This window comes from Arthrobacter sp. B1805, from assembly GCF_002929745.1.
GTDB lineage: Bacteria > Actinomycetota > Actinomycetes > Actinomycetales > Micrococcaceae > Arthrobacter_D.
In genome coordinates this window covers 56,300-113,970 of the sequence record NZ_PJIQ01000002.1, presented here as the reverse complement: position 1 = coordinate 113,970, position 57,671 = coordinate 56,300, and the positions used below count along the sequence as shown (strand labels likewise).

Below are 57,671 nucleotides of genomic sequence, written 5' to 3'. Positions count from 1 at the left end.
GCAAGACGCAGGAAACAGTGCACGTTGCTGATGTGGCAACGGATGAACGCTGGGAAGGCTACCTGTCGCGCGTCGCCGAGCACGGGGTCCGCTCGATCCTGGCCGTCCCGATCTCGCTCGAGGCCGGCGCCCGCGCGGCCCTGAATGTGTACTCCACGGAACAAGGGGGCTTCCATCCCGACGCCATCACCACCGCGGAGACCTTCGTGGCCCAGACATCGAAGGCGCTCATGCTCTCGGTCCGACTCGCGCAACGCAGCGAGTCTGCCGCCAGCCTCAAGACGGCGATGGAGTCCCGGACCGCGATCGACATCGCGATCGGGATCATCATGGCCCAGAACCGTTGCACCCAGATGGAAGCTTTCTCCATCCTGAAGTCGGTTTCCAGCGGCCGGAACGAGAAATTGCGTGACATCGCGGCATCGGTGGTGGCATCCATCGGGCAAGCGGAACCGGAGACCCATTTCGACCCCTGACGCGGGAGCCGCTGGCGCTGCTGACCACGCGAGCGCCCGTCAGTCGATGGCGCTGCTGACCTCGGCGAGGAGTGACGCCATGCAGGCCTCGGCCGCAGCGGAATCGCCGGCCGCGATCGCGGAGGCCACCTGCTCGTGTGTCCGGAGCGCGTGTTCCTTCGGATTGTGGGGCATGAGCCCCTGGTGCGTCCGGCCTGAGAGCACCTCGGCGATCACCCCCCGCAGGGCGCCGAACATCTCATTGCCGCTGGCCTCCAGGACGAGGGTGTGGAATTCGATGTCGACGCCCAGGAACTCGACGAGTTCGCCACTCTCGCCCAGGCGCCGGAGGTCCTGACCGAGCTCGACGAAGCGCGTGCGCTGCGCAGGTGAGGCCTGCTGCGCGGCAAGGGCTGCGGCGACCGGCTCGACGGCACGGCGCAGGTGCGTGAGGGAGCGGAACTGGGCTGCCCGGCCGGGACCGTTGAGCCGCCACCGGATGATCCGGGCATCGTAGACGTTCCAGCGCCCGGGCCCCTGCACCACGAGCCCGATCCGGCGTTTGGGGACGATGAGGTTCATCGACTCCAGCACCCGCATACAGTCCCGCACCACGGTCCGCGAGACGCCGAACTGCTGCTGCAGGCCCTCGATCGTCAGCCGCGTTCCCTCGGGCACGACGCCGTCCACGATGTCCTGGCCCAGCGAGTCGATGATCCGCGTGTGGAAGACCTCTGCGGTTGCCGCCGGCATCCCCGTCGGAGCTGACTGCGCCGTCATCGTCCTCCTCGCTCTGCCCCGGGGCCGTTCGACCCGGTCACACAACCATAGATCGATACGGAGGCCGAGCAAAGGTACTACCTTTGCCGTGCGAATGGTGTTACCTTTACTCGAGATCGTGAGCAGTCACACATCGACAAGGGAGTCAGCATGGATGCACAACCTCGCCACGTGGTCGTCATGGGGATTTCCGGGTCCGGCAAGACCACCATTGCCACCCGGCTCGCGGAAGCGCTCGGCTGGGTGTTCGCCGAGGCGGATGACTTCCACCCCGCGGCGAACATCGCGAAAATGACCTCCGGGACACCGCTCACCGATGAGGACCGCTGGCCGTGGCTGGAGTCCATGCGGGACTGGATGACAACCCAGGCGTACTCGGATCGCAGCACCGTCGTCACCTGCTCGGCCCTCAAGCGCTCCTACCGCGACGTGCTGACGCAAGCCGAGGGACGGGTTCGATTCGTCCACCTTGTCGGCGATACCGATCTCATCCTGGAGCGCATGAAGACCCGCAGTGGCCACTTCATGCCGCAATCACTGCTGCCATCGCAGATCAGCACGCTGGAACCACTCGAGCCCGACGAGCAGGGCGTGAAGATCGACAACGCCGGCACGCCGGACGAGGTCACCGACCTGGTCATCGATCAGCTCGACCTGCGCAGCAACTAGCCCCCCACCAAACCCTTTCAACGGAGAAAACATGACCATCGAAGGATGGACCCAGAGCCTCACCGCCGGTCCGCTCCTCCTGATTGCCGCAGCGGCAATCCTCGCCCTGCTGTTCCTGATCATCAAGCTGCGCGTCCACGCGTTCGTCTCCCTGATCATCATCAGTCTCGCTACGGCCTTCGCCACCGGGATCCCCACCTCGCAGATCGTGACCGTCCTGGTCAGTAGCTTCGGAACGACCCTCGGCGCGGTGGCGCTCCTCGTCGGCCTCGGCGCCATGCTCGGCCGCCTGGTAGAGACCAGCGGCGGCGCGAAGGTCCTGGCGGACTACCTCATCAGGGTCTTCGGTGAGAACAGGGCACCCTTCGCGCTCGGTGTCGCCTCCCTGATCTTCGGCTTCCCCATCTTCTTCGATGCGGGTCTCGTGGTCATGCTGCCGGTGGTCTTCTCCGTTGCCCGGCGCCTGGGGGGCGGCGTCCTGCGCTTCGGACTGCCTGCTGCCGGCGCGTTCTCCGTCATGCACATCTTCGTGCCGCCCCACCCGGGACCGGTCGCCGCTTCGGAGTTCTTCGGTGCCAACGTCGGCATCGTCATCATGGTCGGCCTCGTCGCTGCAATTCCCACCTGGTACGTCACGTCCTATCTCTACGGTCTGTGGGCAGGCAAGAAGTACGTCCTGCCGGTCCCCGAACTGCTGGGTACGGCTGATGAGCACGCCGAGGCCAACCCGCCGAAGTTCGGCACCGTCGTCGGCATCCTCCTGCTCCCGCTCGTCCTGATCTTCCTCAACACCGGACTGAACACCGTGGCCCGTTCGGGTGCCGCGGACGAGGGATTGACCGATCAGGCCTGGTTCCAGCTGCTCAGGACCCTCGGTGAGACTCCCGTGGCCCTGCTGATCTCCCTCCTCGTTGCGTCCTACGTCCTCGGACGCCGCCGCGGTATCGACAAGACCGTCCTCGAGAGCACCCTCGAGTCCGCACTCGGTCCGGTCTGCTCCGTCATCCTCATCACGGGTGCGGGCGGCATGTTCGGCGGCGTGCTGCGTACCAGCGGCATCGGTGATGCCCTGGCCGATGCCCTCGGAGACCTCGGCATCCCGCTGATCCTCGCCGGTTTCCTCATCGCGGCGATCCTCCGTATCGCCCAGGGCTCCGCGACCGTCGCACTCACCACCGCTGCAGGCCTCATCTCCCCGGCGATCCTGGCCGGCGACTACAACGCGCTTCAGCTCGCCGCTCTCGTGGTCGCCGTCGCGGGCGGATCCGTGGTGGCCAGCCATGTGAACGATTCAGGCTTCTGGCTGGTGGGCCGCTTCTTCAACATGGACGTCAAGACCACCCTCAAGACCTGGACCGTCATGGAGACGACGATCGGTGTCATGGGCTTCGCGATCGCAGCCGCCGTGTTCGCCCTCGCGTCCCTCGCCTGACCGAACGCTCAAGACACCACCGAAAGGCCTGCCCGCACGTCTCGGGGCAGGCCTTTCGTCTGCCCGGTAGCAGGTGGGACACCCCCGCGGGAGCTGGTGCGACCGGCAGGCGGCCGTTGCGGCGGCGCGATCCGGATGCAACGGTGGAACGAGAAGAGAGGATGGTGGAGGATGGACCGCAGATTCGATGGGAAGGTCGTCATCGTCACAGGTGCCGGATCGGGCATCGGCGAGGCGACAGCACGGCGATTCGCAGCCGAGGGAGCACGTGTGGTCCTGACGGATACCGTCGCGGACAAGATCGACGCCGTCGCGGGATCCCTGCCGCCGGGACAGGCGACGGCGGTACGGACCGACTCCTCCGATTTCGACCAGGTGTCCGCGATGGTGCAGGCCACCATCGACCGGTACGGCCGCCTCGACGTCCTCGTCAACAACGCGGGGACGATCACGCAGGGAACCGTCCAGGACACCAGCATCGCCGACTGGCACCGCGTCATCGAGACCGATCTCTCCGGCGTGTTCTACGGAACGAAGGCCGCGCTCGGACACCTGCTGGAGAGCAAGGGGTGCATCGTCAACGTCTCGTCGGTGTCAGGGCTGGCTGGTGATTGGCACATGAGCGCGTACAACGCAGCCAAGGGAGGCGTCAGCAACTTCACCCGCGCCGTCGCCCTGGACCACGGCAAGGACGGCGTGCGGGTCAATGCCGTCGCTCCCGGTTTCATCTGGACCGACCTCACGAGCGACGACGGCGAGGCGCACGAGCTCTCCGACGAGTTCTCCCGGCGCATCGCCCTCGGGCGCGGCGGGTTACCTGACGAGGTCGCTGCCGCCATCACGTTCCTCGCCAGCGAGGACGCGCGCTTCATCACCGGCGTCGTCCTTCCCGTGGACGGCGGGACGATGGCGAGCAACGGACAACCGGCACAGGCCTGACGACCCTGGGACTGCCGGACCAGTAGCGCGCGAGCATCGTCAGCGTCGCTTTCCGCGCGAGCCGGACGGACGGGCCGGCTTCCTCGGCTGCGGCTTCCGGCTACCCTTCTGCTCCTTGGTTCCCCCGCCGGCGGCCGCCTTCTTCGCGGCTGCCTTCTGCGACGCGGACTTCTTGGGTGCCTCGCGCTGGGAGGGCTGCCGTGAACTCTGTGCCGTCCGACCACGGACGATGCCGATGAACTCCTCGACGTCGTCGGACTCGTCCTCCACCCGCCACGCGATGCCGATGGTCGTCGTGGGCAGACCCGGAACGGGCCGGTGGACGGCATCCTTCCGGGCAAACAGGCGGGCGACGGACATCGGCAGGACGACGACGCCCGCACCGGAAGCCGCCACCTCCACAGCCGTCTTCGGACCGCCGCATTCGACGACGTCGAGCAGCATCTCCCCCTCGAGCTCCGCGGGCGGCACATCGTCGTAGAGCGACAGCTCGTTGTCCCTCGACATCACGACCACGGGCTGTTCCTCGTAGAGCGGGATGAGGTGGAACCCCGTGCGATCCACCGGCAACCGGACGAAAACGACGTCGTCGGACCCGTCGCGCAATGCCGCCAGGGCGTCGTCGTGCTGGTGGAGCTCCAGGGGTACGTCCGGATGCCGCTCACGCCACCTGGCCACCCACTTTCCCGGCGTCACACCCGGCACGAAGCCGACGGACAGGGTTCGGGGCTGGTCGCTGGGCACCTGATCACAGTAGCGCCTGCCCATGACCGTTAAGCTTGGACCATGACTCCCGCGAAGAACCCCCAGACCCTGAAGCCCGCCACAGCGGCGAAGAAGCTGGGAATCTACCTGCCCGCCGCTCCCCAGGATTTCCAGGAGACCGAACTGACGCGCGCGGAGTTCAACGAGTTGCAGCAGACCCCGCCGGAGTGGCTGGCAGAACTGCGCCGCACGGGCCCCCACCCGCGCCCCGTCGTCGCCCAGAAGCTCGGCATCTCGATCAGCGGGCTGGCCCGCGGGGGCATCACGGATCCGTTGACGAGCGAGCAGATCACCGCCCTGCTGCAGGAACCACCCGCATGGCTGGTGGCCGAACGATCCACGCAGGCGGCCGTCCGCGCGGAGGCCGCACGGGTGAAGGAGCGCGACGCCGGGAAGAAATCCGCCGACGCCTGAGGCTCGACGCCGGACCGAGCTGTCACCTGCATACCTACTCCGCTGAATCCTTCGCTCCCCTAAACACCATCACCGCTCCCGCTACAGGCGCGCGCCTACCATAAGAAGAGCGGTTTTCAGCGGAGGCGCGCCGATTGACTTAATCGAACACGTATTCGAATATTAACGGGTGACGCCTCCAGCTGCCGGCTCTGCCCTCGAATGGGATGAGCCCTCCTCCGACCTCGAGGACGCGTCACGCCCAAACTTCCTCGGTCGCCAGGGCACTCCGGCCGCCGACGCCCGACTCGACCTGCAGGCACGCATCAACAGCATGCAGGCCAGCAAACTCGATTCCCGCCGGATGCCCACTGTTCCGGCCCTCGCGCGGATCCTGCCCGGCGGAGGGCTCCAGTCCGGCGGCTCGTACGCCGTCCGGAACTCCACCACCCTCGCCATGGCCCTGCTCGCCGGTCCTTCCGCCACGGGGGCCTGGTGCAGTGTCATCGGCATGCCGGACTTCAGCGTGGAGGCGGCCCAGGGTTTCGGCATCAATCTCGATCGCCTCATCCTGGTGCCCGATCCTGGATCCCAGTGGCTCACGGTCACGGCAGCCCTCGTGGACGTCGTCTCGATCGTCCTGACGCGCGCCCCGGAGCATCTGGCCCCTACCGAGTGGGCGCGGCTCAAGGCCCGGTTGCGCCAGCGCGGAGCCGCACTGGTCACCCTGGGCGCCTGGAAGCAGAGCGATTCGACGCTCGGAGTGGCAGAGAGCGCGTGGGAAGGCCTCGGCTCGGGGTCCGGCCACCTACGGGCCCGCCGCATGAAGATCACCGCAACGCAGCCCTCGGGCAGGCTCCGCCATGCCTACGTCGGACTGACGGACCTGCAGGGCACCGCCGCGGATGACGTCGCGTTCCACAACTCACCGGGCCCCCAGGGACTCCCGTCGGGTACCGCTCCTGCCACTACCCCCGGAACCCTGTTCGAACCCCAGCTGATGAAATCCTCATGAGCCCCACCCTGTCCGCCGTCCCCGCCGGCACGGCCCCCGCAACCCGGACCATGATGCTGTGGTGCCCTGATTGGCCCATTACCGCTGCGCTGCGCGAGCACGCACTGCCCGCCGATGCGGCCCTCGCCCTTGTGGACCGCGGGGAGGTCTTCGCCTGCTCTCCCGCAGCACGCCAGGACGGCGTGAGAAGGGGCTTGCGTATCAGGGAGGCCCAGGCCCGCAGCACGGGACTGGTGTCCCTTCCGTACGATCCCTCGCTCGATGAACGCACCTTCGAACCCGTGACGGCCGCGGTGGAGACCATCATGCCCGGCGTCCAGGTCATCCGGCCCGGCTTGTGCGCGGTTCTGGTCAAGGGGCCCTCACGTTACTACGGGGGCGAGGACAAGGCAGCGGACGTGGTCTTCGGAACATTGGCGGCGATGGGCCTCACCGATGTGCGCATCGGCATCGCGGATGGTCCGTTCGCTGCCGAACAGGCCGCCAAAGCGACTGATCAGCTGGAGGACCCCGAGGCCGAGCAACTCGTCATCATCCCACGTGGCAGCTCGCCCATGTTCCTCAGCAGCTACCCCCTGGAGGTCCTGGAGCTGCCGAAGCTCACCGTGCTGCTCAAGCGTCTCGGCATCCGGTCCCTCGGCGACTTCGCTGCGCTCAAGGCATCCGATGTCCGCAACCGCTTCGGCCTGGAAGGAGCTATCGCCCACCGGCAGGCGAGCGGACTCGACCACAGGAACGTCGTCGCCCGGACACCACCGCCGCAACTCGACACCGTGGCCGACTTCGAGCCACCCCTCGCCCGCATCGACCAGCTCGCCTTCGCGTTCCGGACAAGGGCCGGCGAATTCGTCGACACACTGCGGGAGGCGGGACTGGTCTGCACCGCACTCCACGTCTCACTGCACACGGAGTCTGGTGAGGTGTCTGAACGCCGGTGGCAGCACCCACGCTGGTTCGATGCGGACGACGTCGTCGACCGTGTGCGCTGGCAGCTCCAGGGCACCCAGGCATCCGACCACGGCCTGACGTCCGGCATCTCGCGGGTCCATATCGTGCCGGACATCGTCGAGGATCTCGCTGACCACGCTGACGGCTTGTGGGGAACCGGACCGGATGAGGGAATCCACCACGGCCTGGCCCGCGTACAGAGCATGCTGGGACACGGCGCCGTGCTCACCGCGATCATCGCCGGAGGGCGGCTCCTGGCGGACCGCCGCGTCTTCATCCCCTGGGGGGATGCACCGTCGTCCCCTGCGAAAGTGCCCGTTAAGGACCGCGACCAGCCCTGGCCCGGCCGCCTGCCCGGTCCGGCGCCGGCCACCGTCTTCGCCGACCCCGTACCCGCCGCGGTCGTCGACTCCAGCGGTAATCCGGTGGACGTCGATTCCCGCGGCCTCCTGAGCGCCGACCCTGCCTTCTTCAGTACCGGGTCCGACGACGGCCGGCGGCCCGTGCACTCCTGGGCCGGCCCCTGGCCCATCAACGAGCGGTGGTGGGACCCGAAGGGCCGCGTCCTGAACCGTTTCCAGTTGGTGGACCAGTCGGGTTCTGCCTGGTTGCTGCTGCTCGAGAACCATTCATGGTGGGTCGAGGCCAGCTACGACTGATCACGCGGGAATGCCGCACGACGACAACAGCAGGACAGGAAGGGAACACCATGGGCTGGAACAACCCACCCATTCCGTGGTCCGACTTCGAGCGGAATCTCTCCGGCACCCGGCCCGGCGCTCCGCCGCTCGGCGCCGACGGTGGGGACAGCCCCGCCTGGTCACGGAAGCGGCAACCCTACGCGGCTCCGGCGGAGGTTTCGGCCCCCGAGGGACCTGTGGTTCCGTACGCGGAACTGCATGTGCACTCCAACTTCAGCTTTCTCGACGGCGCCTCGAGTCCGGAACACCTCGCCGAGGAAGCCCAGCGGCTCGGCCTGTCCGGCATGGCGCTGACCGATCATGACGGACTGTACGGAGCGGTGCACTTCGCGGAGGCAGCCGAGAAGTATCCCGGCTTCTCGACCATGTACGGCACCGAACTGTCCTTCGGTCTGTCCAAGCCACAGAACGGGGAAGCCGATCCCGAAGGCCGGCACCTCCTGGTGCTCGCCCGTGGATCGGCCGGCTACCACCGGCTGTCCAGGGCCATCACCGAGGCCCAGCTCACTACCGACGCCGAAAAGGGAAAGCCCCGCTACGACCTCGAGAACCTCGCCGGGCATGCCGGCGGCCAGTGGATGATCCTCACGGGCTGCCGGAAGGGGACGGTGCGCTCGGCCCTGGTCAGCGACGGTGAATCCGCAGCGGAGGCAGAACTCCGGAAACTGGTCGAGCTGTTCGGCAGGGACTGCGTCGCCGTCGAACTCATCAATCAGGGCAATCCACTGGACACCGCCCACAATGACGCCCTTGCCGCCGTCGCAGGACGCCTGAAGCTGCCTACCGTGGCCACCAACAACGTGCACTACGCAACCCCGAAGCAGCACAGGCTCGCTTCCGCACTCGCGGCCGTCCGCGCCCGCCGCAGCCTCGACCAGATGGATGGATGGCTCCCGGCCGCTGGATCCGCCCACCTCCGCAGTGGAGCCGAGATGGCGAGACGGTTCAGGGACTATCCCGGAGCCGTGGAACGTACCGTGGACATCGCCGCCGATCTCTCCTTCACCCTGCGCAGCGTCACACCGGGCCTGCCGAACATCGAATTGCCGGAGGGCCACACACAGATGAGCTACCTCCGGGAACTCGTCTGGCGGGGGGCGGACAAGCTCTACGCGGGCCGGAACGATGTCCGAGAGCGTATCGAGCGCGAGCTGGAGGTCATCGAGAACAAGAACTTCCCCGGATACTTCCTGATCGTCCACGACCTCGTGCACTATGCACGCCGCAACGGCATTTTGTGCCAGGGGCGGGGATCCGCCGCCAACTCGGCGGTGTGCTACCTCCTGGAGATCACCGCCGTCGACTCCATCAAGTACCGGCTGCCCTTCGAGCGGTTCCTCTCGAGCCTGCGCGATGAGGAACCCGATATCGATGTGGACTTCGATTCGGACCGTCGTGAGGAGGTCATCCAGTACGTCTATCGCAAGTACGGACGCTTCAACGCCGCCCAGGTCGCCAACGTCATCACCTATCGCCCCAAGTTCGCCGTCCGGGACATGGCGAAGGCACTAGGGCACAGTCCGGGTCAGCAGGATGCCTGGTCGAAGCAGATCGAACGGTGGGGTGGGCTGGTCTCCAGCGATGACCACGACATTCCCGAGTCCGTGGTGAGTCTCGCACAGGAAGTCCTGAAGTTCCCGCGGCACATGGGCATCCACTCCGGGGGGATGGTGCTGACCGACAGGCCCGTCGGTGAAGTATGCCCTATTGAGCATGGCCGAATGGAAGGCAGGACCGTCCTTCAGTGGGACAAGGACGACTGCGCATGGATGGGACTCGTCAAGTTCGACCTCCTGGGCCTAGGGATTCTCGCTGCCATCCAGTACAACTTCGACCTCGTTGAGCGGCACTTCGGGGAGAAATGGGAGCTGCACACCATCCCCAAGGAGGAACAGGGGGTCTACGACATGCTGTGTTTCGCGGATTCGGTGGGAGTCTTCCAGGTCGAGAGCCGCGCACAGATGGGTATGCTCCCACGCCTGCAGCCCCGTCAGTTCTACGATCTCGTCATCGAAGTGGCCCTCGTGCGGCCCGGTCCCATTCAGGGTGGAGCCGTCCATCCCTACATCAAGCGAAAGATGGGCGAGGAAGAGGTCCGGTACATCCATCCCGACCTCAAACCCGTCCTCGAGCGGACCCTTGGCGTACCCCTCTTCCAGGAACAGCTCATGCAGATGGCCATGGTGGTGGGTGGCTGCACCGGGGCCGATGCCGACCTGCTGCGCCGCGCCATGGGGTCCAAGCGCGGTGAGGAACGGATCGATTCGCTCAAGGCCAAGCTGTACAAGGGCATGGAATCCAACGGGATCACCGGCGCACTGGCGGACACCATCTACAACAAGATCCACGCCTTCGCGAACTTCGGGTTCGCGGAAAGCCATTCGATCAGCTTTGCCCTGCTGGTCTACGTCAGCGCTTGGTTGCGATTGCACTATCCCGGAGCGTTCCTCGCCTCGCTCCTACGCGCTCAGCCCATGGGGTTTTACTCACCACAGACACTCGTGGCGGATGCCCGGCGGCACGGCGCCGTCGTCCTGCGTCCGGACATCCTGCACTCCGGCGTGCATGCGGACCTGGAACCGCTGGAGGGCTTCGAACCTCCGGATGATCCTGGTGGACGCACCACCGGAATGGATTGCTGCACGGAGGACGAGCAAGCTCCGGTGGGTTACTTCGACCGGGACACTCCCTTTGATTCGACGGTGCACCGCCGTGACGGCAACTACGCGGTGAGGCTCGGCCTGGCCAGCGTGGAATCCCTCGGGGTGAAGCTGGCCGAGAAGATCGTCACCGAACGTGAACGGAACGGACCCTACGAGGACATGCCTGACCTCGCGCGGCGCACGGGTGTGAATGCAGGGCAGCTCGAGGCACTGTCCGCGTCGGGGGCCTTCGACTCCATGGGCCTGAGCCGGCGCGAAGCACTGTGGAATGCAGGGCCTGCATCCACCGAGCAGGAAGGACAGCTCAAGGGGACAGCGGTCTATATCCAACCTCCGCTGATGCCCGATCTCTCGGACATCGACAAGGTGGGATCCGACCTCTGGTCGACCGGCATCACCCCGGATGACCACCCGGTGCGCCATGCCAGGAACAGGCTGAAACGCCGCGGCGCCCTCACGGCCCTGGAACTGAGGACGGTGGAATCCGGCAGGCGGATCGAAGTCGCGGGCGTCGTGACACATCGGCAGAGGCCGGCGACCGCGAGTGGCATCACCTTCATGAACCTCGAGGACGAGACGGGGCTCGTGAACGTCATCTGCTCGGTGGGAGTCTGGCAGCGTTACCGCCGCGTGGCGCGCGAAGCGAGCAGCGTGATCGTGCGCGGTCTGCTCGAACGGTCCTCCGAGGGGATCGTCAACGTCGTGGCAGACCGTATCGAGGTGCTGCAGCTGAAGGCCACCACCAGATCACGGGACTTCCGCTGACGGGCACGGGCCCGCCAGCGGAAGCCCTGTGTCACTCGGTGTCGCGCGTCGTCTGTTCCGCCAGCGTGTCCCAGAAAGAGGTATCGGCGGAGTCGATCGAACCATCCGCGATGGCCCTCGCCGTGGCGTCGAGGGTCGTCACCGTCTGCTTGATCAGGTAGCCGTTGCTCTTCTGACCGAGTACGGCTGATTCATTGCTGTGGTCCGACATCCCGCGCATCTCGAACAGCAGTGTCGAGATGCCGTACTCGACGGCGATGCCGTTGCGGCTGATCGTCTCGGCAGATCCACCGACGTAGCGCCCGAGATGTCCCCAGCCCGTCGAATCCACGGCATCGAAGACGACGGCACCGAGCCGCTTCGATCCCTCCACCACGGCGGGTGACGCATTCCGCGTCGTCGGATAGAGGATCGAACCCGAGACGAGTTTGCCGTCCCGTTCGCTCTGCGTGCCCTGGTGGTGCAGGTCGATCATGTAGTCGATGTCGTAGGCGCTCATGACGTTCTCGTGCAGCGCCCGCGTCTCGGGCTGCACCTTGCCGACGTGATCCCGGTTGAGGTCCACCCCCACGGCGTTCGCCCGCGTGAGGTGCCGGCCACCATCAGCGATGTAGTCGTCGAGCGGGAAATCGACATCACCCATCGCACCATCGGGGTTGAGCATCGGCACGACCAGGATGTTGACGCCGTCCAACACGCCCTTCGTCTTCCCGGAGCCGAGATGCTTGATGAATTCGAGCGCGCCCTCTGTGGTCAGTTGCTCGTTGCCGTGCTGCTGCGTCAGGTAGAGGATGGTCGGGTTGTCCGGGTCGGTGATGTACTTCGCGAGGTAGAGGTCACGGCCCTTGACCGATTGCCCGATCACCTCCAGCTCCATCGCCTGCTGCCGGGCGTCCTGCTTCTGGAGCTCGGCGACCATTTCGTCGTAGGTGTGCAGGATCGAGGTGTTGATGGTCTCGTTCCCGCCGTAGTTCGGCCCCTCGCCCACCGCGATCGCGGGTGCTGCGGCCGTTCCCGATGCCAGCAGGGCTGCAAGCGATAGAGCGGCGATCGTCCTGGAACGGCGGGTGGCCCTGGTTGTCCTCATGCTCGGTCTCCTTCGAAGTGCGGATGCGATGGAGTCAGCTAAACGGCGGCCGTTGCTTGTGTCAATCAAATACTTCGCATACTGGCTTTTCGAAGTGGGTGAGGATATAAGGAAGGACCCCCACTCAGTGGAGGCCCTTCCATGTACTGCACTGTGCGCGAGGGGGGATTTGAACCCCCACACCCTTTCGGATACTGGCACCTGAAGCCAGCGCGTCTGCCGTTCCGCCACTCGCGCAATTCGAGATTCCAACTCCGCGCACCAGGCGCAAGAGATGTGAACAGCAGAAACAAGCATAGCCGAGCGCAGGCGCAATTACCTAAACCGCACCGCGATCACGGCTCGAGGGCGATTCTGGGCAACTCGACGAGGCCCCGATCGTTAGGACAAAGTAATGCTCCGAATGGTCGCTTGGAGCTCATTACCAGACGCTCCCAGTAGTATCGGATGGAAGATGCCCGGCTGGACCATGCCGTCCGGAGGACCGGGAGAAGCCCCGCCGCACACCGCGGGCTGGGCCCGAAACCGATGTGCGACAGGGGGAGGAGGCGAAATGGGCATTCTCGACAACGTGGAGCGCGGACTCGAAAAGCTGGTCCGCGGTGCGTTCTCCACGGGCTCCCGCTCCGAGGTGCAACCCCTCGAGATTGCCAGCGCGCTGCGCAAGGAACTCGACAACCGCTCCCTCGTCCTCTCGCAGGGCCGTACCCTCGCACCCAATGTCTTCACTGCGCGCTTGTCCGACTCCGACTTCGAGCGTGCCCAGCAATGGGGCTCCGCCCTGGCCGAGGAACTCTGCGACGTCGTCATCGCCCATGTGAACAGCCAGCAGTACAGTCTGCAGGGCCCGGTCCGCGTCTCGTTCGAGCACGATCCCGAATTGAAAGCCGGAATTTTCGAGATCGATTCATCGATCGAGAAGCAGGCCGCCCCCCGGAGGTCCGCCGGCCCCGCAGCACCGACAGCACCCCGCCGCCAGCCCACTCGGTACCAGCCCATCCTCGAGATCGACGGCAGGCGATACTCGATCAACTCGGGGTCCATCGTGCTCGGGAGGTCGTCGGAGGCGGACATCCTCGTCGACGACACGGGTGTGTCGAGGCGCCATCTGGAGATCCGTGCGCAGGACGGCCGGGTCTACGCCGTCGACCTCGGCTCCACCAACGGTAGCTACGTCAACGGACAGCGCGTCAATGGGCAGGCCGAATTGACGGACGGCTCCGTCATCACCATGGGTCGCTCCCGCCTGACCTTCCGTCTCGTGCCGGCCCAGAACGGGGGTGTCCAGCGATGAGTGAGGCCGGAGAGCTGACCGTCACGCTTCTGCGCTTCGGTTTCCTGATCCTGCTGTGGGCCCTGGTCCTCAGCACGGTCGGAGCGCTGCGTCGCGACCTCGCGGTCGGACGCCGCAACAAGGTCGGTACCCCTACGGCGCGCGAGATCCGGAAGAACCCCGATCTGGGGGAGGAACCGGCGCCCGCGCGGACTCCCGCCCGAACGCTCGTCGTCACGGAGGGTCCGCTCACCGGAACCACACTGGACCTCGCGGCGAGCCCTATTCTGCTCGGCCGTGCGCAGGAGGCCACCCTCGTCCTCGAGGACGACTACGCATCGGGCCGCCACGCGCGTCTGTTCCCGCAGGGCAGCCGCTGGTTCATCGAGGACCTAGGCTCCACCAACGGCACCTACCTTGCGGGCACGCAACTCACGCGCGCACTGCCGGTCGAGCCCGGCGTCCCCATCCGGATCGGTAAGACGGTCATCGAATTGAGGCCGTAGGCGTGCCGCTTGCCATGAGGTTCGCCGCCCGCTCGGACGTGGGCATGGTGCGTGCGAAGAACGATGATTCCGCCTACGTGGGCCGATACCTCGCTGTCGTAGCCGACGGCATGGGCGGGCACGCCGGCGGCAATGTCGCCTCCGCCTCGACAGTCCTGGACCTCGTACACCTCGATCACGCCGAGCACGCCGGAGCCGCCGCGACTCATCTTGCCGACGAGATCCAGACCGCGAACTCGCTGCTCTCCGAACTCGTGGCCGCCAATCCCCAACTGGCGGGCATGGGAACCACCGTGACGGCCATCCTGCTCGAGGACGCAAAGCTGCAACTCGCGCACATCGGCGATTCACGGGCATACCGCCTGAAGAACGGGATTTTCGAGCAAATCACCAAGGACCACACCTTCGTCCAGCGGCTCATCGACGAGGGACGGCTCCGGCCCGAGGAAGCGGAGATCCATCCGCACAAGAACGTGCTGATGCGGGTCCTGGGAGACGTCGACGCGAGTCCTGAACTGGACCTCGAGGAGTTCGACGCCGAACCCGGAGAGCGCTGGCTGCTCTGCTCCGACGGCCTCAATGCTGTCCTCAACGACCGCGTGGTGGAGCAGGTCATGCGCGAAACCACGAGCATCCGTGACTGCGTCAACACGCTCGTCGACCTCACTCTGGCCGGTGGTTCGCCGGACAACATCACAATTGCCGTGGTCGAGGTCATCGAAGCGGACGACGGCGACGACGCGCCGCCGGCGTCGATGCCCCCTGCCCGAGAGGCGGCGGGCGAACGAGAAAAGCCTCCGGTCGACAGTGCGGATGCTCTCCCCACCGAGATCGACCAGAAGGGCGACCTCCCCGGCACCGCTATCCGGGCAGACATCATCCGGCAGGACCTCCTGACGAGGCCCCACATTTTGGTGGGATCCGCCGCGCTCGCTACCGAGACGGGCCAGATCCCGATCGTGACACAGCGATCCGCAGAACGCCGGGCCGCGATGATGCTCACTCACCGGGCCGATCCGGACAACCCGGACGACGGCGCCGACGACGCGCCTACCCGGAAGCGGCGCTGGCTCATGCCGGCGTTCCTCTCGCTGATGGCCCTCATCCTGATCACCGTCCTCGGTCTCGGCTACACCTGGACCCAGACGCGGTACTACGTTGCCGAGACGGACAACAGGGTTGCCATCTACACCGGTGTTCCCCAGCGGATAGGACCGGTCAGCCTCAGCGAGCTGTACGAGACGACGGACATACCCGTCTCGAACCTGCCCGAGTACCAGCGGTCCCAACTGTCGAGCACGCTGCCCGCGGCCAGCCTGGAAGAAGCCGAGCGGATCGTCGGTGACCTCCGCTCCGAGCTGCGGGCCGTCTCCTGCGATCCCGAGGGAAGCGGTACTGCGACCCCTACGCCGGTCCCCACCGCCAGCGCCTCTCCTACTGCGGGCCCCACTCCCAGCCCGTCGACCAGCGCACCTCCCCAGGCAGGTCCGACGAGAGAGCCGAGCGCTGGCGCGTCCGCGGCTGCCTCTCCGGATTCCAGCGCATCGGCCGGCGCCGCGCCTACCGCTGATCCCCCATCCCAGGCCATCGAGTGCGGAGGTGCAGCACATGAGTGACGTCCTGACGGCCCCTCGGTCGAGGCGCAACATCGAGCTCCTCCTTCTACTCCTCGCGCTGGCTGTCGCATTCGTCGCCAACTATCTGGCGGGAAGCGGTCGCGAGGACGCCCTCGGTGACTACTTCTGGTCGCAGGCTCTGACCCTCGGACTCATGGGTTTGTTCATCCACATCGTCCTGCGGGTGCGAGCAAAGTATGCCGATCCAGTCATATTGCCGATCGTCATCGCGCTCAACGGCATAGGGCTGGCGATGATTCACCGACTCGATCTGTCCGCCTCCATGGCGAATCCGAACTTCACACCGGTCGCGCCGCAGCAGGTCCTGTGGACCGCAGTTGCGATCGGCGCTGCCGCGATCCTCCTCATCCTGTTGCGAGACCATCGGATTCTTCGGCGGTTCACCTACATCTCGCTGATCGTCAGCGCCATCCTGCTTCTCCTGCCACTCACCCCGCTCGGCCTGGAAATCAACGGTGCCCGCATCTGGATCTCGGTGGGAATCGGCACGTTCCAGCCGGGAGAGGTCGCCAAGATCACCCTCGCTATATTCTTCGCAGGGTATCTTTCGACCAACCGTGACCTCATCCTCCTCGCGGGGAAGAAGATCGGTCCTCTCCAGCTTCCGCGCTTCCGCGACCTCGCGCCGATGGCGGCAGCCTGGCTCGTCAGTATCGGCGTGCTCATCTTCCAGCGTGACCTCGGGTCCTCCATCCTCTTCTTCGGGCTCTTCATGGTCATGATCTACGTCGCGACGAGCCGGGTGAGCTGGGTGTTGATCGGGCTGGCGATGATCGGCGTCGGAGTCTTCGTCGCTCTGGAACTGTTCAGCCACGTCGCGCTCCGGTTCGACTCCTGGATCAACGCCTTCGCACCCGAGGTCTACAACAGGGCGCCGGGTGGAAGCGCGCAAGTGGTGCAGGGCCTGTTCGGTCTCGCCAACGGTGGCCTCATCGGCACCGGACTCGGCGAGGGACGGCCGGACCTCGTCACCTATGCCAACAGCGACATGATCATCGCCGCGCTCGGCGAGGAGTTGGGACTCATCGGCATCGTCGCGATCGTGATGCTGTACGTCCTGCTCGTGTCACGCGGCATCCGCGCCGCACTCGGCACCAAGGACGGCTTCGGCAAGCTCCTGGCGTGTGGCCTGTCCTTCACCATCGCCCTCCAGTGCTTCGTGGTAATCGGTGGAATCACCCGACTGATCCCCCTGACGGGCCTCACCACGCCCTTCATGTCCGCAGGCGGGTCCTCGCTGCTGGCGAACTGGCTCATCGTCGCCCTGATCCTGCTCATCTCGGAGACGGCACGACGACCTGCGCCTTCGGGTCCGATGAAGGATTCGTTCCCCGAGGCCCTCGGCGTGAACGGGAAGCCCGTGAGAAAGACCACCGCCGAGGAGGCCACCCGATGAACCAGGCCATCCGCAGCGCATGGGTCGTCGCCATCGCGATGTTCGCGCTCGTCCTCGGCTCTCTGACCTACGTCCAGTTCTTCCAGGCGCAGGAGCTCAATGACAACGACTGGAACAGCCGACAGTTGTACCAGGACTTCGGCCGGCAGCGCGGGGCCATCCTCGTCGACGGTCGCGCCATCGCCGAGTCCGTCCCGTCGAACGACGAGTTCAACTACCAGCGCGTGTACAACGAGCCGGAGCTGTACGCCCACCTCACGGGCTATTACTCGCTCTCCCTGTCGTCCACGCAGCTGGAGGCCGAACAATCGGAGATCCTGGCGGGCACCAGCAGCTCGCTGTTCTACGACCGCGTCGTACGAATGTTCTCGGGTGTCGACTCACAGGGCGCATCCATCGAACTGACCATCGATCCGGAAATCCAGCGGCTGGCCTTCGACCTGATCCCCGAAGGCCAACGCGGTTCCATCGTGGTCATGGAGCCCTCCACCGGCAACATCCTCGCGATGGTCTCCAAACCCTCGTACGATCCCAACCTCCTGTCGGGCCATGACACCGCGATCATCGAGGAGAACGCTGCGAGGCTCTCCGAGCAACCCGGTCTGTCGATCTACATGAACCCCGCGACGCAATCACTGGTTGCCCCCGGCTCCGTCTTCAAGCTCATCGATGCCGCTGCGGCTCTCGAGTCCGGTCAGTACGACGCCGAATCCGAGATTCCGAACCCTCCTGCCCTGGAGTTCCCCGGCACCGGATACGCCCTGCCGAACTTCGTCACGGGCGGTTGTGCAAGCAGGAGCACCGCAGACCTCGAGTTCGCGCTGGAACAGTCCTGCAACACTCCCTTCGCGCAGATCGCGCTCGAACTGGGGGAGGAAGCGATCCAGGATCAGGCCGCCAAGTTCGGTTTCGGCGAGGCACTGCAGATCCCCACACAGGTCGTAGCCAGCGACTTCCCATCGGACCTGGCGGATACCGAACTGGCGCAGTCCGCCATCGGGCAGTTCGATACCCGGGTGACGCCGCTCCAGATGGCGATGGTGGCCTCGGCCATCGCCAATGGCGGCCAGCAGATGAAACCCCAACTGATCAAGTCCATCCGCGCGGCGGATCTCGAACTGATCGAATCGCCCGAACCGGAGGTGCTCCGCCAGTCGGTCAGCCAGGAGACGGCCGATCAGCTCACGGACTGGATGGTCAATGTGGTGGACAACGGGACCGCCACCGCAGCACAGGTCCCGGGTGTGCAGGTCGCCGGGAAGACCGGGACGGCCGAGGTCACCGAAACCGGTGACAACGCCTGGTTCACGGGCTTCGCCCCGGCCGACAACCCGCAGGTAGCACTTTCGATCGTGATGGAGAACGTGGACATTCCCACTGGTCAGCAATTGACCTCACCCAGTGCCAAGAGACTCATAGAGGCGGTGTTGAGCAGATGAGGCCCACGTCAGGAATCACTCTGGGCGGCAGGTTCGAACTGACCGAGCGCATCGCCATCGGCGGTATGGGCGAGGTCTGGAAGGCACGTGACCAGATCCTCGGTCGGATCGTGGCGATCAAGATCCTGAAGGAGGAGTACTCGGGCGACCCGGCGTTCCTCAACCGCTTCCGTGCCGAGGCGCGCCACACGGCGCTGCTCAACCACGAGGGCATCGCCAACGTCTTCGACTACGGCGAAGAGGGCGGCTCGGCCTACCTGGTCATGGAACTCGTGCCAGGTCAGCCCCTCTCCGCCGTGATCGAGAAGGAGCGGGTGCTCTCTCCCGACCGGACACTCTCGATCATCGGGCAGACCGCCACGGCTCTCGCCGTTGCACACCGCCAGGGCCTCGTCCACCGCGACGTGAAGCCGGGGAACATCCTCGTGATGCCCGATGGTCGGGTCAAGATCACCGACTTCGGCATCGCCCGATTGGCTGATCAGGTCCCCCTGACAGCGACCGGACAGGTCATGGGTACCGCCCAGTACCTCGCGCCCGAGCAGGCAACGGGTCAGCCGGCAACCGGCTCCTCGGACATCTACGCCCTCGGTGTCATCGGGTACGAACTGCTCGCCGGGCGCCGTCCGTTCTCCGGTGAGTCCCAGATCGCGATCGCCCTCGCACAGGTCAATGACGCACCCCCGCCCCTGCCGGAATCGATCCCGCGTCCCGTGCGGGCCCTCATCGCTTCCATGCTGGCGAAGGACCCCGCGGACCGACCGGCCGACGCCGAGTCGCTGGCACGCGCTGTGGACGCCATCCGCGCCGGTGACATCCGGCAGGCAGAAGCAGCAGTTCCGGGCATGCTTGCGTTCGCCGCCGGTGGCGACGCCGCAACTGCGGCGGTGCCGCGCCAGGACACACAGGCGACGACGGCGGTTCCCGCACCGACGACGTCGGCCCTGCCCACGGTTGCCGCACCTGCCGCAGCCGGCGCCGCGGCCGGTATCGCCGCGTCCCGGGACTGGTCGGAAGAGGACGTCGATGCCGCCGATCCCGCACCGGCATACGGCCGGGAGGACGAGAACAGGCGGAGCCCGTGGCTCATTCCGCTCATCGTTCTGCTGCTGCTGGCCCTGATCGCCATCGCCTTCCTGGTCCTTCAGCCGCTGTTGGCCGGAGACGACAGTGACAACGCTCCCGCGACGACGACATCCGCAAGCGCCACCCCGTCCCGGTCGCGGACGCCCAGCCCTTCCCCGTCGTCCTCATCGGCGACACCCTCGCCGTCCCCGAGCACGGAGGACGCGGACGAGGTCATCATCACGCCGAGCCAGTACCTGGGCCGCCCGGAGGCGCAGGTCGCCGCGGAGCTCGGAGCCCTCGGCTTCCGGGTGGTGACTCAGCGCGAGCCGTCCGCCGAGTACGCTGCCGGACTGGTCTTCGCCGTGGAGCCCGTCGGTACGCTGCGGACCGGTGAGACGATCACCATCACGTCGTCGACCGGCCCCGAACAGGTCACCGTACCCGCTGGGCTACAGGGACGGTCGGCCACCGAGGTGGAAGCCATCCTCGTGGAACTCGGACTCGTGCCCGTCAACACCGGCTCGCAGCAGTCGGCGGAGCCGGCCGGCACTGTTCTCGCCCTGAACCCCGGTGCCGGATCCGTCCTGCCGGCGGGTTCGAGTGTCGGGTACACGGTGTCCTCCGGTCCGCCTCCCTCGCAACCTCCCGCGAGTCCCACGAGCCCGAGCAGCCCGACCCCTTCGCCGACCACGACGTCCGGGCCATGACCCGCCTGGAGAGCCCGCGACGGAAGGATAGGCGATGATGGCGACAGAGCGCATCCTGAACGGCCGCTACGAGGTCCGCGAACTCATCGGCCGGGGAGGCATGGCCGACGTGCATCTCGGCCACGACCTCCGGCTCGGTCGGTCGGTGGCCATCAAGGTACTCCGGCAGGATCTCGCCCGTGATCCCCTCTTCCAGTCGCGCTTCCGTCGGGAGGCGCAGGCCGTGGCCGGCCTGAACAACCCGAACATCGTCGCCGTCTACGACACCGGCGAGGAGGAGATCCCGGACCGCCCGCAGCATGAGGTGCGTGTGCCCTTCATCGTGATGGAGTACGTCGAGGGCCGCACGCTGCGTGACCACGTCAAATCCGGAGACCTGACGCCCGAGGCCAGCATCTCGTACCTCACCGGGGTCCTCGGCGCGCTCGAATACAGCCATAAGGCAGGGATCGTCCACCGGGACATCAAACCCGCCAACGTCATGATCACGCCCGACGGTGCGGTCAAGGTCATGGATTTCGGGATCGCGCGCGCGATCGCCGACTCTCAGGCCACGATGACGCAGACACAGGCCGTCCTGGGCACGGCGCAGTACCTGTCGCCCGAGCAGGCCCGCGGCGAGACGGTGGATGCCCGCAGTGACCTGTACTCGGCGGGGTGTTTGCTGTTCGAGCTGCTGACCGGGCGTCCGCCGTTCGTCGGCGACAGTCCCGTGTCCGTCGCGTATCAGCACGTGCGCGAGGAACCGCCCGTGGCCAGTAGCCTCAACCCGGCGGTGACGCCGGCCCTCGACTCCGTGCTCGCGAAAGCACTGCAGAAGGACCGCGAACACCGCTTCCAGGATGCGGCCTCCTTCAGGAACGCGTTGTCGGACGCCGCACGGGGCGTCGTCGTCGCGGGCGGTGCCGGAGCAAGCACCGAGGCGATGGATGTGGCCGCTCCCCGTACGCGTACAGCAACTATCGGCGCTGCACTGTCGACTGCGTCCTCCGACTCGGAAGCAGCCGGACCGCACACACGGGCCATGACCAGTATCACGGCCGGACGCGTCGGCCAGGAGGACGTGCACGACGACCGGTTCGACCTCCTGCATGCGTCCGACGAGACCGACCACCGTCAGGATCGGCGCCGCACGTCATCGAGGGCCGCCTGGATCACGGTATTCTTCGTCGCCGTGCTGCTCGTCCTCGCCGGGGGATACTTCGTGCTCAACGACGTCGCCAACAATCAGCCTGCGGCGGAGGTCACCACCGTCGTCGTTCCCGACCTGGCGGGCATGGCCGAGGCCGACGCCCGCGACGCGATCGTGGACGTCGGGCTGGTCCCGTCCACGGATGAAACGTACAACGCGTCCGTCGAGGCCGGGGACGTCATCAGTTCCGACCCGTCTGCGGGTGCTTCCGTCGAGAGGGAGTCGCGCGTCAACATCACGGTGTCCCTCGGACCCGCCAACGTGGTGCTGCCCGAGAGCCTCGCCGGGCTGACGGAGTCTTCTGCCCGTGACGCGCTCGAGGAACTCGGTTTGCGTGGCGGCGAGATCACAGAGGAGACCAGCGCGGACGTCGCGGAGGGCAGGGTCATCACCACAAGCCCCCAGGCGGGGCAGACCGTGCCTGTCGGGAGTGCAGTGGATCTTGTGTTGTCCAACGGCAAGGTGACCGTTCCGCTGCTGACCGACCTGACCGTCGAGCAGGCGCAGGCCCTCCTCGCCGATCCTGCCGTGCAGCTCCCTTTCACCGTCCGTGAGGTCGAGAACAGCGTCGTGGCACCCGGTATCGTCACTGCGCAATCCGCACCGGCGAGGACCGAGGTGGACCAGGGAACGGAGATCGTGCTCACCGTGGCGAAAGCGCCCGCCGTCGAGCCGTCACAGGAGCCGGCGGAGAGCCCGAGCAGCGAGCCTACCGAGGATTCCGCCGGTTCATCGAAGCCCCGCTCGACGCAGGGCGCCGAGAACCAGTCGAAACCCCGACCCACGGAGGGCAGGGACTAGCGCGCAATGAGCGGGCTGAGTCCTTTCGCCTTGGTTGCTGCACCCTCGAGGCCGAGCGATTCGAGCCAGTTCCCCAGCATCTGATAACCGCCCTCGGTGAGGACGGACTCCGGGTGGAACTGCACGCCGCACAGGGGCGCGGTCTTGTGCTCGAGGCCCATGATGATGCCGCTGGCTGTCCGTGCTGTCACCGTGAGGTCGGCCGGGACGTCATCACTGACTGCCGCGAGCGAGTGGTACCGCGTGGCCGTGACAGGCGAGGGGAGCCCTGCGAAGACGCTGGTCGCGTCGTGCTCCACGAGGGAGGTCTTGCCGTGCATGAGCTCGGGAGCGTGGGTCACTGTGCCGCCGTATGCCTCCGCGAGTGCCTGATGACCCAGGCAGACGCCCAGCATCGGCTTGGCATGCGCGCCGCACCACTTGATGAGGTCCACACAGACGCCTGCCTCGCCGGGGGTGCCCGGTCCGGGGGAGATCAGCACCCCATCGCGAGAGGCAGCCATGTCCGCTGCCTCGGCCAGGGTCATGTCGTCGTTGCGGACCACGGTCGTCTCCGCGCCGAGTTCCTGGAGGTACCCGACGAGTGTGTAGACAAAGCTGTCGTAGTTGTCGACGACGAGGATTCTGGTGGTGTGAGCCATGAGCTACGGGGAACCAATCGTTGAATCTGTGAGCGGATTGAACTGCGAGACCCAGGGAAACACGAAGACCATCAGCACTGCGACGGCCGCGAGGACGAGGATCAGCGAGAGGATAACGCGCATCCAGAGCGGACCGGGGAGGGCCCGGAATATCCATCCATACATCGCGACTATCCCTGTCCTGCTGCGCGGGCTACCTGCTCCGCGATCTCGGGTGGCGGGCCGGCATCCGAAGGACGCCATGACTCCATGACCGAATAAGCAATAATACGCTCCTGCGCACCGAAGCGCGGATTGCAGCTGGTCAGGGTGAGGATCCTGTCCACGGGTTCAGCGGCCGGATCGGTGGGCACCGGCGCGATGACGTCTGCGCGATCCGGCAGGACGATCTCGGTGTTGCGGAATACATAGGTATAGAAACCGTCCCGCGTCTGCACGTAGATGCGGTCGCCCGGGACGAGCGTGTGGATCTGGTCGAGTACCTGGCCGTGGGTCTGCCGGTGCCCGGCAAGCGCGAAGTTCCCGACCTCACCCGGCGCGCCGGTGCCGGGGTAGTGGCCGAGACCGAGGTTGTCGAGGACGTCCGTCCCTACACCTGCCGACACCGGCCGTGAGTATTCGGCGCCGAACCGGGGTATGTAGACGACTCCGAAAGTTCCCTCGAGATCGGTCGGGGAGAGAACGACGGGCTCACCGAAGTCCCGGACCTCGACGTCGTCAGTCGCCTCGCGTCCGGAATCGATCGCGGGCACATCGGCGAAGAACTGCTCGAGGGCCTGCTCCTGCTTGATACCCGAGTCGATGTTGGTCCACCACAATTCCCAGCCGACGAAGAGCAGGAGGACGATCCCTGCGGTGATCAGCAGCTCTCCCAGGACTTGGATGATCGACTGGAGCACCGACCGGCGACGCCTCGCCGCCCTCGGGCGCCTGGTCGCGTTTCCAGGTGCCGGATCGAGGGTTGACCTGACCACTGCCGCTCCTGCCACTCGGGATGCACCGGTATCCGGCGGTTCTTGGCTAGAATCGTTCGGAAAGCCGGGCCGCCGGATGGTGTTGTTCCCTCAGGATAGCCTGCGGGAACGGACGCCCTGCGGCGGCCCGCGAGACCACCGGCGCTGCTGATCAGCAGTCGTGCCCTGTCGAGGAGAAGTCGTGCCCGAGTCGAAGCCCCGCAAGAGAGCCACCTCCGCTGCACCTGCTGCAAAGTCGTCGCAGCCCAAGCCGAACCCGGTCTGGTACAAGCCGGTCATGTTCGGCCTCATGATCATCGGGCTTCTGTGGATCATCACCTTCTACATCTCGGAGTCCACTCTTCCGGTGGCTGCCTGGGGATCATGGAACATCCTCGCCGGTTTCGGGATCGCGATCGTCGGCTTCCTCATGACGACCCGCTGGCGGTAGTCCGGACTGTTCCCGGAACCTGTGCTGATAAAGAAAGCACTGTGCACACGCTGTGCATGAAGTTATCCACAGATGTGCACAGTGCTGTTGATGGGTCAGGAACGGGTCCTAGATTCCGGGGAACGGATATCCACAGGTGTGGAATTACATGTGTGTAAGTTATCCCCCGTGTGGATAACTGGTGTGGATAACGCAGTGGGGCCGGTACCAGGTACCGGCCCCACTGACGCTTCGAGCAGGCTAGAACGGTAGGAGTGACACTCCCACGAAGGTGGACAGAGCCAGGAGTACGACGACGCCCCCGAGGCCGAGCCACTGCAGCTGAGCCTGGCGTGCACCTTTCGGCGCATAGGCGATCACGGCAGCACAGGCCGCACCGGCGAGGAGACCACCGAGGTGGGCCTGCCACGCGATGTTCGGCACGAGGAAGCCGACTACTGCATTGATCGCTATCAGGACGACGATCTGCCGCACGTCGCCGCCCCGCCGGCGTTGCACGATGAACAACGCTCCGAACAGGCCGAAGACAGCACCGGATGCACCGACGACGTACTGCATGGGTCCGCTGAGCAACAGGACGCCGACAGATCCTCCTACCGCCGAGATGAGGTACAGCGCCAGGAATCGCGCGCGGCCCATGGCGGGCTCGAGTACCTTGCCCAGGATGTAGAGCACGTACATGTTGAGCGCGATGTGCAGGAAGGATCCCTGCGAATGGAGGAACGCCGCGGTCACCATGCGCCAGGGTTCAGCGGGAATGACTCCCCCTGCGCCCGCGGTGAACACGGGCGCGTAGGAAAAGCTCCGGGTGATTCCAGGCAAAACGAGCTGGAGCAGGAACACCACGACGCATAGACCGATGAGCGTGTAGGTGACGACCATGGTGTTCCCGCGCGCGACGCCCCCGAACGCGTTCTTGTACGCAGGCGCACTCGCCGCCTGTTCGCGCACGCAATCCACGCACTGGAATCCGACGGCGGCCGGCCGCTGGCACTCCGGGCAGGCGGGACGGCCGCACCGCTGGCATCTCACATAGCTGACGCGGTCCTGGTGCCTCGGGCACACCGGAGCCTGCTGGCTGCCTGCGTCAGGCGCGGGCACACCGTAGGACATTCGGCTAGAGCTGTTCCACGGTGATGCTCTCGATCACGACGTCGTCGAGGGGCTTGTCCCTCATATCGGTCGCGATCGCATTCAGCTTGTCGACCACCTTGCGGGACTCCTCGTCCGTGACATCACCGAAGATCGTGTGCTTACCCTGCAACCAGGTGGTCGGCACCGAGGTGATGAAGAACTGGGATCCGTTGGTGCCGCGACCACCCTGGAGCCCTGCGTTGGCCATCGCAAGCTTGTAGGGCTCGTTGAAGGTGAGGTCGGGGTTGATCTCGTCGTCGAACTTGTAGCCCGGCCCGCCGATGCCCTGGCCCAGCGGATCCCCTCCCTGAATCATGAAGTCCTTGATGATGCGGTGGAAGATCGTGCCGCTGTAGAGGGGGGCGTTGCTCTCCTCGCCGGTCTGCGGGTGGGTCCAGGTGATCTCACCGGTGGCGAGTCCTACGAAGTTCTTCACCGTCTTCGGGGCGTGGTTGCCGAAGAGGTTGACCTTGATGTCGCCCTGGTTCGTGTGGATGGTGGCTGTGGCAGTTGGGATAGCAGTCATGGGGCCATTCTTCCACGCGGCTCCTGACAATAAGCTGGAGGAGACCTATTCCGCGCACAGTGAAAGGTCCGGGAAACAGAGTATTTGCGGACTGAGCTGATAGCACCCCCTGCCCATGCAACGTAGGCTGATCAGAACGAGCAACCATCCCCTGGAGGTCTTTGTGAAGAAGAACGTACCTGTCACCCACGAACTCGAGGAGAGCGCCGCTCTTGCAGCAGCATTCGCTGCTGGAGTGGTGGCAGCCCGCGAGTGGGCATCCCCTCACGTCGACGCCGCCTACGGCTGGGCGAAGCCCCGCTGGGAGAAGGGCATCGAGACCGCCGGACCGGCTCTGCAGGAGACCGTCCGCAAAGCGGCCGAAGGTATCTCAAGTGGCATCGCCGTCGTCACCCCCAAGATTCAGGACGGAATCGACAGCGTCGGCCCGCGCATCACGCAGGTCATCGACGAGACGACTCCTCGGATCCAGGAAACGCTCGACAAGGCTACTCCCGTGCTGAACTCCGCGAAGGGCAAGGTCGTCGACGACTACCTGCCCGCGTTGTCGAGCAAGCTCGGGGAAGCCGCCGACACCGCCTCGCGATCGCTGGCTGCCGCCACTGTGCCTCCCGTCGTCGAGAAGGCAGTCACGAAGGTGACCGGCGACAAGAACACCGTCAAGAACGCACAGAAACGCCTCGTCGCCGCGACCCTGCAGGCGTCCAAGGAGCTCAACCGGAGCCAGGCGAAGAAGTCCGGCAAGGGCTGGTTGATCTTCGGCATCATCTCAGCTGCGATCGTTGCAGGCGTCGCCGCCTGGCGGGCTTCCAAGCCCGTCGAGGATCCCTGGAAGACACCGGCCCCGATCAGGACGACCCCTGCGGGATCCGGCGAGAACTCGCAGGACGCAAAGGACGTCGTGTCGAGCATCAAGGAGGCGGCAGAGCGTGCCGCGACGTCCGACAACGACACGGGGGAGTCCAAGGACAAGCCCGCCCACGCTGCGGAAGCAGTCGCTGACCGGGCGAAGGATGTCACGGAAACCGCCAAGCATGCCGCGAAGCCATCCGACGGCACTCAGGCCTGACAGAACCGAGCATCGCGACGACGAAGACCCCCGGGCAGACGCTCGGGGGTCTTCTTGTTCCCGTACTCCGCGCTACTCACCGCCGAGAACAGGCGGGGGAGCGGCGATGCCCTCCTGGCCGAGCGTTCTACGGCGGCTGCGCCGCCTCTGCTGTCCACGGATCACGACCGCCAGACCGACGAGAATCAGTGCGAGACCACCGTAGGTGCCGGCTGGTAGTTTCTCCCCGAGGAAGACCGCTGCCAGGATCGCGGCACCGGGTATCTCCAGCAGGATGATCATCGACACCACGAGCGGGCTCATGACAGCCAGCAAGTGGTTGAAGACCGAGTGGCCCATGATCTGCGCAAGCAGCGTCACGGCAAGGATGCCGGCCCAGGCCGCTGGAGTGAACCCGATGATCGGCTGGTTGGTCACCGCGCACATGCCGAGAAGGATCACGGCGCATGCCCCGTAGCACAGGGTCGTGTAGGTGCCGGTGGATAAGGTCCTGCGGGCAGCGGCACCTGCCATCTGGTAGATACCGGCCAGCGCGCCTCCCGCCAGAGCGAGGATGTCCCCCAGCAACGCCTCACGCGACAGGGAGAGATCGAATCCGGTGATGATGACTACGCCGACGAAGGCGACAGCCAGTCCCGCAACCACCGTCCCCTGGGCCCTCGACCCGAGCAATGCGTCGAAGAGCGCGATCCACGCCACCTGAAGGCACACCAGCGCCGTCGCCGCAGCGACCGAGGTGAGCTTGAGAGCCGTGATGAAGCAGGCGAAGTGGAGCGCGAGTGCCGCCGCTGCGATAGCGAGGCGCCGGCAGTCCGCTCGAGTCAGTGCCGCGAACTCCGCCCGCTTGGACACAGCGGCGGGTCCGCCCATCAGAACGGCCCCCAACAGGTTGCGCCAGAAGGCGATGGCGAGCGCGGGAGCAGCTGTCGCAGCCATGATGGGCCCTGAAGCGGACACGCCGATGACACCGAGGATCGAAAGGAAAACTGTCACCGGGCAACCCTATTCCACACCGTTCCGGGGTCACCGACACACGTCTTAAAGCAGGGAAGTCCCGGTCGTATGACCGGGACTTCCCTTTCGGTGGAGGCACGGGGACTCGAACCCCGAACCCCCTGCTTGCAAAGCAGGTGCGCTACCAATTGCGCCATGCCCCCGAAATGAACCTCGTCCAGTATAACTGCACCGGACAACCGTTCTCGCTACGCGACGTCGTCCGTCGCATTGCTCCAAACACCCTTGCTCTTCTCGGCATCCTGCCACCGCTTGTACACCAGGACGCCTGCTGCAGCCGCTGCCGCAATGAGCAACTTCTTCACAACAGTCTCCTTGCAGGTACCTGCGAGTGATGGATCCGTGGGCGTACCAGGACTTGAACCTGGGACCTCTTCGTTATCAGCGAAGCGCTCTAACCGCCTGAGCTATACGCCCCGATACCTCTTCGGGCCGAGATACGACTTTACAGTAGTGTCTCGCCATTCTTCAAATCGCTCTCAGGCGACGAAGAGGCCGGTCTCCTAGTCGTCGGTCAGCGTCACGCCGATTCCGCCGACCAGGGTGGACGAGATGTTGTAGAGCACCGCGGACAGCATGGCCAGCGCAGTCAGGAGCACCACGTTCACCACGGCGATGATCGTGGCGAAGGACAACACCTGCGGCAGGGAAGCGAACTGGCGGAGATCGAACCCGCCACTCTCCGAACCGGCGATCTCCCGCAGGAGCTCGTTGACGCCGTCGAAGATCCCGGTCAGGTCCAGAACGGTCCAGATGACGAAGGAGGCCACCACGGTCACGATCCCGAGTGCTACCGACAGCAGGAACGACATCTTGAGAACGGACCACGGGTCCACTTTGCTGACAAGAAGCCGAGCCTTGCGGGCTTTCGCCTTCGGAGCCGGCTTGACCAGTCCAGGACGCTGTCCCGGACGGGCTCCCTGTCCTCCCGCTGACGCAGGGCGCTGGGCGGGACGAGCGGGAGCATTCACCCGCGGAGGAGCAGCGGACGTCCGCACTTGTCCACTGGGACCTCGCGGGTTGGTGTTGGCCGAGCTCACTCGCTACCTCCGTGTTCCGGCGACTCAGCGTCAGGCTCAGCCGTTTCCTCTGTCGACAACCGTACTTCATCGGCTGTGAACTCCGCAGGTTCCTCCTGCGGCGTGACCGTATCGATAACGTCGACGTCAGGGCTCGCTTCGGAGGGATCCTCGATCAACCCCTCCTCGACGGCAACGCTACGCTCACTGTTGCGGGCCACGGCGATGATGCGGTCGCTCTTGTCGGGCTTGGCGAAGATGACGCCCATCGTGTCACGGCCCTTGGCGGGTACGCCGGCAACGGCGGAACGGACCACCTTGCCACCTCCCATGACCACCAGCACCTCGTCTTCCTCCTGCACGACGAGCGCGCCGACGAGGTCACCGCGTTCCTCGGCCAGCTTGGCCACCTTGATTCCGAGCCCGCCACGACCCTGGACGCGGTAGTCGTCGACCTTCGTCCTCTTGGCGAAGCCACCCTCGGTCACGATGAAGACATAGGAGTCGTCGGTGACCACGCTGGCGGCGAGCAGCTCGTCGTCATCGCGGAACTTCATCCCGGTCACGCCGGACGTGGCGCGACCCATCGGCCGCAGCGCGTCGTCGTCCGCCGTGAAGCGCAGCGACTGTCCCTTGCGGGACACAAGCATGATGTCGTCATCACTCGCGACGAGCTGTGCCGACACGAGCTCGTCGTTGTCGCGGAGATTGATCGCGATCACGCCGGCGGACCGGTTGGTGTCGTAGTCCTCGAGCCGTGTCTTCTTCACGAGTCCCCGCTTGGTGGCGAGCACCAGGAACGGTGACTGCTGGTAGTCGCGCAGGTCGAGGACCTGGGCGATGGTCTCGTCCGGTTGGAAGGCCAGGAGGTTGGCGACGTGCTGACCCTTTGCATCCCGGGCAGCTTCGACGAGTTCGTACGCCTTCGCACGGTAGACCCGACCGAGGTTCGTGAAGAACAGCAACCAGTGGTGGGTGGTGGTGACGAAGAAGTGCTCGACGACGTCGTCCCCGCGCAGTTGCGCGCCCTTGATGCCCTTGCCGCCGCGCGCCTGCTGACGGTAGTTGTCGCTGCGCGTGCGCTTGACGTACCCGCCGCGGGTGATGGTGACGACCATCTCCTCCTCCGGGATCAGGTCCTCCATGCTCATGTCGCCGTCATAGCCCATGAGGATCTCGGTGCGCCGATCATCGCCGAACTTGGCCACGATCTCCGACAACTCCGTACTGACGATGCCGCGCTGGACATCCTCGGAAGCGAGGATCCGGTTGAATTCGGTGATCATGGATTCGAGTTCGGCGTGGCGGTCCTGGATTTTCTGCCGCTCGAGCGCCGCGAGGCGGCGGAGTTGCATGTTCAGGATGGCGGTGGCCTGCAGCTCGTCGATGGAGAGAAGACCCATGAGCCCGTCGCGGGCCTCATCTGTGGTCGTCGAGGCGCGGATCAGGGCGATGACCTCGTCGAGTGCGTCGAGCGCCTTGAGCAGTCCGCGCAGGATGTGCGCTTCCTCCTCCGCCTTCCGCAGCCGGTACCGGGTGCGGCGCACGATGACTTCGAGCTGGTGCGTGACCCAGTGACGGATGAAGGCGTCGAGGCTGAGCGTGCGCGGCACGTCGTCGACGATCGCCAGCATGTTCGCGCTGAAGTTGTCCTGAAGCTGCGTGTGCTTGTAGAGGTTGTTCAGAACGACCTTGGCGACGGCGTCGCGCTTGAGCACGATCACGAGGCGCTGGCCCGTGCGTCCCGAGGTCTCGTCGCGGAGGTCCGCGACACCACTGACCTTGCCGTCCTTGACGAGTTCGGCAATCTTGATCGCCAGGTTGTCCGGGTTCGCCTGGTAGGGCAGCTCCGTGACAACGAGGCAGGTACGGTTCTGGATCTCCTCGACGTTGACGACGGCGCGCATGGTGATCGAACCACGCCCCGTCCGGTAGGCATCCTCGATGCCCTTGTGGCCGAGGATCTGCGCTCCGGTCGGGAAGTCGGGACCCTTGATCCGGGCGATGAGGGCCTCGAGCAGCTCCTCCTTCGAGGCCTCCGGGTGCTCCAGGTACCACTGGACGCCGTCGGCGACCTCCCTGAGGTTGTGCGGAGGGATGTTGGTGGCCATACCGACGGCGATGCCGGACGACCCGTTGACGAGCAGGTTCGGGAAGCGAGACGGAAGGATCGTCGGCTCCTGGTTCTTGCCGTCGTAGTTGTCCTGGAAGTCGACGGTCTCCTCATCGATGTCCCGCACCATCTCCATGGCGAGCGGAGCCATCTTCGTCTCCGTGTACCGGGGGGCCGCCGCGCCGTCGTTACCTGGGGACCCGAAGTTGCCCTGTCCGAGTGCCAGCGGATACCGCATGGTCCAGTCCTGGATCAGGCGGACGAGGGCATCGTAGATGGCCGAATCACCATGCGGGTGGTACTGCCCCATGACTTCGCCGACAACGCGGGCACACTTGTTGAACGAGCGGTCCGGGCGGTAGCCGCCGTCGAACATCGCGTAGAGCACCCGGCGGTGGACCGGCTTCAGGCCGTCGCGCACATCGGGCAGGGCGCGACCGACGATGACCGCCATCGCATAGTCCAGATAGGACCGCTGCATCTCCGTCTGCAGGTCGACCTGCTCGATGCGGTCCGTCAGGACCTCACCCTCGAGGGGTACGTCCAATCCGTTGCCGTTACCGGTGATGTCGTCACTCATAAGTCAGTTCCGTTCGTCATGTCTTGTTCCCTGCAGTACCCACGACCGATCAAGGGTGGTTCCGTCGTTCTGAAGAGGCGCTTTAATATTTCAAGGGCCGCCAGGCCCGCAAGAAATTTCGTAGCGCCGGCAGAATGACGGAACCAGCCACTCAGATATCGAGGAAACGCACGTCCTTGGCGTTCTGCTGGATGAAGTTGCGGCGGGACTCGACGTCCTCGCCCATCAGCACCGAGAAGACCTGATCGGCGGCCGCGGCGTCGTCCATGGTGACCTGCAGCAGAGTGCGGTGGTCCGGATCCATGGTGGTGTCCCACAATTCCGTGTAGTCCATCTCGCCGAGGCCCTTGTAGCGCTGGATGCCGTTGTCCTTGGGCAGGCGCTGGTTCTTGGCGAGGCCGATCTTGATGACCTCGTCGCGCTCACGGTCGCTGTACACGTAGTCGTGCTTCGCGTTGGACCACTTGATGCGGTACAGCGGCGGCTGCGCCAGGTAGACGAAACCGTTCTCGATTAGGGGCCGCATGTAGCGGAACAGGAGCGTCAGCAGGAGGGTCGTGATGTGCTGGCCATCCACGTCGGCATCGGCCATCAGGACGATCTTGTGGTACCTGGCCTTATCGACGTTGAAGTCCTCGCCGATCCCCGCCCCGAAGGCGGTGATCATGGCCTGGACCTCGCTGTTTCCGAGGGCCCGGTCGAGGCGTGCCCGCTCCACGTTGAGGATCTTGCCGCGCAGGGGCAGGATCGCCTGGGTCTCGGGATTCCGCCCACGGACAGCAGAACCACCGGCCGAGTCACCCTCGACGATGTAGATCTCCGAACGGGCAGGGTCCTTGGACTGGCAGTCCTTCAGCTTTCCGGGCATGCCTCCCGATTCGAGCAGTCCCTTGCGGCGCGTGGACTCACGCGCCTTGCGGGCGGCGAGACGGGCCTGCGATGCCTGGATCGACTTGCGGATGACGTCGCGTGCCGGTCCCGGGTTGCGCTCGAGCCAGTCACCGAGCTGGTCGGACACGACGCGCTGCACGAAACCCTTGACCTCGGAATTGCCGAGCTTCGTCTTGGTCTGGCCCTCGAACTGCGGTTCGGACAGCTTCACCGAGATGACAGCCGTCAGTCCCTCGCGAATGTCGTCACCCGTGAGGTTGTCGTCCTTCTCCTTGATGATGTTCTTCTCGCGCGCGTACTTGTTGATCAGCGTCGTCATGGCTGCGCGGAAGCCCTCTTCGTGTGTTCCACCCTCGTGCGTGTTGATCGTGTTCGCGTAGGTGTGCACGCTTTCCGAGTACGCCGAGGTCCACTGCAGCGCGACCTCGACTGCCATCCTCTTGTCCGCGTTCTCGGTCTCGAACGCGATGACGTCCTCATGGATCACATCCACGCGCTTCGAGGAATTGAGATGGCGGACGTAGTCCAGGAGCCCGTTCTCGTACAGGTACTCCACGGCCCGGTGCTTCGGCTGCCCGTCCGACTCCTGTGCCTGCTCGATCTCGACCACCTCGTCGGTCTCGACCGCGTCCGCACGCTCGTCCGTGAGGGTGATGCGGAGACCCTTGTTGAGGAAGGCCATCTGCTGGAACCGCGCACGGAGGGTCTCGAAGTCGAACTCTGTGCTCTCGAAGATCGCGTCGTCGGGGTAGAAAGTCTGCGTGGTCCCGGTGTCGGTCGTCTCCTCACCCCTCCTGAGTTCACCGACCGGCTTACCGCCGTCCGCGAACGACTGGTGCCACACGTACCCCTGGCGGCGCACTTCCGTCTCGACCCGCTTCGAGAGTGCATTGACGACGGAGATACCGACGCCGTGCAGCCCGCCGGATACCGCATAGCCGCCGCCGCCGAACTTGCCGCCGGCATGGAGGATGGTCATGACGACCTCTACGGTGGGTCGTCCCTCGGTGGGGTGCATGTCGACGGGGATTCCGCGGCCGTTGTCCACGACCTTGACGCCGCCATCGGCCTGCAGCGTGATCTGGATGTGGTCGCAGTACCCGGCCAACGCCTCGTCGACCGAGTTGTCCACAACTTCGTACACAAGGTGGTGGAGGCCTCGCGGTCCCGTGGACCCGATGTACATACCGGGACGCTTGCGAACCGCTTCGAGGCCCTCCAGAACGGTGATCTCACTAGCACCATACGCATGCTCGGTGGCTGCTTCGAGGATCGGGGATTCGCCCTCGCCGATCAGGACATCACTTGCATTCAACTCGTTCTCGTGTGCCACAGGCGTAGAAGGCTCCTCAGCTGGATAGACCAAAACAATCTGTCTCCATTCTACCCTGTGGAGGGCTACAATCCGTCACCAACAGCCCCTCATTGGCCCCCAAAGCGGCTCCAGAGCCGATAGAGGGACCTTCCATGAGGACGGATACGCCGGGCGGACCCCCGATTGCGCTGAAGGCCGTCCAGCGGGGCGGTATCCGGTCGCCCTCCTCACCCGTAGGTGTCGCGCGGCCCGCGGCCCTTGACCGATCGTCCGCCCTTGCGCCAGCTCGGCGCGGCCGGGCCGATGACGGACAGTCGCGTGACGACGCCGGCCCCGAGTTCGGTTTCGAACCTCTGCAGCACCTGGGGGGTGATGAGCCGCAGCTGGGTGGCCCAGGCTGTCGAATCGCATCTGACGAGGACGGTGTCGGCATCGAAACTCTCCGGCACGCAGTGAGCCGCGATGTCGGCACCCACGATCTCGTCCCAGCGGGCGAGGACCGATCCGATGGCCACCGGCGACTTCCACCCACGTTCGGCGAGCATCTTCGAGAAGACGTTGCCGACTCCCTCGGGATCCCGTCCCCCGTACACGGGTTCCGGGGAATAGCGACGCCGCGCAGTCTTCCCCACGCGCTTCGACTGAGCCTCACGAGGGGTTCCCCTCGCTTGGGAAGCACTCCGCAGCCTGTTGAGGAGTGCGCGGGGTGCATCCTGCTCGGGGAAAACCCCGTTGCCGGGAGACCTCTGGATCCCGCCACCCTCAGGGTCATCGACACGACGACCGACCACATCAGCAGGGGGCCCGGCCAGCGGTTGATGCTGTCCGCGCGGCCGGCCGCCGGATTCGGGGTCCTCTGCGGATCGTTGCTCAGGCACTGGTCGCCGTCTCCGTGCCCGAGGTGGCACTCAACCCGGGCGGCCCGCCGACGCCCTTCGGCTGTGAGTCTGCGATCGCACCCGGCACCACACGGAGTTGACGACCGAGCAGGGCACCGGGGATATCGTCACCCACGGCCGCCGTGACGAGCACCTGCTCCGCAGGCGCCACGATCGCGGCCAGGCGTGTGCGCCGCTGCGCATCGAGCTCCGCGAAGACGTCGTCGAGGATCAGCACCGGATCCCCGCCCGGCGTCCGGTCCTCCTCCAGCAGGAGGTAGTAGGAGGCGAGCCTCAGGGCCAGCGCCATCGACCATGTCTCACCGTGTGACGCGTAGCCCTTGGCCGGCACCCGTCCCAGCAGCAGCGCGAGCTCGTCGCGGTGGGGACCGACGAGCGAGATGCCTCGCTCGAGTTCCTTTTTACGGTGGCGCACGAGGGATGCCACGAACAACTCGGTGAGTGCCGGCAGGGACACGCTGCGCAGTACCCCTTCGGGCTCGCTGCTGGTGGCTGCTGTGTCGTCATCAACATTCAGAAGGTCCGACGACGAGGACACGGTCGAGAGGTAGGAGAGGTCGGCCTGCTTCGAACCGTCGGTCAGTTCGGCGTAGGCGCGCTGCACGTGGGGACGGATCTTGTCGACCAGGACGATGCGGGCCGATAACAGCCGTGCACCCGCTTCAGCGAGGTGCTGATCCCACACATCGAGCGTCGCCTCATGCGCGGAGGAGAACCTGCCTGCCGCCCGGGCGGACTTGAGCAGCGCGTTCCGTTGCTTCAGGACGCGCTCGTAATCGGCACGCAGGGCGGAGTGGTGCGGTAGCAACGACACCATGGCGTCATCCAGGTAGCGACGGCGGCCCGACGGGTCCCCTTTGACCAACGCAAGGTCTTCCGGAGCAAAGAGCACCGTCTTCAGGATGCCTGCGGCGTCCCTCGCGCGGACGGGATTGGACCTGTTGATCCGGGCCCGGTTGGCTGATTCGGCGTTGATCTCCACCTCGACGCTCGTGCGCTGGGATCCGCGCACCAGCTTCCCCCTGATGATCGCCCGTTCCTCGCCGAATGCAATGAGCGGCTTGTCGGTGCTGACACGGTGCGAGGACAGCGTGGCGAGGTACCCGATGGCCTCGACGATGTTGGTCTTGCCTATGCCGTTGGGCCCGACGAACACGGTGATACCCGGCTCCAGCGCCGTATCCAGTTGCGCATAGCTCCGGAACCCGGTGAGCGAGAGGTGCTCAACGTACACCGGTACCCACTTACTCGGATGTCGGCTGTGCGGGCTTCACTGCGTGGCCGCCGAACTGGTTGCGCAATGCCGACACCATCTTCATCGACGGCGAGTCCTCCTGGCGCGATGCGAAGCGCGCGAAGAGTGCCGCCGTGATCGCAGGAGCGGGCACGGAATTGGCGATCGCTTCCTCGACGGTCCAGCGGCCTTCACCCGAATCCTCGACGTAGCCCGCGATACGGGAGAGTCCTGGGTCCTCCTGCAGCGCCTTCACCAGGAGGTCGAGTAGCCAGGAGCGGACGACGGTGCCCTTCTGCCAGGCGGCGAACGTCCCGTGGACGTCCTTGACGATGTCCTTCGCCTCGAGCAACTCGTAGCCCTCTGCGTAGGACTGCATCAGGCCGTACTCGATGCCGTTGTGCACCATCTTGGCGTAATGACCCGCTCCGACGTCGCCGACATGGACGAAGCTCTCTGCGCGCTCACCCTCGGGACGAAGAGCATCGAAGATCGGCATCGCGAGATCGACGTCGTCCTGGCTACCGCCTGCCATGAGGCCGTACCCGTTCTCGAGCCCCCACACCCCGCCCGAAACGCCGCAGTCCAGGAAGCGGATGCCCTTCTGTGCGAGCAGGGTGGCATGGATCTGGTCATCGGTGAACTTGGAGTTGCCGCCGTCGATCACCAGATCACCTTCGGACAGGACCTCGGAGAGGTCCTTCACGACGGCGTCGGTGATCTGCCCGGCGGGCACCATCACCCACACGATGCGGGGCGACGGAAGGGCAGCGACCAGATCGGTCAGGCTCGGCACATCGGTCTTATCGGGATTGCGGTCGAAGCCGGTGACCTCCACGCCCTTCTCACGAAGGCGCTCCCGCATGTTGAATCCCATTTTTCCGAGTCCGATGAGGCCGATGTGCATGCGCTTCTCTTTCTGACGATGTGTCCGACGGCCGGTCGGGCCGGTCGATCTCCTGCCGGGAGGTTATTGGTTGGGCAACCGCACGGGCATCAGCAGGTACCTGTAATCTTCCCTGTCTTCGCCCGATGCGTCCTCCTGGGCCGACAGCACGGCCGGTTTTGGGGGTGAAGTGAAGGAGAAACGGACGAACGGGCTGTTGAAGGCGCCGAGTCCCTCACTCAGGTAATGCGGGTTGAACGCGACGGTGATGTCGTCGCCGTCCAGAGTTGCCTCGATGGCTTCGGAAGCCTGCGCGTCCTCACCCGTACCGGCGTCGAGAGTGACCTGGCCCTCGGTGAAGGCGAGCCGGACGGGTGTGTTGCGCTCGGCGACGAGCGATACACGCCGTACGGCCTCCACGAGCGCCCCGGTCTGGACCGTCGCGTGGATCGGGGTGTTGTCGGGGAAGAGCGACCTGATCTTGGGATAGTCACCGTCGACCAGCAATGACGTGGTGCGCCGGCCTCCCGACTCGAAGCCGATGAGCTCGGAGTCCTCGGAGAAGGCGATGTTCAGGTCTCCCGCACCGCCGAGGGTCTTGGCGACCTCGTTGAGCGTCTTCGCCTTGACCAGCGCACTGGTCGACATTCCGGGAGTCGTCGGCTTCCAGGAGACTTCGCGCAGTGCCAGCCGGTACCTGTCGGTGGCAAGGAGCGTGATGAGATCGTCCTCGATCTCCATGCGGACGCCGGTCAGGATAGGCAGGGTGTCGTCCCGGCTGGCTGCGATGATCACCTGCGAGACGGCCTGGGCGAAGGCATCGCCGTCGACCACTCCGCTGACGGCCGGAAGCTTCGGGAGCTCGGGGTACTCACCTTCCGGCATCGTCGCCAGGTTGAAGCGGCTGTTGCGGCATGTCAGGGTCACCTTCGACCCGTCGGTAGCGACTTCGACGGGGGCTGACGGAAGGCTCCTGCAGATGTCGGCGAGGAGGCGCCCGGAGACGAGGATCGTGCCCTCCTCCAGGACGTCGGCAGCGATTTCGAGCCGCGCCGAGATCTCGTAGTCGAAGCTGGCGAGGCTGAGAGAACCACCCTCGGCCTTGATGAGGAGTCCTGCCAGGACGGGCACGGGAGGTCGTGGTGACAGGGAACGAGCGGTCCAGGACACAGCCTCTGCAAGTACATCCCGCTCAACTCTGAATTTCACGGAGCAGTGCCGCCTTTCGCCAGATCAAAAAACAGCCACCGGCGAAACACCGGCGGATGGTCGGTACATGTGCTGCAGCGTCGTCCACGGGGGTACCCGGGCACGGGGAACTACAACCCTACTGACTCACAGCTTAGCCGGACAGTGGAGCGGAGCAGCAGGCGCTGTGGAGGTGGGTGAGGGTCGTTCGGAACACAGAATGTTATTTGACGAACTTTTTGAAGTTTAAGGTTCGTAGTGTTAATAACTGCTGTGGATTCTGTGGATAAGTGCCCTCACCCGGGCGTTGATGCTGATCCGCCCTGTGGACAAGGTGTGTGTCCGGAGAGCCGCGCACAGGAGCTGGTTGTGGGCGCCGCCCTTGTGATTCCGTGGATCCACAGGTAGAAGGGCGGTTTTCCTCAGGCTGACCCTCGATGTTCCCCCAGTTATCCACAGCTGTGTCCACACCTGTTAATTACGGCCCCGCAACCAGGCGGTGCTGATGCGCTGTCAGGCCTCGCGCTGCTTGTGCTTGATCCGGTTGGTCAGTTCGGTGACCTGGTTGAAGATCGCTCGCCGCTCGGCCATCAGTTCACGGATCTTCCGGTCAGCGTGGATGACGGTGGTGTGGTCCCGTCCCCCGAGTTCGGCTCCGATCTTGGGCAGCGACATGTCTGTCAGTTCGCGGCACAGGTACATGGCGATCTGACGAGCGGTCACGAGGGTCCTGGTCCGCGACTTGCTGCACAGTTCCTCCATGCTGATCTGGAAGTAGTCGGCCGTCTGGGCCATGATCACCGTCGAGGTGATCTCCTGGGCGCCGTCGTCGGAGATGAGGTCCTTCAGCACGATCTCGGCCAGGTTCACGTCGACCTGCTGCCGGTTGAGGCTTGCGAAGGCCGTCACCCGGATCAATGCTCCCTCGAGCTCGCGGATGTTCGTGGCGATCTTGGAGGCGATGTATTCGAGGACGTCGTCGGGCGCGCTGAGGCTGTCGCTGATGGCTTTCTTGCGCAGGATGGCGATACGCGTCTCCAGCTCAGGCGGCTGGATGTCCGTCAGGAGGCCCCACTCGAAGCGGGAACGCATACGTTCCTCGAACCCGATGAGCTGCTTGGGCGGCAGATCGGAGGTGATGACCACCTGCTTGCTGTGGTTGTGCAGGGCGTTGAAGGTATGGAAGAACTCCTCCATGGTCCGGTCCTTGCCCGACAGGAACTGGATGTCGTCGATCAGCAGGATGTCGACGTTGCGGTAGGTCTGCTTGAAGCTCGAGCCCTCGTCGTCGCGGATCGAGTTGATGAAGTCGTTGGTGAACTCCTCGGAATTCACGTAGCGCACGCGGATACCCGTGTAGAGATGCCGGGCGTAGTGGCCGATAGCGTGCAGGAGGTGCGTCTTACCGAGACCGGAATCCCCGTAGATGAAGAGCGGGTTGTAGGCCTTGGCCGGCGCTTCGGCCACGGCGACCGCAGCAGCATGCGCGAACCGGTTCGAAGAGCCGATGACGAAGGTGTCGAAGATGTACTTGGGATTGAGCCTCCCGAATTCGTGTGAATTGCTGGGAGGCGTCGGGGACGGTTTGACCTCACCCTTCGGCTCCGGAGAGATTTCCTCCGGTTCCTGCTCCGAAATCTCCTCGTCGACGGGCGTGAGTTCGGGGTCGATCACGAACGCGCACTGGATGTCCTCCCGGAACACGTCCCGCAGCGCTTCATCCAGCGCTCCCTTGAGCTGGGTCTGGAGTACTTCGCGGGTCAATTCGTTCGGCACCGCGATGAGCATCGTCGTTCCGATGAGGCCCTGCGCCTGGGCAAGGACCATGAATCCACGCTGCCGAGGGGTGACGCGATCGTCCTGCTCGAGGGTCCGGATGACTTTACGCCAGGAGCTCCCGACGTCGTTTACCTCATCTGTACCCACAAAGACCCCTCTTGGCTGTGCTGTCCACGCTCGAAAAGGTCCGTCATCCACAGAGTTGTACACAAGGCGTGGATAAACGGACCATGGCCAAGACTAGAGGATCAAAACTGCGGAAGATAGCGGACTGGAGCGCCGAACACTGCCCCGTGAGAGGGCTCACTCGGTGCTGTCGGTATGCGTGTAGTGTGTTTTCGACCCCGGTTGTCCACAGGTCTGTGCCCACAGGCGGACGACGGCGAGTTTGACGCCCCTGCGCCGCGTCCCCTAACGTTATGTAGTCCAACATGTCTGCATTTCGCATGCCATCACAGATGTTCCCGGGTACTAAGAGGCCTCGGGATGTGACAGCTCCAACGCGAATGTCGGATGTACACCTTCATCGCGTCAGTCTGTTCTTCCCCCTTGTTGCAATGGGCCGGACGCATCTCAAGATCGTTCTGGAGTAACTACAGTGAGCAAGCGGACTTTTCAGCCGAATAACCGCCGTCGTGCCAAGAAGCACGGTTTCCGACTTCGCATGCGCACCCGTGCTGGTCGCGCCATCCTGTCGGCGCGCCGCGGCAAGGGCCGTACCGAACTCTCGGCATAAGCGGTTCCTCCCTCGCCATGCATCCTTCGGGTGATTGCGCCGGCACGGGGTTCCTCACGTCAGCAATGAACAGGGATCCGCAGTGCTTCCGATGATCCACAGGGTGCGAACGGCAGCGGATTTTGCACGTACCGTACGTTCCGGTGCCCGGTCAGGGCGCCGGAACGTCGTGCTATACGGGTCCAAAACTGCCGATTCCGAGCCTTCCCGAGTTGGTGTCATCGTAGGGAAGAACGTAGGGAACGCGGTTACCCGGAACCTCGTTAAACGGAGGCTGCGTCATGCCTCGGCGGAGTGGGTCAGTGCACATCCCTACGGCTACGACGTCGTGGTCCGGGCGTTGCCACCAGCCGCTGAGAGCGACTGGGTTGCCCTGCAGAAGGATTTCACCGGCTGCCTGGTTACCGTGGTTCGCCGGCTCGATCGGTCGGAGGCACCGGAAAGGGTAAGCGGAGTATCGTGAGGAAGGTCGCTGTCAGCGTGATGAAGTCCCTCATCGGGTTCCCTCGTCTGGCTGTGATCGGACTCCTGATCGCGTACCGGAAGGTCATCTCTCCGCTGTACGGACCGGTGTGCCGGTTCTATCCGAGTTGCTCGGCCTATGCGCTCGAGGCCGTCACCGTCCACGGGCTCGTTCGTGGACTGTGGTTTGCTGTCAGACGGTTGGTGCGCTGCCACCCCTGGAACGCGGGCGGAGTGGACCATGTACCCGCCGGTTCCAGAACCTTCCCCTCCGGGAAGGTCCCCTCGATTGTTGTGTTGAACCATCCGGTCATCCCGGCCGATGACGAAAGCCGCCCGGCGGCTTGAGGAGCTAACTGATTATGGGTTTTTTTGAGACGATCCTGGCGCCGTTCAGGTGGCTCGTGTCGTGGATCATGTTCATGTTCCACGAGGGGTTCTCCTTCCTCGGGATGGATCCCGCATCGGGCTGGACCTGGGTGCTGTCGATCGTCGGCCTCGTCGTCGTCATCCGTGCCGCGTTGATCCCCGTCTTCGTGAAGCAGATCAAGGCGCAGCGAGGCATGCAGGCGCTGCAGCCGGACCTGCGGAAGCTTCAGCAGAAGTACAAGGGCAAGACGGACCAGCTCTCGCGCCAGGCGATGACGCAGGAACAGATGGCCCTGTACAAGAAGCACGGCACCAATCCTTTTGCTGCATGTCTGCCGATCCTCATCCAGATGCCGTTCTTCTTCGCACTCTTCACTGTGCTCAACGGCATCTCCCGGGCAAGCGAGGAAGGTGCCGAGATCGGTGCGTTGTCGCCGGAATCGGTTCGCCAGTTCGATGATGCGACGATCTTCGGTGCTCCCCTCTCCTCGACCTTCCTCGGCAGCTTCGGCTCGGACGGGAACATCAGCGTCATCATCCTGTCCGTGATCATGATCATCGCGATGACGGCGTCGCAGTTCATCACGCAGAAGCAGATCATGGCGAAGAACATGTCCGAGGAGGCCATGCAGAGCCCCTTCATGCGTCAGCAGAAGATCATGCTGTACATCCTTCCGCTCGTGTTCGGTGTCGGTGGTATCAACTTCCCGATCGGTGTGCTGGTGTATTGGACGACCACCAACGTGTGGACCATGGTTCAGCAGTTCTACGTCATCCGCCGCATGCCGACCCCCGGCTCGCCGGCGGCGAAGGCCCTCGCCGAAAGGCGTGCGAAGAAAGGCCTGCCGATGGTGCCGCTCCTCGGAGAGCGGAAGACCGAACCTGCGATCGAAGCGGTACCGGAGCCTCGCGGCCAGCGAGTCCAGCCCCAGCGCAAGAAGAGGAAGAGGCGATGACGGTAGACAACGAAGAGCAGACCCCGGAGCTTGGTGATCCAGAGCCTGTTGCCGAGGCAGTCGGAGGCAGCAAAGCTGCAAGGCTGGACGAGGAAGGCGATGTCGCAGCCGATTACCTCGAGGAGTTGCTCGACATCGCTGACATCGACGGCGATATCGACATCGAGGTCCGTAGTGGACGCACGTACATCTCGATCGTGTCGGAGGATTCGTCGGACTCCGGCCTCAGTTCACTGGTGGGGAACGACGGCGAGGTACTCGAAGCTCTGCAGGAGTTGACGCGGCTGAGCGTCCTTACTGCAACCGAGACACGCTCGCGCTTGGTGCTCGACGTGGACGGGTATCGCGACCGACGTGGACGCGAGTTGACGAAGATCGCCCAGGACGCCGTTGAGACGGTCAGGGAAACGGGCGACGACGTCGCGCTTGCGCCCATGTCCGCCTACGAGCGGAAGATCGTGCACGATGTCGTCGCTGACCTGGGCTTCGTCAGCGAGTCCGAGGGCGAGGGCCAGGCGCGGCATATCGTCGTATCGCCCAGTAATGACTGAGACCGTTCCCTCTGATCCGGGCGAAGCTCCGGAGCCCACATCGGAGGAGCGCACCGCCGCAAAGGCTGTTTTCGGTGGTCGGCTGGATCTGGCTCGTGGTTTCGTGGGGCATCTGGCTTCCTCGGGTATCGAACGCGGGCTCCTCGGGCCGAGGGAAGTCCCGCGTCTCTGGGGGCGCCATGTCCTCAATTGCGCGGTGGTGGCGGAACTCATGAGTGAGAACGCCTCCGTCGTCGACGTCGGTAGCGGTGCCGGCCTTCCTGGGCTCGCCATTGCGATCGCACGCCCGGACCTTCAGCTGCAGCTCGTCGAGCCTCTTGATCGACGGGTGATCTGGCTGAATGAGGTGGTGGCCGACCTCGGGTTGTCGAATGTCAGCGTCCACCGGGCCCGTGCCGAACAGGTGGTCGGTAGGGTTTCCGGACAATACGTGACCGCTCGGGCCGTCTCGGCTCTGAGCACGCTCGTAGGCTGGACACTGCCGTTGGTCGAACCTGGCGGGGAGGTTCTAGCGATCAAGGGACGGAGCGCTGCGGAGGAGATCGAAAAGGCGCGCAAGCTGATCCGCAAACTCGGTGGAGGAAGTGCGGAAATTGTTTCGGCAGGCGCGAATGTGCTCGCTGAGCCGACGACTGTTGTCCGGATTCCGCTTCGCTCGGTCTGAATGCTGCGGGTGTGTGCTCGGCACGCCAAGCAGGTACGCCGGTCGCTTGCGGCTACCCTTGTAGATAATGACGTCTGGCATGTGAGAGTGAGTTGCTGAGTGACCATCAAGGACGCCCCCGCGAAGAAGTCCGAGCCTTTCCGCGTGGCAGGATCCCCGCTCGCCGTCGGTCTTCGAGAAATTCAACCAGGCGTGTTTGCGGATCCAGCGAATACAGGTGTGGTTTCACGTGAAACCCCGAGTGTGTCTGCAGCAGGCGGGAAGGCGCCGGTGACGGAGAGGCCCAGCAAGGGAAAAAGCGTGATGGAAGCGATGGACGACTCATCACCCCTCGGCCGGGACTTGGCAAGTGAAGCAAGGCGCCGGGAGAAGCTGCTCGGCAAGACCCTTCCCAAGCCGAAGAACACCCGGATCATGACCATCAGCAACCAGAAGGGTGGGGTGGGTAAGACGACCACGACGGTGAACATTGCCGCCGCCCTTGCAAGTGCTGGGCTTCAAGTGCTGGTGATCGACATAGATCCGCAGGGCAATGCCTCCACTGCCCTCAACATCGACCATCACGCTGACGTGGACTCCATCTATGACGTCCTGATAGACGATGTACCGCTCGGAGAGGTCGTTGCTCCCTGCCCAGATGTGCCGAACCTGATCTGCGCGCCGGCAACCATTCACCTTGCCGGCGCCGAGATCGAACTGGTGTCGCTGGTGGCGCGAGAGCAGCGCCTTCGCCGAGCGATCGATGTATATGCGAAGGAGCGTGAGGAGAAGGGCGAGCCACGCTTGGACTTCGTCTTCATCGATTGCCCGCCAAGTCTTGGGCTTCTGACGGTCAACGCGTTCGTTGCCGCCAAGGAAGTGCTCATTCCGATCCAGTGCGAGTACTACGCGCTCGAGGGTCTCAGTCAGTTGCTGAAGAACATTGAGATGATTCAGAAGCACCTCAACGCAGAACTCACCGTCTCCACGATCCTCTTGACTATGTATGACGGCCGGACGAATCTGGCTGCACAGGTAGCAGCTGAGGTCAGGGAGCATTTCCCGCAGCAGGTGCTAAAGGCTGTCGTACCCCGGTCCGTGCGCATCTCCGAGGCCCCGAGTTATCAGCAGACCGTGATGACGTATGACCCTTCATCCAGCGGTGCGCTCTCCTACCAGGAAGCGGCGGCCGAGATCGCTTCGCGGTCCCAGTAGTCAGTACTATCGGTCCTCCAAGGACCATCACGATGTAGCAGTGGAGGTTCGCTCCACACTGTGGAAGGAAAGACATGGCAGAAAAGCGGCGCGGACTCGGTCGAGGGCTGGGAGCCCTGATTCCGAGTGCCCCTGCTGAGGACGTCCCCGAGACAGCGGAGGTCCTCTCCGCCGACGAGGATCAGCCGGAGTCTGTTGATGGAGGCCCTGACGACTCTCGCAGACCTGTCGGGCGCCCTGTCGATCTGTTCTTCGAGCGCGTCACGGAGGACGACGTGGCAGGGCAGCCTCGCTCCTACTCCACCGCGTTGCGGAATGGGATCAACAAGAATGTCACGGCGGCGCAATCCAAAAGGGCTGCGAGCCGGGGTACCCGAAAAGCTACTGGCGCAGACGGCGCAGAGATGCCGCCGACTCCGCGGAGTACCAACAACGCGGTAGCAGGTAGGAGCGCCTCGGGCACTGCCGCGTTCGCGCCCGCAGTGGATTCTCCTGGTCTGGCGGGTGATGACGTGCGTGTAGCGGGGCCTAACACCGCCGTTGCTCACCCCGATGCGAGCGATACCGACGGAGATACGAGTGCCGCCGCCCATGGTGGTACTTCGAAGGGTGATCCCTCGGGAAGCACCGTCGAAAGTGACCAGGACAATGCCGTTTCACGTGAAACAACAGCAGCAGAGCCGCGCCCGCCGCTTGATAGCTTGCCACGAGGCGACCAGGCCGCGCTCGTTGATGTACCCGGTGCGACCTTCGCTAACCTGCGCTTGGACAGCATTCATCCGAATCGGAAGCAGCCTCGTGTCGAGTTCAATGAGGATGAGCTAGCCGAGCTCGTCCATTCGATCCGGGAGATCGGCGTCCTGCAGCCGATTGTCGTACGTCCGTCCCAGGAATCCGGTGAGGCTAAGTACGAGCTCGTAATGGGTGAGCGGCGGTGGCGCGCTTCTCGTGAGGCGGGCATGGAGACCGTGCCGGCCATCATACGGTCCACCCTCGACGATGATCTGCTGCGCGACGCCCTCCTTGAGAACTTGCACAGGAGCGCGCTCAACCCGTTGGAAGAAGCTGCCGCATATCAGCAGCTCCTCGAGGACTTCGGTTGCTCCCATGACGAGTTGGCGGGACGCCTTGGTCGTTCACGTCCCCAGATCTCAAACACCCTCCGTTTGATGAAGCTGCCCCCGCTCGTACAACGCCGTGTGGCAGCGGGCGTTCTGTCGGCGGGCCACGCGCGCGCACTGCTCGGCCTCAGTGAGCCCGCAGAGATGGAAAAGCTGGCTCAAAGGATTGTCTCGGAGGGCCTGTCCGTTCGATCGACGGAAGAGATTGTAGCCCTGAGCGGTGGGCTCCGAAGGGCCAGCAAGCCCACGGCTCCTCGCGACGGTGCTCGTCACGAGCGTCTCGACTACCTGGCTACTTCCTTGTCGGACCGATTGGACACCAATGTGAAGATCACCTTGGGAGCTAAGAAGGGACGAGTGAGCATCGAGTTCGCGAGCGTGGACGATTTGAACCGGATCGTCGGAGTTCTGTCGCCCACTTCGGAGTAGCGGCTCGTGATGCCTCAGCGGGGCGAGGATGTTTCACGTGAAACGCTAGGCGATGTTCGGCGTTAGTGGCTCGCCTAGCTGCCGGGTCGGTCTAGCTTTCGTCGTTCGGCAGACGCCTCTTACTGGATAGTGATGCCCGGGTGATTGCAACTCAAGTCCGAAGTCTGGTGAGCCGACCTGCCGAGCGAACCGATGCTGTCGCCTCGAACAGGAAGACTTCTGGAAACCAAGGCTCCGGATACTATCGGTCGCGAGCGTGTGCGTGCTGAGCTTTACTTTCCCCACCGTCCGCTCGGTTGCTATGACGGTTGCATCATTGACGCCCTCGTGCTGAATGTTCAGTCGGAGCGCTCCTCGTCAACTTGCTATGGATGGTAGGAGCAGTGAGCTGCTCCAGATGGAGGGCAGGTTCCACGTGAAACTGTACTCGCACGATTGAGCCAGCAGGTGCCGCTTTCTGGGTCATCGGGTCCGCTGGCAAGCCACCTGCTCTGTCTGACGAATGGCGCTACAAAGATCTTTGTCCCTGCGGTAGCGATTTGATGAGTAGGCACTGATCCCACGAACGACGCCTGTATCTCACCGTTGACTATCGAGGTCCAGGGGACTCATATTTATGCTCTGACGCGTCTGCGTTCGTCACGTTGTTCCATCACTTGGGGCCTTTCGGTGCGCTGCGTAGAAGTACGAGATTGTTCTTGCCGAGGTTCCGCGCCGGTTGCTGGCTTCGCTTCGTCAGGCACCTGGGGTAACGAAGTCCGTAGAAGTCAGCAGCCCTAATCCGAGGTGGCGAAGGGTCGGTGTCTGCGCGGGCTGTCTGTGCGGTTGAACCGGGATGGTGGCGCAGCCTTCCTCCTTGGGATGACCGCTGTATCCACCAGGCGGAGGGTATGTGCTGCCATTCTCGACTTTCACCGCAACCCAAGCGAATGAGAGCTTCTCCTGCCAACGCAACTCATTAGTCCGAGTCCGAGTCCGGGACCGCGATCGAGTCCGAGTCCGAGCCCGGGACCGCGTCCGAGTCCTAGTCTGAGCCCGGGACCGCGCCCGAGCCAAGGGGCAGCGGTAGCCTTATTGGAGACGGTGGTCGGCCGGGCGAATCCTTGAAGCGCTACCGATGCGCAGAGCGAACAGAAGTGTTTCACGTGGAACATGAAGGCTTGTATCGAGCCTCGCCCACGCGCTCGTCGCAGTGGAATGGTGTGGAACCACTAGTGAGGTCCGGCCATTACTTGAAAGCAGCTGAACAGAGCGGTTTGTCTCCTCCGGCTGCTTCTTGATCCAGATGCTGCTTCGATCCCCTTCGATCGACGTGGTGCACCTTTCGGAGGCACTCCGGCCAGGAGGTGGGAAGGCAAGGAGCGCGGTGTACGTCCGCACGGATGGCGGCAGAAATGCGCTATAGCTTTGGACCGGCGTTACTACTAGCTGCATTTGGTGCAGTGAGATGGCGATCGGCGAGAATGAAATCTCGCTGAAGGGCCCGAGTTGTCGAAGCACCGATTCGAGCGCAGGCCTGCCGCAACCCTCCGTGACTGGTCCCGGTACTCGTTCTCGCGTTCGCCGGTTCGTTTCACGTGAAACACGGCTCCCTGGAAGAAGGCGTGTCCTGCAATAGCAGTGCCACTGCGATCACAGCATCTCCGCGGGTCATCGTGGCTCTCGCGGCAGCCGTGATGATCCCTGTGCTTTTGAAGGCGCTGCGGCTGGCATCGCGCCGATAGCCGGATATCCCCATTGCCACGAATCGTCGGACCTTTTTCTATCCGTTCCGGTCGCATCGTCCCGGGCGGCCACGCGGAATCTGGAGTAGCAGCCCGAAGCTGAGGAGATCGAGGAGAGCGCTCCTATATCAGATGCTTTCAGATTTGGCGCTGATTGCCCTTGGCCTCCTCCAGCCTTGGGACGTGGCTCGACTATCGTCCTCTCACCTTCGCTCTGCGTTGACTTGAGGAGCAGCGGATTCTAGGGGTTGGACGCGGCGGTCAGGAAAGACTGCAGAACAGCCAGATGCGGGAGTGCCCCGACAACTCCGGCGAGAAGCGGCTGTGCGCGGATGCATGAAGGGCCGTTTAGTTGAGGGAGCGGTTCCAGGGGGGAACGAGACTCTGTGATGCACGGCTATGGGAGCCGAAGTGAGAGGCGGCGGCCGAAAGAGAGGGCGTAAGTTCGAGCCGATCCGCGCCGTTGCACTGGCTACTCGGAGCGACGCAGAAGAACCGGTGCTGCACTCGCCCACGCCGTTTCACGTGAAACGACCCATCCGCAGGGCCTGCCATGGGCGGCACATCCCTAGTCGGAGAACTAGAACGAAAAAGACATCATTACTTGCAGGAGAATTTTCCTAATGTCCTGCATATTCGCAGGAAATGAAGGCTGTCCTGACTGATGGTCTCGCCAGCGTCCTCCCAACGCGCTAGTTGACGAGCGAGTCGTGCTTGCTGCTGGGTCTCCAATGGATTCTCTGAGACATGAAAAAGGGGCCCATCAATATCGACGGGCCCCTCCTCATCGAGTTCAGTTGATGAAAGCTGCGAACTCCTGCTCGAGAACGTGCTTGGGCTTCGCCCCGATCGACGTGGCCGCCACCTCTCCACCGTGGAACACGTAGACCGCCGGGATCGACGTGATGCCGTACTTGGCGGCAATAGCGGGATTGTCGTCGACATTCACCTTCACGACATCGACCTTCTCCGAGTGTTCCGTGGCGATGTCGTCGAGGATCGGGGAAAGCATGCGACAAGGGCCGCACCACTCAGCCCAGAAGTCGACGATGACGGGCTTGCTCGCCTTGAGGACGTCCGCGTCGAAGGACGCGTCAGTCACATCCTTTGCGTTGCTCATTCGAGTTCTCCTTGTAGTTGATGAATCAATCAGAGGGAAGCAGTTTCGGAGACGGCTTCAGCCGGCGGGGTGGGAACCCGGGCAGCTGTCTGTGCTGCGCTTACCGTGTCAGCCAGATAGTGCTCGACGTCCAGAGCTGCTACGCACCCGCTACCTGAGGCGGTGATCGCCTGGCGATAGGTCGGATCGATGACATCCCCGGCCGCGAAGACGCCGGGCAGCGAAGTCTTGGACGTGCGACCCAGCACCGCGATGGTGCCTTCGCTCGTGAGCTCCAGCTGATCCTTCACGAGATCGACCCTCGGGTCGTTGCCGATAGCGACGAATATGCCTGTAACGTCGAGATCGCTGGTCGTTCCATCGACGGTGCTCGCCACCTTCACGCCGGTCACCTTGTCCGTGCCGTGGATGCCCACGACCTCGGAATTCCAGAGGAACCGGATCTTGTCATGGGCGAAGGCGCGATCCTGCATGATCTTAGAGGCACGCAAGCTGTCGCGACGGTGGATCACTGTGACCGAGCGGGCAAACTTCGTCAGGAAAAGCGCTTCTTCCATGGCTGAGTCCCCACCGCCCACGACGGCGATGTCCTGGTCGCGGAAGAAGAAACCGTCACAGGTTGCACACCAGCTGACCCCGCGACCCGACAGCCGCTTCTCGTCGTCGAGGCCGATCTCGCGGTACTCCGAGCCGGTCGAGATGATGACCGCGCGAGCCAGGAACTCCTCGCCCGTCGCAATGGTGAGTCTCTTGACCTCACCGGACAGCTCGGCGGACACCACGTCCTCGAAGAGGATCTCGGTTCCGAAGCGACGCGCCTGCTTCTCGAACTGCTCCATGAGCTCCGGTCCCATGACGCCTTCGGGGAATCCGGGGAAGTTCTCGACATCGGTGGTATTCATGAGTTCGCCGCCGGCCTTCACCGAACTGGCGAGCATGACGGGCTTCAGGTTCGCGCGGGCGGTGTACACCGCAGCGGTGTAGCCCGACGGCCCGGAGCCCACGATGATGACGTCGTGGATCTTCTGCTCATTACCTGAGCCGTTGACTGTAGGCGTGTCCAGCTGGACACCGGTTTGCGTTGTCACGTTCTCGAAAGACCTTTCTGTCTTCTCATGCGCTGATACGGCCGAGCTGGACATATCCGCGGACACTTCCGTCAACGGGCGCACGAGGGATGTTATTCCGTCGACCCGGTGTGTCCGTCACCCAAGCGATCCCGCGGCCCCGCTGAGCGGGGTCGCTACCTCACGGGATCTATTCGATGCGAATCTCCGCGATCCGGAGGCCGAACGGATACTGGGCCTGGATATTGGAGAGCCGGGGCAGTCTGGTGATGTTGACGATGACGTAGCGACCACTCGCAGGACCGTCGGCGCCGGCCGGGATAGGCAGGGTGACCGTGGGTGCGGTGAAGCTTCCCTGCGCGATCTGGACAGCGCCGTCGAGGGTTGGCTGATCGTTCACCAGGACGGAGAAGCCGCCCCCTGCTCCGTTGAGCTGATCGATCGTGACGCGAGACACAGCGGATTGCTGCTCGAGCTCGACGACGAGGGCAAGGTTCGTGGCCAGCCCGCCGAACGTGTCGCTGGCGTAGACCTGGTTGCCCCAGAACGTGGCGGGATTCCCGTCGATGATGAGCGGCAGATTGACGTCGTTCGCTGCGTCGAGGGCCTGATTGTCAGGAACGAGCCGGGTGATCCCGGTGACGACGGGTGGTACTGCTTCGGGTGTCGGTTCTGCCGAGGGAGTGGGCGGCGCCACCGATTGCTCCGGCGCCGGCTCGTTCGTGGCCTGCTCGGTCCCGCCGCCCGCGAGGTCGGTTCCCCCGGAGATCTTTCCCAGTTGTGTCGCCGCGAGGACGACAGCCACCACGAGCACGATGGTGAGGACGACGCCGACCAGCACGCGGCTGAACTTGCGCCCCCCGGTGTCGGTGTCGTCGTAGTCATCCCCGTAGCCGTCGTCGTCATTCCGGTTATGGCCATCAGGGTGCTGTGTGCCATCGGACGCACTCTGGTGTCCTGACAGCGGAAAGCGAGACGCCGCCCGTTCGGGCTGCTGCGACGCCATAGCGGATGCCGCGCCGGCTGCCCCGGCACCTGCGGCTCCTGCTGCCGCTGCCGCGCGCAGGGGACGCGCGTCATCCTGTTCGGACCCGCCGTCGCGCCCGGACGGTTGCCCGGCCGGAGGACCGCTCGGCTTCCTGCTGGGCGGCGGTGGTACGAGGTGAGGTGTGCGGCGGGGCTCGGCCACCGGCGAGGCCACGACGGGTGGGAGATCGGATGTTTCGTCCTGGCGTTCCTGGTCGGACCTCTGGCGCCCGAATCGCCGCGTCAGACCGGAGAGGCGTGACTTCCGGTGGGGCTGCTCGTCGTCGTACTCGTCGTACTGGTCGTCGTCGTCCTCATAGGTTTCGGGTTCCATGGACCGGGGGCGGCCGAAGATCTCCGAACCGAGGGTGTCGGTGAAGAAGGGCTCGACATATGGCGGCTCCTGAGCGGGCGCGTCCTGCTGCACGATCAGGTCGAGCATGTCGGCGGCCGGTGCCCGATTGGTGACCAGGTAGGTGCCCGCTTCGGTGATCCCGAGGTCGAGGACCTGGATGTTCCCGCTGCGGTCGCCGGTCGCCAGCTCGCGGGCACTCGTTGCTACCTGGGAAGCATTCCCTGCCGATGCGACGAGGATGCTCACCGAGCGGTTGAGAACCTGGTCGACGCCCTCGAGCACGAGATCCTTCTCAGCAGATGCCAGCACATAGGCGGTCACCTTGTAGCGGCCCCCCAGCACTGAACCGACGTCTACTGCTTCTGGCACGTGTTCCTCCCGGCAAACCTGGCTGATTTCTCACCATGCTACCGGTCGGTCACGCCTTTCCCGGGCTGGGGCGTCAGGCGCCGCTCCGGCGGAATCGCGCCATGAGCGGCTCCAGGAACTCGGTCAGTTCGGTGATGCGGAGCAGTTTGAGCATGCCCAGGTACACGGCGGACATCAGAACTCCGCCGATCGCGAGGACGAGGAGGGCATTGAGTTTCGATTGCCAGAGGTACCCGCCGGGGTCATATCCGCCGAATGCCCAGGACAGGGCCGTTCCCGCGAGTGCCGAGACCATGCCCGCGATGATGAGCCGCACGTGGACGTCGAAGACGTGCCCGGCGCCATAGGATCCGATGGCGCGCTTGAGGAAGACGTGGCTGATGACGACGGCGATCACGTTGCCCAGCGTGTAGGCGACTGCGAGCATCGGCACAATGAGCCGAGGATCGAACATGGCGGCGAGGAGCGCGAATGCGACCCCGACGACGGACAGGATCAGCTGGATCTTGAGGGGAGTCCTGACGTCCTCGCTGGCGTAGAAGACGCGATTGAGGAAGAAGTTCGCACTGAGGAACGGCGCTCCTACGGCGAGGATCGCGATGATGACGCCGTTGATGGCAGCGACCTCGGCGGATTCGCTGAAGAGCATCCCCAGGGGTCCGGCGAAGGTGAGCAGTGCGGCAGCACCGAAGACGGTGGCAACACCGATGATGCGCAACCCTTGGGACAGTGTTGCCCGGACGGCGGCCAGGTTGTTGTCCGCGTGTGCGGACGCCAGCTGGTTGAACATGACCGTCGCCAGGGACAGCGCGATGACCGCGTGCGGGAGCTGATACACCATCGACCCGAATTCGAGGTTCGTCGAGCCCGCGATCTGCACCGGTGGATCCTGTGCGAGAAGGCGTGGCCGGGCATCGGCGGCGATCGTCGCCACACGCAGGTTCACGAGGTAGAGTCCGTTGCCGATCAGCATGGTCACGATCGTGACGGAGGCGAGCTTCCCGGTCCGACCGAGCCCGGTGCCACGGACCCCGAATTTCGGCTTCAGGCCCAGGTTCAGACGCTTCAACGGGACGAACAGCACGACCGCCTGGATGATAATGCCGAGCGTGGTTCCGCCGGCGAGCAGCACCGTCTGCTCCGTCGTCCACGTCTCCGGGCTGTGCCGCTCCACCTGCTCGGTCCCCATGAGCATGATGAAGACCACCAGGAATGCGATGGACACCAGGTTGTTGACGACGGGCGCCCACATGTACGGCCCGAAGGAACCGTTGGCGTTGAGGATCTGCCCTGTCACCGCGTACATGCCGTAGAAGAAGATCTGCGGTAGGCACCAGAAGGCGAAGGCGGTGGTGAGCGCGAGATTGGCTCCCGTGAAACTCGTGGTGAGCCCGACGATGACGGGAGCGGCGAGAGTCACGAGCACCGTGAGGACGAGGAGGGCGGCGGCGGCGAGCGTGAGCAGTCTGCTGACGTAGTCCGCGCCCCGGTCGGGCTGCCTGCTCGCTCGGATGATCTGCGGTACCAGGACAGCATTGAACACGCCGCCGGCCAGCATGAGGTAGATGAAGTTGGGGAGGTTGTTCGCGGAGGTGAAGAGGTCCGAGACCTGCCCCGAGGCTCCGATCGCGGTGGCGAGCAGTCCCACGCGAACCAGGCCGAGGATCCGCGAGACCAGCGTCCCGGCGGCCATGATGGCGCTCGAGCGTGCGGTGGAACCGCTGCTCGGGGTAGGGCGGGTCTCCCGTAGGGGCTGCCCGGCATCCTGCAGTGGTATCGAGGCTGTGTTCGTTTCAGACATCGCTCCCCATCGTCTCACCCACGGAACGACGACGACGTCCGCGCCCTCGGGGAGTGGCTCAGAGGTGCTCGGGCAGGACCTCTCGCGCAAGGTCGGCGATGCGGCGTTCGTTGGGGAAGGACAGGCGGCGGCCCAGTTCCTGGAGAGGGACCCAGGCGACGTCGACGGCTTCGTGGTCCGGATCATTCTCGATGGTGAGGTAGCCGCCGGTGGCGATCAGCAGGAAGTGGTGCACCGTCTTGTGGACGCGGTGACCGCTGACGGTGAACCAGTAATCGATGCTGCCGAGGGCGGAGACTATCCGCCCCTCGATCCCGGTTTCCTCCGCGATCTCACGGATGGCTGCCTCTTCGCTGTTCTCGACGCCCTCCGGGTGGCCCTTGGGCAGGCACCATTCCAGGCGACCGCCTCGGTTCAAACGAGCGATGATGGCGACGTCCAGTGAGTCCTTCGTGGTGTCCACGACGATCCCACCCGCCGAGACCTCCTCCACCGTGGGCAGCTGGTGCTGCGCGGCAGGCATACCCGTGGTTCCCATTGACACTGTCAACGGGGTGCGCTTTGGAGCACTTGGAACGGGTCGGTCCATGAAGACCACTCTAACGATCTTTAAGGAGCGGCGATGACGGCGCGACGCGCTGCACGCCCGCCTGGGTACCAGCCGCGGGGGGCGGCACCGGTGTGGGAAACACGGGCTGATCTGGCACCCTTAAGGGACTATGGCGCACCTGCTGGACACTTCGACCCTTACCGCACCCCTCCCTCCCGTAGTCCTCGAGGTCGGTGAGCTCTTCGATGCGGCGGGCCATGAGCTCTCCCTCGTCGGCGGGCCGGTGAGGGACCTGTTCCTCGGCAGGGTCTCGCCGGACCTCGATTTCACGACGAGCGCCGACCCCGACCAGACCCTCGCCGTCATCAGGCGCTGGGCCGACGCCTACTGGGAGATCGGCCGGGCCTTCGGCACCATCGGGCTGCGCAAGGACGGGTTCCAGATCGAGATCACGACCTACCGCGCCGAAGCCTACGACCCGGAGTCCAGGAACCCGAAGGTCGCCTTCGGGACGAGCCTCGAGGACGATCTCCTCCGCCGTGATTTCACGATCAACGCCATGGCGCTGCGGTTGCCGTCGCTCGAACTCGTCGATCTGTTCGGCGGTGTCAGGGACCTCCACGCCGGGATGCTGCGCACCCCGGGAACTCCGTCGTCGTCCTTCTCCGACGACCCGCTGCGGATGATGCGCGCGGCGCGTTTCGTCTCCCAGCTGGGGGTCGCCGTCGCGCCCGACGTATCGGAGGCGATGACGGCGATGGCCGAGCGCATCTGCATCATCTCCGCGGAACGCGTCCGGGACGAACTCGTGAAGCTCATCCAGGGTCGGTCGCCCGACGCCGGGATCGACGTTCTGGTGGATACCGGACTCGCCGATCACGTGCTGCCGGAGGTCGCGGCGCTGCGCCTCGAGACGGACGAGCACCACCGCCACAAGGACGTCTACCAGCATTCGCTGACCGTCCTGCGCCAAGCGTGTGAGCTCGAGACGGACGACGACGGCCCGGTACCTTCCCCCGACGTCGTCCTCCGTTTCGCCGCGCTGCTGCACGACATCGGCAAGCCCGCGACGCGGAAGTTCGAACCCGGCGGTGCGGTGAGTTTCCGTCACCACGATGCCGTCGGCGCCAAGCTGGCAGCCAAACGGCTGCGGGCCCTGCGCTTCGACAACGACACCATCAAGGCCGTGGCTCGCCTCGTGGAACTGCACATGCGTTTCTACGGCTACGGAGAGGCAGGCTGGAGCGACTCCGCCGTGCGGCGCTACGTGAACGACGCGGGCCCCCTGCTCGAGCGCCTACACCGCCTCACGCGCTCGGATGTCACGACGCGCAATCGACGCAAGGCCGAGCGCCTCGCCTTCGCCTACGACGATCTCGAGGCCAGGATCGCCGATCTCGCCGAGCAGGAGGAGCTGGCTCAGATCCGGCCGGACCTGGACGGGGAACAGATCATGGCACTCCTCGGCATCCGCCCCGGCCCGGTGGTGGGGCGCGCCTACCGCTACCTCCTCGAGGAACGCATGGAGCACGGACCCCATGACCCCGCCGACGCCGAGACCAAGCTCCGCCAGTGGTGGACCGAACAGCCCGAATCACAGGAGAGCACACCATGAAGCCCATGACAGGCGCAGCAGCGCCGGATCTCACTCCGGCCGGGACGCCGCTGCCCAGGCTGTGGCTGCTGCGGCACGGCGAGACGGAGTGGTCGAGGGACGGGCGATACACCGGACTGACGGATCTTCCGCTGACCCAGCACGGCGAGGAGCAGGCGCTGGCGGCCCGCGAGCACCTCCAGGACGTCGAGTTCGATCTCGTGGTCACCTCGCCCCTGCAGCGCGCGGTCCGTACGGCCGAACTGGCAGGGTTTCCCAACGCGGAGGTACTCCCGTTCGCCCACGAGTGGGACTACGGGGACAATGAGGGCAGGAACAGTGAGACAGTCCGCGAGGAGAACCCGGGCTACCTCATCTGGAACGACGGCGCCCCGAACGGTGAGACCCTCGACCAGGTGTCCGAGCGGGCGGACCGTGTCATCGCGCGGGTGCAGGCCGGGTGCGGGACGCCTGCCGACAGGCATCCCGAGGCGCAGCCCGTGCAGAACGCCCTGCTCGTCGCCCACGGTCATTTCCTTCGGATCGTCGCGGCTCGCTGGCTGCAGTTCGGCGGGATCGAAGGGAGGCGGTTCGTCCTCGGCACAGCCGCGGTCTGCGCCCTCGGGTGGGACAAGCGCACCCCCGCGATCGTGCACTGGAATTTGTAGCCGGCTCCGAACCGGTTGCACGGGATTGCGCGCAAACTCTCGTCGAGGAAGAATTCAGCGACGAATTTTCTCGTGGGCTATGCCGATCAGCATTTCATGGGGTAGCTTTATCTACATGCCATTGGGCCTTCCCAACCGAACATCCCGGGAACGTCGTGGCTGGACATCAATAGGTGCACTCAGCGAAATGGAGGTGGAGATTGTGAATACCATGCTCAGCGGAGCCTTTGCCCGCGGCGCCAATCCCGCCTTCGTCATCCGTACGCACTAGGAAGTCAGCGCACCGGCTCCAGCCGGCTGATCCACTCCTCACCCCGCGCCCGTGCGCGACTTCCTTCCGCGATTCTTCTGGCCTTTCTTTTTCAGGAATTGCCCTTTCCTGGGCTTCATCGTGCCCTTCACCAGCCACTGAGAGTTTGTCATGTCCAATTTACGGGGCATTCCTGCCCAATTCACCGAACCGTCAGCGACGTCCCCCACCACTAAACCTCCTCCCGCCGGTCGGGGGTCCGCGCAGGGGGAATTCATCATGAGCGGATCACTGACACCCTCCCTGCAGGACACCGGGACAGTACAGGACGACCCAGCTACC

General features: G+C 64.7%; 50 protein-coding genes and 3 tRNA genes (2 of these 53 running past the window's edge). 28 read left to right on the top strand and 25 right to left on the bottom strand.

Annotated elements, in window-relative coordinates; translation table 11 throughout:
• Nucleotides 1-476: the 3' portion of a GAF and ANTAR domain-containing protein gene (locus CXQ96_RS03165; protein ID WP_258058839.1), read on the top strand. Its footprint begins 112 nt before the window's first position; only the last 476 of its 588 coding nucleotides appear in the window; its start codon lies beyond the left edge, outside the window; its stop codon occupies nt 474-476.
• A gap of 39 nt (nt 477-515) precedes the next feature.
• On the opposite strand, the gene CXQ96_RS03160 is transcribed toward CXQ96_RS03165, so the two are convergent.
• Nucleotides 516-1,235, bottom strand: coding sequence for a FadR/GntR family transcriptional regulator (locus CXQ96_RS03160; RefSeq protein ID WP_219816075.1), 720 nt, complete (start codon nt 1,233-1,235; stop codon nt 516-518).
• Nucleotides 1,236-1,385: 150 nt separating this feature from the next.
• Between CXQ96_RS03160 and CXQ96_RS03155 the strand changes: the two genes are divergently transcribed.
• From CXQ96_RS03155 to CXQ96_RS03145, 3 genes are all read left to right on the top strand, one after another.
• On the top strand, nt 1,386-1,904 hold the full coding sequence (locus CXQ96_RS03155; protein ID WP_104116582.1) for a gluconokinase: 519 nt from the start codon (nt 1,386-1,388) through the stop codon (nt 1,902-1,904).
• A 31-nt stretch (nt 1,905-1,935) separates the two neighbouring features.
• Nucleotides 1,936-3,336: a GntP family permease gene (locus CXQ96_RS03150; protein ID WP_104116581.1), complete on the top strand. Its 1,401-nt coding sequence runs from the start codon at nt 1,936-1,938 to the stop codon at nt 3,334-3,336.
• A gap of 171 nt (nt 3,337-3,507) precedes the next feature.
• Complete coding sequence (locus tag CXQ96_RS03145; RefSeq protein WP_104116580.1) at nt 3,508-4,275, top strand: SDR family NAD(P)-dependent oxidoreductase; 768 nt, start codon at nt 3,508-3,510, stop codon at nt 4,273-4,275.
• A 39-nt stretch (nt 4,276-4,314) separates the two neighbouring features.
• Here the strand turns inward: CXQ96_RS03145 and CXQ96_RS03140 are convergent, their stop codons facing one another.
• Nucleotides 4,315-5,019: a LysR family substrate-binding domain-containing protein gene (locus CXQ96_RS03140; RefSeq protein ID WP_258058795.1), complete on the bottom strand. Its 705-nt coding sequence runs from the start codon at nt 5,017-5,019 to the stop codon at nt 4,315-4,317.
• A gap of 42 nt (nt 5,020-5,061) precedes the next feature.
• Here CXQ96_RS03140 and CXQ96_RS03135 point away from each other — a divergent pair, with 42 nt between their 5' ends.
• From CXQ96_RS03135 to CXQ96_RS03120, 4 genes are all read left to right on the top strand, one after another.
• Nucleotides 5,062-5,454 carry a DUF5997 family protein gene (locus CXQ96_RS03135; RefSeq protein ID WP_104116578.1) on the top strand — a complete coding sequence of 131 codons (393 nt, stop codon included), beginning with the start codon at nt 5,062-5,064 and terminating at the stop codon, nt 5,452-5,454.
• Between the two features lie 169 nt (nt 5,455-5,623).
• Complete coding sequence (locus CXQ96_RS03130; protein WP_104116577.1) at nt 5,624-6,448, top strand: hypothetical protein; 825 nt, start codon at nt 5,624-5,626, stop codon at nt 6,446-6,448.
• A complete protein-coding gene (locus tag CXQ96_RS03125) occupies nt 6,445-8,055 on the top strand; it encodes a DNA polymerase Y family protein (RefSeq protein ID WP_104116576.1) in 1,611 nt (536 codons plus the stop codon). The genes CXQ96_RS03130 and CXQ96_RS03125 overlap by 4 nt, the downstream gene beginning before the upstream one ends.
• A 50-nt stretch (nt 8,056-8,105) precedes the next feature.
• Nucleotides 8,106-11,525 carry an error-prone DNA polymerase gene (locus CXQ96_RS03120; RefSeq protein WP_104116575.1) on the top strand — a complete coding sequence of 1,140 codons (3,420 nt, stop codon included), beginning with the start codon at nt 8,106-8,108 and terminating at the stop codon, nt 11,523-11,525.
• A 31-nt stretch (nt 11,526-11,556) separates the two neighbouring features.
• Here CXQ96_RS03120 and CXQ96_RS03115 read toward each other — a convergent pair whose 3' ends face one another.
• Nucleotides 11,557-12,612 (bottom strand): M14 family zinc carboxypeptidase, encoded by a 1,056-nt coding sequence (locus CXQ96_RS03115; RefSeq protein WP_104116574.1) that lies wholly within the window; start codon nt 12,610-12,612, stop codon nt 11,557-11,559.
• Nucleotides 12,613-12,766: 154 nt separating this feature from the next.
• Nucleotides 12,767-12,849: transfer RNA gene (locus CXQ96_RS03110), tRNA-Leu, on the bottom strand.
• Nucleotides 12,850-13,165: 316 nt separating this feature from the next.
• On the opposite strand from CXQ96_RS03110, the gene CXQ96_RS03105 reads away from it, so the two are divergent.
• The 7 genes from CXQ96_RS03105 to pknB are packed head-to-tail and all read left to right on the top strand — an operon-like array spanning nt 13,166 to nt 22,631.
• Complete coding sequence (locus CXQ96_RS03105; protein WP_104116573.1) at nt 13,166-13,906, top strand: DUF3662 and FHA domain-containing protein; 741 nt, start codon at nt 13,166-13,168, stop codon at nt 13,904-13,906.
• Nucleotides 13,903-14,391 carry an FHA domain-containing protein gene (locus tag CXQ96_RS03100; RefSeq protein ID WP_104116572.1) on the top strand — a complete coding sequence of 163 codons (489 nt, stop codon included), beginning with the start codon at nt 13,903-13,905 and terminating at the stop codon, nt 14,389-14,391. The genes CXQ96_RS03105 and CXQ96_RS03100 overlap by 4 nt, the downstream gene beginning before the upstream one ends.
• A 14-nt stretch (nt 14,392-14,405) precedes the next feature.
• On the top strand, nt 14,406-16,007 hold the full coding sequence (locus tag CXQ96_RS03095) for a PP2C family serine/threonine-protein phosphatase (RefSeq protein WP_258058794.1): 1,602 nt from the start codon (nt 14,406-14,408) through the stop codon (nt 16,005-16,007).
• Nucleotides 16,000-17,424 carry an FtsW/RodA/SpoVE family cell cycle protein gene (locus CXQ96_RS03090; protein ID WP_104116571.1) on the top strand — a complete coding sequence of 475 codons (1,425 nt, stop codon included), beginning with the start codon at nt 16,000-16,002 and terminating at the stop codon, nt 17,422-17,424. Before CXQ96_RS03095 ends, CXQ96_RS03090 begins: the two co-directional genes overlap by 8 nt.
• Nucleotides 17,421-18,863 (top strand): penicillin-binding protein 2, encoded by a 1,443-nt coding sequence (locus CXQ96_RS03085; protein ID WP_104116570.1) that lies wholly within the window; start codon nt 17,421-17,423, stop codon nt 18,861-18,863. The genes CXQ96_RS03090 and CXQ96_RS03085 overlap by 4 nt, the downstream gene beginning before the upstream one ends.
• Nucleotides 18,860-20,638, top strand: coding sequence for a protein kinase (locus CXQ96_RS03080; protein ID WP_104116569.1), 1,779 nt, complete (start codon nt 18,860-18,862; stop codon nt 20,636-20,638). The genes CXQ96_RS03085 and CXQ96_RS03080 overlap by 4 nt, the downstream gene beginning before the upstream one ends.
• 34 nt (nt 20,639-20,672) lie before the next feature.
• Entirely contained in the window at nt 20,673-22,631 is a 1,959-nt protein-coding gene (gene pknB, locus CXQ96_RS03075) for a Stk1 family PASTA domain-containing Ser/Thr kinase (protein WP_308662404.1), read from the top strand.
• Here pknB and CXQ96_RS03070 read toward each other — a convergent pair.
• Nucleotides 22,628-23,272 (bottom strand): aminodeoxychorismate/anthranilate synthase component II, encoded by a 645-nt coding sequence (locus CXQ96_RS03070; protein ID WP_104116568.1) that lies wholly within the window; start codon nt 23,270-23,272, stop codon nt 22,628-22,630. The two genes, pknB and CXQ96_RS03070, sit on opposite strands and share 4 nt — an antisense overlap.
• Before the next feature lie 170 nt (nt 23,273-23,442).
• Complete coding sequence (locus CXQ96_RS03065; protein WP_258058838.1) at nt 23,443-24,171, bottom strand: class E sortase; 729 nt, start codon at nt 24,169-24,171, stop codon at nt 23,443-23,445.
• 256 nt (nt 24,172-24,427) lie between these two features.
• On the opposite strand from CXQ96_RS03065, the gene CXQ96_RS03060 reads away from it, so the two are divergent.
• Nucleotides 24,428-24,676: a cell division protein CrgA gene (locus CXQ96_RS03060; protein WP_104116566.1), complete on the top strand. Its 249-nt coding sequence runs from the start codon at nt 24,428-24,430 to the stop codon at nt 24,674-24,676.
• Between the two features lie 240 nt (nt 24,677-24,916).
• On the opposite strand, the gene CXQ96_RS03055 is transcribed toward CXQ96_RS03060, so the two are convergent.
• Nucleotides 24,917-25,789 carry a rhomboid family intramembrane serine protease gene (locus CXQ96_RS03055; RefSeq protein WP_104116565.1) on the bottom strand — a complete coding sequence of 291 codons (873 nt, stop codon included), beginning with the start codon at nt 25,787-25,789 and terminating at the stop codon, nt 24,917-24,919.
• Between the two features lie 4 nt (nt 25,790-25,793).
• Nucleotides 25,794-26,336, bottom strand: coding sequence for a peptidylprolyl isomerase (locus CXQ96_RS03050; RefSeq protein WP_104116564.1), 543 nt, complete (start codon nt 26,334-26,336; stop codon nt 25,794-25,796).
• A 163-nt stretch (nt 26,337-26,499) separates the two neighbouring features.
• On the opposite strand from CXQ96_RS03050, the gene CXQ96_RS03045 reads away from it, so the two are divergent.
• Nucleotides 26,500-27,405, top strand: coding sequence for a hypothetical protein (locus CXQ96_RS03045; protein WP_104116563.1), 906 nt, complete (start codon nt 26,500-26,502; stop codon nt 27,403-27,405).
• 72 nt (nt 27,406-27,477) lie between these two features.
• Here the strand turns inward: CXQ96_RS03045 and CXQ96_RS03040 are convergent, their stop codons facing one another.
• From CXQ96_RS03040 to dnaA, 12 genes are all read right to left on the bottom strand, one after another.
• Nucleotides 27,478-28,398: a DMT family transporter gene (locus CXQ96_RS03040; protein WP_104116562.1), complete on the bottom strand. Its 921-nt coding sequence runs from the start codon at nt 28,396-28,398 to the stop codon at nt 27,478-27,480.
• A gap of 91 nt (nt 28,399-28,489) precedes the next feature.
• Nucleotides 28,490-28,562, bottom strand: a tRNA-Ala gene (locus tag CXQ96_RS03035).
• A gap of 45 nt (nt 28,563-28,607) precedes the next feature.
• Nucleotides 28,608-28,724, bottom strand: a complete 117-nt coding sequence (locus tag CXQ96_RS18575; RefSeq protein ID WP_219816074.1) for a DLW-39 family protein — start codon at nt 28,722-28,724, stop codon at nt 28,608-28,610.
• Between the two features lie 38 nt (nt 28,725-28,762).
• Nucleotides 28,763-28,836 (bottom strand) — tRNA-Ile (locus CXQ96_RS03030).
• 86 nt (nt 28,837-28,922) lie between these two features.
• Complete coding sequence (locus tag CXQ96_RS18760; protein ID WP_258058792.1) at nt 28,923-29,231, bottom strand: DUF3566 domain-containing protein; 309 nt, start codon at nt 29,229-29,231, stop codon at nt 28,923-28,925.
• 224 nt (nt 29,232-29,455) lie between these two features.
• A complete protein-coding gene (gene gyrA / locus CXQ96_RS03020) occupies nt 29,456-32,131 on the bottom strand; it encodes a DNA gyrase subunit A (RefSeq protein WP_104116560.1) in 2,676 nt (891 codons plus the stop codon).
• 151 nt (nt 32,132-32,282) lie between these two features.
• Complete coding sequence (gene gyrB, locus CXQ96_RS03015; protein ID WP_258058837.1) at nt 32,283-34,295, bottom strand: DNA topoisomerase (ATP-hydrolyzing) subunit B; 2,013 nt, start codon at nt 34,293-34,295, stop codon at nt 32,283-32,285.
• A gap of 269 nt (nt 34,296-34,564) precedes the next feature.
• Nucleotides 34,565-35,089 carry a DUF721 domain-containing protein gene (locus tag CXQ96_RS03010; protein ID WP_104116775.1) on the bottom strand — a complete coding sequence of 175 codons (525 nt, stop codon included), beginning with the start codon at nt 35,087-35,089 and terminating at the stop codon, nt 34,565-34,567.
• Nucleotides 35,090-35,207: 118 nt separating this feature from the next.
• Entirely contained in the window at nt 35,208-36,470 is a 1,263-nt protein-coding gene (recF, locus tag CXQ96_RS03005) for a DNA replication/repair protein RecF (RefSeq protein WP_104116558.1), read from the bottom strand.
• A gap of 10 nt (nt 36,471-36,480) precedes the next feature.
• Nucleotides 36,481-37,377, bottom strand: coding sequence for a phosphogluconate dehydrogenase (NAD(+)-dependent, decarboxylating) (gnd, locus tag CXQ96_RS03000; RefSeq protein ID WP_104116557.1), 897 nt, complete (start codon nt 37,375-37,377; stop codon nt 36,481-36,483).
• Nucleotides 37,378-37,440: 63 nt separating this feature from the next.
• Nucleotides 37,441-38,565 (bottom strand): DNA polymerase III subunit beta, encoded by a 1,125-nt coding sequence (gene dnaN, locus CXQ96_RS02995; protein ID WP_104116556.1) that lies wholly within the window; start codon nt 38,563-38,565, stop codon nt 37,441-37,443.
• 492 nt (nt 38,566-39,057) lie between these two features.
• Nucleotides 39,058-40,470: a chromosomal replication initiator protein DnaA gene (gene dnaA / locus CXQ96_RS02990; protein WP_104116555.1), complete on the bottom strand. Its 1,413-nt coding sequence runs from the start codon at nt 40,468-40,470 to the stop codon at nt 39,058-39,060.
• Between the two features lie 451 nt (nt 40,471-40,921).
• Between dnaA and rpmH the strand changes: the two genes are divergently transcribed.
• The 8 genes from rpmH (at nt 40,922) to CXQ96_RS02950 (ending at nt 46,805) form a co-directional block, all read left to right on the top strand.
• Nucleotides 40,922-41,059, top strand: coding sequence for a 50S ribosomal protein L34 (gene rpmH, locus CXQ96_RS02985; RefSeq protein ID WP_022892375.1), 138 nt, complete (start codon nt 40,922-40,924; stop codon nt 41,057-41,059).
• A 91-nt stretch (nt 41,060-41,150) separates the two neighbouring features.
• Nucleotides 41,151-41,522, top strand: a complete 372-nt coding sequence (gene rnpA / locus CXQ96_RS02980) for a ribonuclease P protein component (RefSeq protein WP_258058836.1) — start codon at nt 41,151-41,153, stop codon at nt 41,520-41,522.
• A gap of 20 nt (nt 41,523-41,542) precedes the next feature.
• Complete coding sequence (yidD, locus tag CXQ96_RS02975) at nt 41,543-41,869, top strand: membrane protein insertion efficiency factor YidD (RefSeq protein ID WP_104116774.1); 327 nt, start codon at nt 41,543-41,545, stop codon at nt 41,867-41,869.
• A 14-nt stretch (nt 41,870-41,883) separates the two neighbouring features.
• Nucleotides 41,884-42,846, top strand: coding sequence for a membrane protein insertase YidC (yidC, locus tag CXQ96_RS02970; RefSeq protein ID WP_104116553.1), 963 nt, complete (start codon nt 41,884-41,886; stop codon nt 42,844-42,846).
• Nucleotides 42,843-43,397, top strand: a complete 555-nt coding sequence (locus CXQ96_RS02965; RefSeq protein ID WP_104116552.1) for a R3H domain-containing nucleic acid-binding protein — start codon at nt 42,843-42,845, stop codon at nt 43,395-43,397. Before yidC ends, CXQ96_RS02965 begins: the two co-directional genes overlap by 4 nt.
• A complete protein-coding gene (rsmG, locus tag CXQ96_RS02960; protein ID WP_104116551.1) occupies nt 43,390-44,061 on the top strand; it encodes a 16S rRNA (guanine(527)-N(7))-methyltransferase RsmG in 672 nt (223 codons plus the stop codon). The genes CXQ96_RS02965 and rsmG overlap by 8 nt, the downstream gene beginning before the upstream one ends.
• A gap of 243 nt (nt 44,062-44,304) precedes the next feature.
• Entirely contained in the window at nt 44,305-45,255 is a 951-nt protein-coding gene (locus tag CXQ96_RS02955) for a ParA family protein (protein WP_258058835.1), read from the top strand.
• Nucleotides 45,256-45,329: 74 nt separating this feature from the next.
• Complete coding sequence (locus CXQ96_RS02950) at nt 45,330-46,805, top strand: ParB/RepB/Spo0J family partition protein (RefSeq protein ID WP_104116549.1); 1,476 nt, start codon at nt 45,330-45,332, stop codon at nt 46,803-46,805.
• Between the two features lie 2,517 nt (nt 46,806-49,322).
• Here CXQ96_RS02950 and trxA read toward each other — a convergent pair.
• The 5 genes from trxA to CXQ96_RS02925 all read right to left on the bottom strand — a co-directional run bounded on the left by trxA (nt 49,323) and on the right by CXQ96_RS02925 (nt 54,805).
• Nucleotides 49,323-49,649, bottom strand: a complete 327-nt coding sequence (gene trxA, locus CXQ96_RS02945; RefSeq protein ID WP_104116548.1) for a thioredoxin — start codon at nt 49,647-49,649, stop codon at nt 49,323-49,325.
• A gap of 29 nt (nt 49,650-49,678) precedes the next feature.
• The gene (trxB, locus tag CXQ96_RS02940) at nt 49,679-50,713 is read right to left on the bottom strand and encodes a thioredoxin-disulfide reductase (RefSeq protein ID WP_258058834.1); all 1,035 of its coding nucleotides are present in this window, start codon (nt 50,711-50,713) and stop codon (nt 49,679-49,681) included.
• Nucleotides 50,714-50,906: 193 nt separating this feature from the next.
• Nucleotides 50,907-52,466 (bottom strand): ABC transporter substrate-binding protein, encoded by a 1,560-nt coding sequence (locus tag CXQ96_RS02935; protein ID WP_104116546.1) that lies wholly within the window; start codon nt 52,464-52,466, stop codon nt 50,907-50,909.
• Between the two features lie 73 nt (nt 52,467-52,539).
• Entirely contained in the window at nt 52,540-54,267 is a 1,728-nt protein-coding gene (gene murJ / locus CXQ96_RS02930) for a murein biosynthesis integral membrane protein MurJ (RefSeq protein WP_104116545.1), read from the bottom strand.
• Nucleotides 54,268-54,325: 58 nt separating this feature from the next.
• Nucleotides 54,326-54,805 (bottom strand): NUDIX hydrolase, encoded by a 480-nt coding sequence (locus CXQ96_RS02925; RefSeq protein WP_258058786.1) that lies wholly within the window; start codon nt 54,803-54,805, stop codon nt 54,326-54,328.
• Between the two features lie 181 nt (nt 54,806-54,986).
• Here CXQ96_RS02925 and CXQ96_RS02920 point away from each other — a divergent pair, with 181 nt between their 5' ends.
• From CXQ96_RS02920 to CXQ96_RS02910, 3 genes are all read left to right on the top strand, one after another.
• Nucleotides 54,987-56,432: a CCA tRNA nucleotidyltransferase gene (locus CXQ96_RS02920; protein ID WP_104116544.1), complete on the top strand. Its 1,446-nt coding sequence runs from the start codon at nt 54,987-54,989 to the stop codon at nt 56,430-56,432.
• Nucleotides 56,429-57,079, top strand: coding sequence for a histidine phosphatase family protein (locus CXQ96_RS02915; RefSeq protein WP_258058785.1), 651 nt, complete (start codon nt 56,429-56,431; stop codon nt 57,077-57,079). Before CXQ96_RS02920 ends, CXQ96_RS02915 begins: the two co-directional genes overlap by 4 nt.
• Before the next feature lie 529 nt (nt 57,080-57,608).
• Nucleotides 57,609-57,671, top strand: the 5' end (the start) of a protein-coding gene (locus CXQ96_RS02910; protein WP_104116543.1) for a hypothetical protein. Its footprint extends 171 nt past the window's final position; 63 of the gene's 234 nt are visible here — the first part of the coding sequence; the start codon lies at nt 57,609-57,611; the stop codon falls past the right edge of the window.

Coding starts and splice junctions, on each gene's coding strand:
- CXQ96_RS03160 (WP_219816075.1), bottom strand. CDS start 1,235: ATGACGGCGCAGTCAGCTCCGACGGGGATGCCGGCGGCAACCGCAGAG.
- CXQ96_RS03155 (WP_104116582.1), top strand. CDS start 1,386: ATGGATGCACAACCTCGCCACGTGGTCGTCATGGGGATTTCCGGGTCC.
- CXQ96_RS03150 (WP_104116581.1), top strand. CDS start 1,936: ATGACCATCGAAGGATGGACCCAGAGCCTCACCGCCGGTCCGCTCCTC.
- CXQ96_RS03145 (WP_104116580.1), top strand. CDS start 3,508: ATGGACCGCAGATTCGATGGGAAGGTCGTCATCGTCACAGGTGCCGGA.
- CXQ96_RS03135 (WP_104116578.1), top strand. CDS start 5,062: ATGACTCCCGCGAAGAACCCCCAGACCCTGAAGCCCGCCACAGCGGCG.
- CXQ96_RS03125 (WP_104116576.1), top strand. CDS start 6,445: ATGAGCCCCACCCTGTCCGCCGTCCCCGCCGGCACGGCCCCCGCAACC.
- CXQ96_RS03120 (WP_104116575.1), top strand. CDS start 8,106: ATGGGCTGGAACAACCCACCCATTCCGTGGTCCGACTTCGAGCGGAAT.
- CXQ96_RS03115 (WP_104116574.1), bottom strand. CDS start 12,612: ATGAGGACAACCAGGGCCACCCGCCGTTCCAGGACGATCGCCGCTCTA.
- CXQ96_RS03105 (WP_104116573.1), top strand. CDS start 13,166: ATGGGCATTCTCGACAACGTGGAGCGCGGACTCGAAAAGCTGGTCCGC.
- CXQ96_RS03100 (WP_104116572.1), top strand. CDS start 13,903: ATGAGTGAGGCCGGAGAGCTGACCGTCACGCTTCTGCGCTTCGGTTTC.
- CXQ96_RS03095 (WP_258058794.1), top strand. CDS start 14,406: ATGAGGTTCGCCGCCCGCTCGGACGTGGGCATGGTGCGTGCGAAGAAC.
- CXQ96_RS03090 (WP_104116571.1), top strand. CDS start 16,000: ATGAGTGACGTCCTGACGGCCCCTCGGTCGAGGCGCAACATCGAGCTC.
- CXQ96_RS03085 (WP_104116570.1), top strand. CDS start 17,421: ATGAACCAGGCCATCCGCAGCGCATGGGTCGTCGCCATCGCGATGTTC.
- CXQ96_RS03080 (WP_104116569.1), top strand. CDS start 18,860: ATGAGGCCCACGTCAGGAATCACTCTGGGCGGCAGGTTCGAACTGACC.
- pknB (WP_308662404.1), top strand. CDS start 20,673: ATGATGGCGACAGAGCGCATCCTGAACGGCCGCTACGAGGTCCGCGAA.
- CXQ96_RS03070 (WP_104116568.1), bottom strand. CDS start 23,272: ATGGCTCACACCACCAGAATCCTCGTCGTCGACAACTACGACAGCTTT.
- CXQ96_RS03055 (WP_104116565.1), bottom strand. CDS start 25,789: ATGTCCTACGGTGTGCCCGCGCCTGACGCAGGCAGCCAGCAGGCTCCG.
- CXQ96_RS03050 (WP_104116564.1), bottom strand. CDS start 26,336: ATGACTGCTATCCCAACTGCCACAGCCACCATCCACACGAACCAGGGC.
- CXQ96_RS18760 (WP_258058792.1), bottom strand. CDS start 29,231: ATGTCGTTCCTGCTGTCGGTAGCACTCGGGATCGTGACCGTGGTGGCC.
- gyrA (WP_104116560.1), bottom strand. CDS start 32,131: ATGAGTGACGACATCACCGGTAACGGCAACGGATTGGACGTACCCCTC.
- gnd (WP_104116557.1), bottom strand. CDS start 37,377: ATGCACATCGGCCTCATCGGACTCGGAAAAATGGGATTCAACATGCGG.
- rnpA (WP_258058836.1), top strand. CDS start 41,151: ATGATCCACAGGGTGCGAACGGCAGCGGATTTTGCACGTACCGTACGT.
- yidD (WP_104116774.1), top strand. CDS start 41,543: ATGAAGTCCCTCATCGGGTTCCCTCGTCTGGCTGTGATCGGACTCCTG.
- yidC (WP_104116553.1), top strand. CDS start 41,884: ATGGGTTTTTTTGAGACGATCCTGGCGCCGTTCAGGTGGCTCGTGTCG.
- CXQ96_RS02965 (WP_104116552.1), top strand. CDS start 42,843: ATGACGGTAGACAACGAAGAGCAGACCCCGGAGCTTGGTGATCCAGAG.
- rsmG (WP_104116551.1), top strand. CDS start 43,390: ATGACTGAGACCGTTCCCTCTGATCCGGGCGAAGCTCCGGAGCCCACA.
- CXQ96_RS02950 (WP_104116549.1), top strand. CDS start 45,330: ATGGCAGAAAAGCGGCGCGGACTCGGTCGAGGGCTGGGAGCCCTGATT.
- trxA (WP_104116548.1), bottom strand. CDS start 49,649: ATGAGCAACGCAAAGGATGTGACTGACGCGTCCTTCGACGCGGACGTC.
- murJ (WP_104116545.1), bottom strand. CDS start 54,267: ATGTCTGAAACGAACACAGCCTCGATACCACTGCAGGATGCCGGGCAG.
- CXQ96_RS02925 (WP_258058786.1), bottom strand. CDS start 54,805: ATGGGAACCACGGGTATGCCTGCCGCGCAGCACCAGCTGCCCACGGTG.
- CXQ96_RS02920 (WP_104116544.1), top strand. CDS start 54,987: ATGGCGCACCTGCTGGACACTTCGACCCTTACCGCACCCCTCCCTCCC.
- CXQ96_RS02915 (WP_258058785.1), top strand. CDS start 56,429: ATGAAGCCCATGACAGGCGCAGCAGCGCCGGATCTCACTCCGGCCGGG.